The 55,255-nt window shown below is 67.6% G+C and carries 52 protein-coding genes (2 of these 52 cut by a window edge); 28 read left to right on the plus strand and 24 right to left on the minus strand.

The genetic code is table 11. The annotated features are described in order from the left end of the window. The 3 genes in view from BLV15_RS04190 to BLV15_RS04200 are tightly spaced (at most 10 nt apart) and all read right to left on the minus strand, a layout consistent with a single transcriptional unit that may run on beyond the window. A protein-coding gene (locus tag BLV15_RS04190) for a YggT family protein (protein ID WP_090224874.1) crosses the window boundary here: on the minus strand, positions 1-400 show its 5' portion. It extends 194 nt beyond the left edge of the window; only the first 400 of its 594 coding nucleotides appear in the window; its start codon is at positions 398-400; its stop codon lies beyond the left edge, outside the window. A 10-nt stretch (positions 401-410) separates the two neighbouring features. Continuing rightward, positions 411-1,229 carry a pyrroline-5-carboxylate reductase gene (gene proC, locus BLV15_RS04195; RefSeq protein ID WP_090224875.1) on the minus strand — a complete coding sequence of 273 codons (819 nt, stop codon included), beginning with the start codon at positions 1,227-1,229 and terminating at the stop codon, positions 411-413. After that, positions 1,226-1,942: a YggS family pyridoxal phosphate-dependent enzyme gene (locus BLV15_RS04200; protein WP_090224877.1), complete on the minus strand. Its 717-nt coding sequence runs from the start codon at positions 1,940-1,942 to the stop codon at positions 1,226-1,228. Before BLV15_RS04200 ends, proC begins: the two co-directional genes overlap by 4 nt. Positions 1,943-2,084: 142 nt before the next feature. Between BLV15_RS04200 and pilT the strand changes: the two genes are divergently transcribed. Next, entirely contained in the window at positions 2,085-3,119 is a 1,035-nt protein-coding gene (gene pilT / locus BLV15_RS04205) for a type IV pilus twitching motility protein PilT (RefSeq protein WP_090224879.1), read from the plus strand. Between the two features lie 67 nt (positions 3,120-3,186). After that, entirely contained in the window at positions 3,187-4,332 is a 1,146-nt protein-coding gene (locus BLV15_RS04210; protein ID WP_090225213.1) for a PilT/PilU family type 4a pilus ATPase, read from the plus strand. Positions 4,333-4,393: 61 nt separating this feature from the next. On the opposite strand, the gene BLV15_RS04215 is transcribed toward BLV15_RS04210, so the two are convergent. Both BLV15_RS04215 and BLV15_RS04220 read right to left on the minus strand, forming a co-directional pair. Next, entirely contained in the window at positions 4,394-5,851 is a 1,458-nt protein-coding gene (locus BLV15_RS04215) for a UdgX family uracil-DNA binding protein (RefSeq protein WP_090225215.1), read from the minus strand. After that, positions 5,851-7,062 carry a putative DNA modification/repair radical SAM protein gene (locus BLV15_RS04220; RefSeq protein WP_090224880.1) on the minus strand — a complete coding sequence of 404 codons (1,212 nt, stop codon included), beginning with the start codon at positions 7,060-7,062 and terminating at the stop codon, positions 5,851-5,853. The genes BLV15_RS04215 and BLV15_RS04220 overlap by 1 nt, the downstream gene beginning before the upstream one ends. Before the next feature lie 116 nt (positions 7,063-7,178). Here BLV15_RS04220 and BLV15_RS04225 point away from each other — a divergent pair, with 116 nt between their 5' ends. After that, the gene (locus BLV15_RS04225) at positions 7,179-7,577 is read left to right on the plus strand and encodes an NINE protein (RefSeq protein ID WP_090224882.1); all 399 of its coding nucleotides are present in this window, start codon (positions 7,179-7,181) and stop codon (positions 7,575-7,577) included. 59 nt (positions 7,578-7,636) lie between these two features. Here BLV15_RS04225 and BLV15_RS04230 read toward each other — a convergent pair whose 3' ends face one another. From BLV15_RS04230 to gshB, 7 genes are all read right to left on the minus strand, one after another. After that, positions 7,637-8,908, minus strand: a complete 1,272-nt coding sequence (locus BLV15_RS04230; RefSeq protein ID WP_090224883.1) for a dihydroorotase — start codon at positions 8,906-8,908, stop codon at positions 7,637-7,639. Beyond that, positions 8,908-9,915, minus strand: a complete 1,008-nt coding sequence (locus BLV15_RS04235; RefSeq protein ID WP_090224884.1) for an aspartate carbamoyltransferase catalytic subunit — start codon at positions 9,913-9,915, stop codon at positions 8,908-8,910. Before BLV15_RS04235 ends, BLV15_RS04230 begins: the two co-directional genes overlap by 1 nt. Positions 9,916-9,928: 13 nt before the next feature. Further along, on the minus strand, positions 9,929-10,438 hold the full coding sequence (gene pyrR / locus BLV15_RS04240; protein WP_090224886.1) for a bifunctional pyr operon transcriptional regulator/uracil phosphoribosyltransferase PyrR: 510 nt from the start codon (positions 10,436-10,438) through the stop codon (positions 9,929-9,931). A 56-nt stretch (positions 10,439-10,494) separates the two neighbouring features. Continuing rightward, a complete protein-coding gene (gene ruvX / locus BLV15_RS04245; RefSeq protein ID WP_090224888.1) occupies positions 10,495-10,920 on the minus strand; it encodes a Holliday junction resolvase RuvX in 426 nt (141 codons plus the stop codon). Further along, positions 10,917-11,486 carry a YqgE/AlgH family protein gene (locus tag BLV15_RS04250; protein WP_090224890.1) on the minus strand — a complete coding sequence of 190 codons (570 nt, stop codon included), beginning with the start codon at positions 11,484-11,486 and terminating at the stop codon, positions 10,917-10,919. The genes ruvX and BLV15_RS04250 overlap by 4 nt, the downstream gene beginning before the upstream one ends. A 77-nt stretch (positions 11,487-11,563) precedes the next feature. Beyond that, complete coding sequence (locus tag BLV15_RS04255; protein WP_090224891.1) at positions 11,564-12,466, minus strand: TonB family protein; 903 nt, start codon at positions 12,464-12,466, stop codon at positions 11,564-11,566. A gap of 128 nt (positions 12,467-12,594) precedes the next feature. Then, positions 12,595-13,548, minus strand: coding sequence for a glutathione synthase (gshB, locus tag BLV15_RS04260; protein WP_090224893.1), 954 nt, complete (start codon positions 13,546-13,548; stop codon positions 12,595-12,597). 247 nt (positions 13,549-13,795) lie between these two features. Here gshB and pilG point away from each other — a divergent pair, with 247 nt between their 5' ends. The 8 genes from pilG to BLV15_RS04300 all read left to right on the plus strand — a co-directional run bounded on the left by pilG (position 13,796) and on the right by BLV15_RS04300 (position 27,640). Continuing rightward, entirely contained in the window at positions 13,796-14,203 is a 408-nt protein-coding gene (gene pilG / locus BLV15_RS04265; protein WP_090224895.1) for a twitching motility response regulator PilG, read from the plus strand. A gap of 44 nt (positions 14,204-14,247) precedes the next feature. After that, entirely contained in the window at positions 14,248-14,613 is a 366-nt protein-coding gene (gene pilH / locus BLV15_RS04270) for a twitching motility response regulator PilH (RefSeq protein ID WP_090224896.1), read from the plus strand. Between the two features lie 41 nt (positions 14,614-14,654). After that, entirely contained in the window at positions 14,655-15,191 is a 537-nt protein-coding gene (locus tag BLV15_RS04275) for a chemotaxis protein CheW (RefSeq protein WP_090224898.1), read from the plus strand. Between the two features lie 83 nt (positions 15,192-15,274). After that, positions 15,275-17,317 (plus strand): methyl-accepting chemotaxis protein, encoded by a 2,043-nt coding sequence (locus BLV15_RS04280; RefSeq protein WP_090224900.1) that lies wholly within the window; start codon positions 15,275-15,277, stop codon positions 17,315-17,317. A 68-nt stretch (positions 17,318-17,385) separates the two neighbouring features. After that, positions 17,386-18,261 carry a protein-glutamate O-methyltransferase gene (locus tag BLV15_RS04285; RefSeq protein ID WP_175534295.1) on the plus strand — a complete coding sequence of 292 codons (876 nt, stop codon included), beginning with the start codon at positions 17,386-17,388 and terminating at the stop codon, positions 18,259-18,261. Positions 18,262-18,272: 11 nt separating this feature from the next. After that, positions 18,273-26,111 carry an Hpt domain-containing protein gene (locus BLV15_RS04290; RefSeq protein WP_090224903.1) on the plus strand — a complete coding sequence of 2,613 codons (7,839 nt, stop codon included), beginning with the start codon at positions 18,273-18,275 and terminating at the stop codon, positions 26,109-26,111. After that, positions 26,104-27,126, plus strand: coding sequence for a chemotaxis protein CheB (locus BLV15_RS04295; protein WP_090224905.1), 1,023 nt, complete (start codon positions 26,104-26,106; stop codon positions 27,124-27,126). The genes BLV15_RS04290 and BLV15_RS04295 overlap by 8 nt, the downstream gene beginning before the upstream one ends. Before the next feature lie 43 nt (positions 27,127-27,169). Then, a complete protein-coding gene (locus BLV15_RS04300) occupies positions 27,170-27,640 on the plus strand; it encodes a chemotaxis protein CheW (protein WP_090224907.1) in 471 nt (156 codons plus the stop codon). Between the two features lie 28 nt (positions 27,641-27,668). Here the strand turns inward: BLV15_RS04300 and rimK are convergent, their stop codons facing one another. Together rimK and rimB are read right to left on the minus strand one after the other, a co-directional pair. Continuing rightward, positions 27,669-28,574 (minus strand): 30S ribosomal protein S6--L-glutamate ligase, encoded by a 906-nt coding sequence (gene rimK / locus BLV15_RS04305; RefSeq protein ID WP_090224909.1) that lies wholly within the window; start codon positions 28,572-28,574, stop codon positions 27,669-27,671. Then, on the minus strand, positions 28,571-29,038 hold the full coding sequence (rimB, locus tag BLV15_RS04310) for a retropepsin-like aspartic endopeptidase RimB (RefSeq protein ID WP_090224911.1): 468 nt from the start codon (positions 29,036-29,038) through the stop codon (positions 28,571-28,573). Before rimB ends, rimK begins: the two co-directional genes overlap by 4 nt. A 132-nt stretch (positions 29,039-29,170) precedes the next feature. Between rimB and hslR the strand changes: the two genes are divergently transcribed. Further along, entirely contained in the window at positions 29,171-29,563 is a 393-nt protein-coding gene (gene hslR, locus BLV15_RS04315) for a ribosome-associated heat shock protein Hsp15 (protein ID WP_090224912.1), read from the plus strand. Positions 29,564-29,569: 6 nt separating this feature from the next. Here the strand turns inward: hslR and BLV15_RS04320 are convergent, their stop codons facing one another. Beyond that, the gene (locus BLV15_RS04320) at positions 29,570-30,358 is read right to left on the minus strand and encodes a phosphatase PAP2 family protein (RefSeq protein ID WP_090224914.1); all 789 of its coding nucleotides are present in this window, start codon (positions 30,356-30,358) and stop codon (positions 29,570-29,572) included. Between the two features lie 146 nt (positions 30,359-30,504). Between BLV15_RS04320 and hslO the strand changes: the two genes are divergently transcribed. Both hslO and BLV15_RS04330 read left to right on the plus strand, forming a co-directional pair. Continuing rightward, on the plus strand, positions 30,505-31,392 hold the full coding sequence (hslO, locus tag BLV15_RS04325) for an Hsp33 family molecular chaperone HslO (protein ID WP_090224916.1): 888 nt from the start codon (positions 30,505-30,507) through the stop codon (positions 31,390-31,392). 489 nt (positions 31,393-31,881) lie between these two features. Beyond that, on the plus strand, positions 31,882-33,423 hold the full coding sequence (locus BLV15_RS04330) for a phosphoenolpyruvate carboxykinase (protein WP_090224918.1): 1,542 nt from the start codon (positions 31,882-31,884) through the stop codon (positions 33,421-33,423). 48 nt (positions 33,424-33,471) lie between these two features. Here the strand turns inward: BLV15_RS04330 and BLV15_RS04335 are convergent, their stop codons facing one another. Then, complete coding sequence (locus BLV15_RS04335; RefSeq protein WP_090224920.1) at positions 33,472-33,951, minus strand: nitroreductase family protein; 480 nt, start codon at positions 33,949-33,951, stop codon at positions 33,472-33,474. A gap of 150 nt (positions 33,952-34,101) precedes the next feature. On the opposite strand from BLV15_RS04335, the gene BLV15_RS04340 reads away from it, so the two are divergent. The 5 genes from BLV15_RS04340 (at position 34,102) to BLV15_RS04360 (ending at position 40,152) form a co-directional block, all read left to right on the plus strand. Beyond that, on the plus strand, positions 34,102-36,030 hold the full coding sequence (locus BLV15_RS04340; RefSeq protein ID WP_090224922.1) for a RecQ family ATP-dependent DNA helicase: 1,929 nt from the start codon (positions 34,102-34,104) through the stop codon (positions 36,028-36,030). 128 nt (positions 36,031-36,158) lie between these two features. Beyond that, on the plus strand, positions 36,159-37,079 hold the full coding sequence (locus tag BLV15_RS04345; RefSeq protein ID WP_090224923.1) for an aldo/keto reductase: 921 nt from the start codon (positions 36,159-36,161) through the stop codon (positions 37,077-37,079). A gap of 54 nt (positions 37,080-37,133) precedes the next feature. After that, positions 37,134-38,453, plus strand: a complete 1,320-nt coding sequence (locus BLV15_RS04350) for an NTP/NDP exchange transporter (RefSeq protein ID WP_090224925.1) — start codon at positions 37,134-37,136, stop codon at positions 38,451-38,453. A gap of 85 nt (positions 38,454-38,538) precedes the next feature. Beyond that, the gene (locus BLV15_RS04355) at positions 38,539-39,438 is read left to right on the plus strand and encodes a CHAD domain-containing protein (RefSeq protein WP_090225217.1); all 900 of its coding nucleotides are present in this window, start codon (positions 38,539-38,541) and stop codon (positions 39,436-39,438) included. A gap of 111 nt (positions 39,439-39,549) precedes the next feature. Beyond that, positions 39,550-40,152 (plus strand): nitroreductase family protein, encoded by a 603-nt coding sequence (locus tag BLV15_RS04360; protein WP_090224927.1) that lies wholly within the window; start codon positions 39,550-39,552, stop codon positions 40,150-40,152. Here the strand turns inward: BLV15_RS04360 and BLV15_RS22040 are convergent. Then, on the minus strand, positions 40,149-40,298 hold the full coding sequence (locus BLV15_RS22040) for a hypothetical protein (RefSeq protein WP_175534280.1): 150 nt from the start codon (positions 40,296-40,298) through the stop codon (positions 40,149-40,151). The two genes, BLV15_RS04360 and BLV15_RS22040, sit on opposite strands and share 4 nt — an antisense overlap. 100 nt (positions 40,299-40,398) lie before the next feature. On the opposite strand from BLV15_RS22040, the gene BLV15_RS04365 reads away from it, so the two are divergent. Further along, complete coding sequence (locus BLV15_RS04365) at positions 40,399-40,824, plus strand: HPF/RaiA family ribosome-associated protein (RefSeq protein ID WP_090224928.1); 426 nt, start codon at positions 40,399-40,401, stop codon at positions 40,822-40,824. Between the two features lie 71 nt (positions 40,825-40,895). On the opposite strand, the gene BLV15_RS04370 is transcribed toward BLV15_RS04365, so the two are convergent. Then, positions 40,896-41,417, minus strand: a complete 522-nt coding sequence (locus BLV15_RS04370) for a hypothetical protein (protein WP_090224930.1) — start codon at positions 41,415-41,417, stop codon at positions 40,896-40,898. Positions 41,418-41,643: 226 nt separating this feature from the next. Continuing rightward, positions 41,644-42,438 (minus strand): hypothetical protein, encoded by a 795-nt coding sequence (locus BLV15_RS21800; protein ID WP_139210685.1) that lies wholly within the window; start codon positions 42,436-42,438, stop codon positions 41,644-41,646. Between the two features lie 71 nt (positions 42,439-42,509). On the opposite strand from BLV15_RS21800, the gene BLV15_RS04380 reads away from it, so the two are divergent. The 5 genes from BLV15_RS04380 (at position 42,510) to BLV15_RS04400 (ending at position 48,046) form a co-directional block, all read left to right on the plus strand. Further along, a complete protein-coding gene (locus BLV15_RS04380; protein WP_090224933.1) occupies positions 42,510-43,745 on the plus strand; it encodes a 3-hydroxyacyl-CoA dehydrogenase in 1,236 nt (411 codons plus the stop codon). Then, positions 43,742-45,532 (plus strand): acyl-CoA dehydrogenase C-terminal domain-containing protein, encoded by a 1,791-nt coding sequence (locus BLV15_RS04385; protein WP_090224935.1) that lies wholly within the window; start codon positions 43,742-43,744, stop codon positions 45,530-45,532. The genes BLV15_RS04380 and BLV15_RS04385 overlap by 4 nt, the downstream gene beginning before the upstream one ends. A 64-nt stretch (positions 45,533-45,596) precedes the next feature. Beyond that, positions 45,597-46,760: an iron-containing alcohol dehydrogenase gene (locus BLV15_RS04390; protein WP_090224936.1), complete on the plus strand. Its 1,164-nt coding sequence runs from the start codon at positions 45,597-45,599 to the stop codon at positions 46,758-46,760. 24 nt (positions 46,761-46,784) lie between these two features. Further along, entirely contained in the window at positions 46,785-47,219 is a 435-nt protein-coding gene (locus BLV15_RS04395; RefSeq protein WP_090224938.1) for an acyl-CoA thioesterase, read from the plus strand. A 77-nt stretch (positions 47,220-47,296) separates the two neighbouring features. After that, positions 47,297-48,046, plus strand: coding sequence for a TerC family protein (locus tag BLV15_RS04400; RefSeq protein WP_090224940.1), 750 nt, complete (start codon positions 47,297-47,299; stop codon positions 48,044-48,046). Positions 48,047-48,634: 588 nt separating this feature from the next. Here the strand turns inward: BLV15_RS04400 and BLV15_RS04405 are convergent. Genes BLV15_RS04405 through BLV15_RS04415 form a run of 3 tightly spaced genes read right to left on the minus strand, consistent with a single transcriptional unit; the run spans position 48,635 to position 50,366 of the window. Continuing rightward, a complete protein-coding gene (locus BLV15_RS04405; RefSeq protein WP_090224941.1) occupies positions 48,635-48,940 on the minus strand; it encodes an NIPSNAP family protein in 306 nt (101 codons plus the stop codon). Continuing rightward, complete coding sequence (locus BLV15_RS04410) at positions 48,937-49,323, minus strand: glyoxalase superfamily protein (RefSeq protein WP_090224943.1); 387 nt, start codon at positions 49,321-49,323, stop codon at positions 48,937-48,939. The genes BLV15_RS04405 and BLV15_RS04410 overlap by 4 nt, the downstream gene beginning before the upstream one ends. Continuing rightward, on the minus strand, positions 49,323-50,366 hold the full coding sequence (locus BLV15_RS04415; RefSeq protein ID WP_090224945.1) for a threonine aldolase family protein: 1,044 nt from the start codon (positions 50,364-50,366) through the stop codon (positions 49,323-49,325). The genes BLV15_RS04410 and BLV15_RS04415 overlap by 1 nt, the downstream gene beginning before the upstream one ends. Positions 50,367-50,455: 89 nt before the next feature. Here BLV15_RS04415 and BLV15_RS04420 point away from each other — a divergent pair, with 89 nt between their 5' ends. Together BLV15_RS04420 and BLV15_RS04425 are read left to right on the plus strand one after the other, a co-directional pair. Beyond that, positions 50,456-51,187: a TraX family protein gene (locus tag BLV15_RS04420; protein WP_090224946.1), complete on the plus strand. Its 732-nt coding sequence runs from the start codon at positions 50,456-50,458 to the stop codon at positions 51,185-51,187. A 228-nt stretch (positions 51,188-51,415) separates the two neighbouring features. After that, complete coding sequence (locus BLV15_RS04425) at positions 51,416-51,721, plus strand: hypothetical protein (RefSeq protein ID WP_090224948.1); 306 nt, start codon at positions 51,416-51,418, stop codon at positions 51,719-51,721. 96 nt (positions 51,722-51,817) lie between these two features. On the opposite strand, the gene BLV15_RS04430 is transcribed toward BLV15_RS04425, so the two are convergent. Continuing rightward, entirely contained in the window at positions 51,818-54,139 is a 2,322-nt protein-coding gene (locus tag BLV15_RS04430; RefSeq protein ID WP_090224950.1) for an FdhF/YdeP family oxidoreductase, read from the minus strand. Next, complete coding sequence (gene fdhD / locus BLV15_RS04435) at positions 54,136-54,981, minus strand: formate dehydrogenase accessory sulfurtransferase FdhD (protein ID WP_090224952.1); 846 nt, start codon at positions 54,979-54,981, stop codon at positions 54,136-54,138. The genes BLV15_RS04430 and fdhD overlap by 4 nt, the downstream gene beginning before the upstream one ends. 261 nt (positions 54,982-55,242) lie before the next feature. Here fdhD and BLV15_RS04440 point away from each other — a divergent pair, with 261 nt between their 5' ends. Further along, positions 55,243-55,255, plus strand: the beginning of a protein-coding gene (locus tag BLV15_RS04440; RefSeq protein WP_090224953.1) for an N-acetyltransferase. Its footprint extends 476 nt past the window's final position; 13 of the gene's 489 nt are visible here — the first part of the coding sequence; the start codon lies at positions 55,243-55,245; the stop codon falls past the right edge of the window.

The raw sequence follows: 55,255 nt of genomic DNA on the forward strand, positions 1-55,255 counted from the left end.
TGTGCGTGCCGGGCGCGACCCAGGACAGGATCACGCTGATGATCAGGGCGAAGAAGAACACCTTCATGAACAGCGAGGTGACGCCGATGATCGCCCAGATCAGAACCTGCAGGAGGAAGCCGCCGACGCCGTAGCCCATCAGGATCAGGGTGATCACCATCAGCAGCATCTGCACCAGGATCGCCAGCACCAGCGAGGCCAGGTCGACCCCGCCGAAGCCGGGAATCACCTTGCGCAGCGGGCGCAGCAGCGGCTGGGTGGCACGCACGATGAACTGGCTCATCGGGTTGTAGAAATCGGCGCGGACCATTTGCAGGATGAAGCGCAGCAGGACGATCAGCAGATAGAGGCTGCCAAGCGTCTGAATCACGTAGATGGCGGCGGTGTTGAGACCGGTCATCGATAGCTCCTTATTGACCCAGTTGTTCGGCGAGTTCGGCGGAGCGCTGCGCGGCGGCGTCGAGCGCCTGCTGCACCAGCGCGTCGAATCCGCCCGCCTGGAACGCGGTGATGGCCGCTTCGGTGGTGCCTTTCGGCGAGGTGACGCGACGGCGCAGTTCGGCGGCCGGCACATCGCTTTCACTGGCCATGCGCGCGGCGCCCAGGGCCGTCTGCAGGGTCAGCCGGGCGGCGGTTTCGCGCGGCAGGCCGAGCTGTTCGCCGGCGGCGGTCATCGCCTCGATGAGCAGGAAGAAATACGCCGGGCCGCTGCCGGAGACGGCGGTGACCGCGTCGATCAGGCGTTCCTCGTCGAGCCATTCCACCAGGCCCACTGCGGACAGCAGTTGCTCCGCCTGGCCGCGCTGCTCGGCGCTGACCCGCGGGTTGGCGTACAGGCCGCTGGCGCCCTGGCGCAGCAGCGCCGGCGTGTTCGGCATGCAGCGCACCAGCGGGCGCTCGCCCAGCCAGCTTTCGATGCTCGCCGCGGTGATTCCGGCGGCGATCGAGACGATCAGCTGGCCCTCGCGCAGGTTCGGCGCCAGCGCCAGGCAGACGCTCTTCATCACCTGCGGCTTGATCGCCAGGACGATCACGTCGGCGCCCTCGATGGCCTCGGCGTTGCTCTCGAACAGCGCGATGCCGTGCTCGGCCGCGACGCGCGCGCGGGCATCCGCGCCGGGGTCGCTGGCGCGGATGCGCTCGGCCGGAACGCCCTGGGCGCGCAGGCCGCCGATCAGGCTGGTGGCCATGTTGCCGGCGCCGATGAAGGCGATGCGGGGACTGCTCATGCGGGGTTTCCTTTGTCGGAGGGGGTGGAGGCCTGCGGATAATCGCGCGCGCCGAACAGCGCGGTGCCGATACGAACCCAGGTCGCGCCCTCGGCGATGGCGGCCTCGAGGTCGTGGCTCATGCCCATGGACAGCGTGTCCAGCGGCAGCTCGAGTTCTTCGCCCAGCGTGCGCAAGCGCGCGAAGGCGGCGCGCTGCACGGCCGTATCGTCGCTCGGTTCGGGAATCGCCATCAGCCCGCGCAGGCGCAGGTTGGGCAGCGCAGCCACGGCCGCAGCCAGCGCCGGCAGTTCGGCGGCGGCGCAGCCGGACTTGCTGTCCTCGCCACTGACGTTCACCTGCAGGCAGATGTTCAGCGGCGGCAACCCGGCGGGGCGCTGCGCGGAAAGACGTTCGGCGATCTTCAGCCGGTCGACCGAGTGCACCCAGGCGAAATGCTCGGCGATGGGCTTGGTCTTGTTCGACTGGATCGGCCCGATGAAGTGCCAGGTGAGCGGCAGGTCGGCCAGTTCGCGCTGCTTGTCGAGGGCTTCCTGCAGGTAGTTCTCGCCGAAATCGCGCTGCCCCGCGGCATAGGCTTCGCGTAGCGCGGCGGCGGGTTTGGTCTTGCTCACGGCGAGCAGCGAAATACCCTGGGAATCCCGCTGTACGGCCTCTGCCGCCCGACGGATGCGCGCGCCGACCTTTGCAATATTCTCTGCTATCGTGGACATTACTTGCGCTCTGCGACCCGCTTTAGAGGTCCGGCATTCTATCAGGCTGTCGGAAAGCGTAGCGAGCGAAGGTCGGGCTTCCCGCCCCGCCCGCCGCGCCTTCCTGTCGATGCCATCTGCTCGTTCGTGATTGGGGACTTCCATGGATATTACCGAGCTGCTTGCCTTCAGCGCCAAGCAAGGCGCCTCGGACCTGCACCTGTCGGCCGGTCTGCCACCGATGATCCGCGTAGACGGCGATGTGCGCCGGATCAACCTGCCGGCGATGGAGCACAAGCAGGTGCATGCGCTCATCTACGACATCATGAACGACAAGCAGCGCAAGGATTACGAGGAATTCCTCGAGACCGACTTCTCCTTCGAGGTGCCCGGCGTCGCGCGTTTCCGGGTCAACGCCTTCAACCACAACCGCGGCGCCGGCGCGGTGTTCCGGACCATTCCCTCCAAGGTCCTGACCATGGAAGACCTGGGCATGGGCGACACCTTCAAGAAGATGGCCGACGTGCCGCGTGGCCTGGTGCTGGTCACCGGTCCGACCGGTTCGGGCAAGTCGACCACCCTGGCGGCGATGCTCGACTACCTGAACAACACCAAGTACCACCACATCCTCACCGTCGAAGACCCGATCGAATTCGTTCACGAATCGAAGAAGTGCCTGGTCAACCAGCGCGAGGTGCACCGCGACACCCTCGGCTTCAACGAGGCGCTGCGCTCGGCCCTGCGCGAAGACCCGGACATCATCCTGGTCGGCGAGATGCGCGACCTGGAAACCATCCGCCTGGCGCTGACCGCGGCGGAAACCGGCCACCTGGTGTTCGGCACGCTGCACACCACCTCGGCGGCGAAGACCATCGACCGGATCGTCGACGTGTTCCCGGCCGAGGAGAAATCCATGGTTCGCTCGATGCTTTCCGAGTCGCTGCAGGCGGTGATCTCGCAGACGTTGCTGAAGAAGATCGGTGGCGGTCGCGTCGCGGCGCACGAAATCATGATCGGTACCCCGGCGATCCGTAACCTGATCCGCGAGGACAAGGTCGCGCAGATGTATTCGGCGATCCAGACCGGCGGCTCGCTGGGCATGCAGACCCTCGACTCGTGCCTCAAGGGGCTGGTCGCCAAGGGCCTGGTTTCCCGCGAGAACGCCCGCGAGAAGGCCAAGACCCCGGAAAACTTCTGAGGCCGCGGGCTGACATCCCGCCCTTTCCACCGATCCAGCCAGAACGGAGCTGCACGTGAGCGAGCCCATGGAATTCGAAAAACTGTTGCGCCTGATGGTGGAGAAGGGCGCATCCGACCTGTTCATCACCGCCGGTGTCGCGCCGTCGATGAAGGTCAACGGGCGCATCCTGCCTGTGACCAAGACGCCCATGTCGCCGGAGCAGACCCGCGAGACCGTGCTCGGCGTGATGAACGAGCAGCAGCGCCGCGATTTCGCCGCCCAGCACGAGTGCAACTTCGCCATCAGCGCCCGCGGTGTCGGGCGTTTCCGCGTCAGCGCCTTCTACCAGCGCAACCTGGTCGGCATGGTGCTGCGGCGGATCGAGACCAACATCCCGACCATGGAAGACCTGCGCCTGCCGGAAATCCTCAAGAAACTGGCGATGACCAAGCGCGGCCTGGTGATCTTCGTCGGCGCCACCGGCACCGGCAAATCCACCTCGCTGGCCTCGATGATCGGTTACCGGAACAAGAACTCCAGCGGCCACATCATTTCCATCGAGGACCCGATCGAGTTCATCCACCAGCACCAGAACTGCATCGTGACCCAGCGCGAAGTGGGCATCGACACCGAATCCTTCGAGGTGGCGCTGAAGAACACCCTGCGCCAGGCACCGGACGTGATCATGATCGGCGAGGTGCGCACCCGCGAAACCATGGACTACGCCGTGGCCTTCGCCGAAACCGGCCATCTGTGCCTGGCCACGCTGCACGCCAACAACGCCAACCAGGCGCTGGACCGGATCATCCACTTCTTCCCGGCCGACCGGCAGCAGCAGGTGTGGATGGATCTCTCGCTGAACCTGCGCGCTATCGTCGCCCAGCAACTGGTGCCCACGCCGGACGGCAAGGGCCGCCGTGCGGTGATCGAAGTGCTGCTGAACACCCCGCTGGCCGCCGACCTGATCCGCAAGGGCGAAGTGCACGAGCTGAAGTCGCTGATGAAGCGCTCCACCGAGCAGGGCATGCAGACCTTCGACCAGGCGCTGTTCAACCTCTACAACCAGGGCGAGATCACCTACGAGGATGCCCTGGCCTACGCCGACTCGGCCAACGACCTGCGCCTGATGATCAAGCTTGGCTCGGAAACCGACGGCGATCACCTCACCAGCGTGTCCCAGGGGCTGTCGTTGGAAGTCAGCGACGACGATCCGGGCCGGCGCTTCCGCTGAGGTTCACGCTTCGTAGGGTAGGCTTCAGCCCACCCCAGGTGGCGTCGGGCACGGCGCCACCCTAGGTCGGCATGACTTCCTGCAGCTCGCTCGCCTGCCTGAGCGCCTCCGCCAGTTCGGCGAAGCGCCGCTCGGCGGCATCTGCCGCGCGCAGCACCGCGGCGGGATGAGGCGCCACCACTACCCAACGACCCTGATGAGCGAACGCCCGGCCGGCGAAATCGGCCAGGCGTACGCGTTGCGGGTCGTGGATTTCCAGCAGCGACGCCAGCGCGGTGCGGCCCAGGGCAACGATCACCTGCGGCTGCACCTCCTCCAGCTCCTTGCCCAGCCAGCCGCGGCAGGCTTTGATCTCGGCCGGTTTCGGCGTGGCGTGCAGGCGCGTGGCCGCGCGCCCGGCGATCCCGCCGCGCGGTTGCCACTTGAAGTGCTTCACGGCGTTGGTCAGGTAGACGTCCTCCCGGCGCAATCCGGCTTCGGCGAGGGCGCGTGCCAGCACCTCGCCGGCGGGGCCGATAAAGGGTTTGCCTGCCAGGTCTTCCTGGTCGCCGGGCTGCTCGCCGAGCAGCATGATCCGCGCCCGCGGCGGACCCTCGCCCGGCACCGCGCGGGTCGCGTCGCGCCAGATGTCGCAGTTGCGGCAGTTTTCCAGCGAACTGGGCAACGGTCGCTGCGGCTGCGCCTTCTCGCGGGCGATCAGCACCTGCCGGCCGTCCTGCTCGCCGACCGCTGCGGTCTGCGCCAGGCGTTGCTGCCCGGCACGTGCCTGGCTCATCAGTTCGGCGATCAGCGGGCCTTCCGGGAGGTGTTTCCAGAAGCGTGCCGGCATGTGCCCGCGCATCACCTTTTCGTTCAGCCGAGCCGGGTTGAAGGTGCTGGCGTAGTAGGCCTGCCAGAGCCGTTCGCCGTCGTCGCGGATACCTTCGGCGAAGGCGCGCAGTTCGGCCGGGCAACCTTCCTGGTAGTGCAGGCGCGTGCCGTCGAAATGCGCAGCGCCGTCCGGCGTGGCGATCAGCCAGGTGCTGCGGCCCATGCGTTCGGCGAAGTGTTCGGCGCCAAGGTCGAGGACGTCGTGGGCCGGCTCGTGCCAGGCGACGAACTGCGGGGCGCCGAGGGCGGCGTCGCGCTGGCGGAAGCGCAGGAACGCGTGCATGTGATGGGCTTCGCGGCGCACCGCCTTGACCCGCCGTTGCAGCACGGCGCCGTCGATGTCGCCGGCAAGCATGGCGCTGCGGTCGCCGCCGGTGACGCGCCAGAGCACGCGGTAGAGCAGCGCCCAGCGGTCGTCGGCGCGAAAGCGCGCGGCGCTTTCCAGCAGTTCCGGCAATTCCCGCGGGACCTTTAGTGCGGCGCGCGTGTCGGCGTAGCGCGCCGGTTCCTCGCCGACCGCGGCGAACAGGTCGTCGCCGGCGCTATCCACCTGCCAGGTCAGCGTGTGTGGGGCGACGCCATCCTCGAGCAGCGTCCGGCACTCCTTGCGCCAGTCGGCGAAGCGGCCGGAGAAGCGCACCAGACGCATCACCACAGGGCCATCTGCGCGGGTGTGTCGCTCAGCGCGCGGCGCAGCGCGGCGGACTCGGAGCCGTCGCTGCGCGGCCGATAGTCCTGCACCACGATGAACGGCTTGAGCTTGTCCATCGAGCAGCGCATGCGCACCAGATCGTCGTAGCGGATGCGCCGCTCGCGCCGCAGCAGGGCCAGGCGCCTGGCGTTGCGCACGCCGATGCCGGGCACGCGAGCGATCAGCATCGGCTCGGCGCGGTTGAGGTCCACTGGAAACTGCGCACGGTGATTCAGCGCCCAGGCCAGCTTGGGGTCGATGTCCAGCGCCAGGTTGCCGGGGCCGGCGAGGAGTTCCTCAGTATTGAAACCGTAGCCGCGCAGCAGGAAGTCGGCTTGGTACAGGCGGTGTTCGCGCAGCAGCGGCGGTGCCTGCAGCGGCACCGTGGTGGGGCTCTGCGGGATCGGGCTGAAGGCCGAGTAGTAGACGCGCTTGAGCCCGTAGGCACCGTACAGCCGTTGCGCGGTATCGAGGATGGTGCGGTCGTCGGTGGCGTCGGCACCGACGATCATCTGCGTGCTCTGCCCGGCGGGGGCGAAGCGCGGCGCGCGGGCCTCGCTGCCGGCTTCCTCGACGCCGAGGCGGATCGCGCCCATCGCCTGGCGGATGGTGCGGCCGTTCTTCTCCGGCGCCAGGTGTACCAGGCTGTCCTCGGTGGGCAGCTCGATGTTCACGCTCAGGCGATCGGCGTAGCGCCCGGCCTGGGCGATCAGCAGCGGGTCGGCGTCGGGAATCGTCTTCAGGTGGATGTAGCCGCGAAAACCGTGGTCTTCGCGCAGGCTCTGGGCTACGCGGGTCAGCTGCTCCATGGTGTAGTCCGAGGAGCGGATGATGCCGGAGCTGAGGAACAGGCCGCTGATGACGTTGCGGCGGTAGAAATCCAGGGTCAGGCGAACCACTTCCTCGGGCGTGAAGCGTGCCCGAGGCACGTTGCTGGAGCGCCGGTTGACGCAGTACTGGCAGTCGTAGAGACAGAAGTTCGTCAGCAGGATTTTCAGCAGCGCGACGCAGCGGCCATCCGGTGTGAAACTGTGGCAGATGCCCGCGCCATCGGTGGCGCCCAGGCCGTCCTTGCCGCGGGAGCTGCGTTTTGGTGCTCCGCTGCTGGCGCAGGAAACGTCATACTTGGCAGCATCGGCCAGCACGATGAGCTTGTCGGTGATGTCCATGATTTGCACCAAATACTGTATTTAAATACAGTATTCGTACAATTTTCCGCGCCTGCAAGCGAAGGGCGGCCCCGGTCGTCGGCGCACCGAAATCGCTTCACTCCAGAGGAATAGCCATGCAACGACAGGACACGCACAGCAAGCTGATCGGTTATCTGCTGTGGATCTTCGGCTTCACCGGCGCGCACCGCTTCTACTACGGCAAGCCGGTCACCGGGACGATCTGGTTCTTCACCTTCGGCCTGTTCTTCGTTGGCTGGATCATCGACTTCTTCCTGATTCCGGCGATGGATCGCGAGGCCGACCTGCGCTTCAACGCCGGCCCGACCGATTACAACGTCGCCTGGCTGCTGCTGACCTTCCTCGGCCTGTTCGGCGTGCACCGCATGTACCAGGGCAAGTGGCTCACCGGCATTCTCTACCTGTGCACCGGCGGGCTGTTCCTGGTAGGCGTGCTCTACGACTTCTGGACGCTCAACGATCAGGTGTCGATGCGCAACGCCCGCCTGCGCTAGGCGCGCGGTCGAGACGAAAAAAAAAGCCCGCCGATCGGCGGGCTTTTCTTTTCCGGGCTTCAGGCCTGGTAGCAGACGTGGCCGTCGACCAGCGTGTAGCGCACCGCGCCGGGCAGCGCGTGGCCGAGGAACGGGCAATTCGCGCCCCTGGAGCGCCAGGCCTCGCCGGCCAGGGTGCTGGCCGCGGGGTCGAACAGCACCAGGTCGGCGGCGGCGCCGACGCGCAGGCTGCCGGCGGGCAGGCGCAAGGCGGCGGCGGGACCGTTGCTGAGGCGGGCGATCAGGGTGGGCAGGTCGAGCAGGCTGTCCTGCACCAGGGTTAGCGCCAGCGGCAGCAGCAGCTCGACGCTGCTGATGCCCGGTTCGGTGGCGCCGAACGGGGCCAGTTTGGCGTCCGCCTCGTGCGGCTGGTGATGGCTGGAAATCGCCGAGATCACGCCGCTTTTGAGCGCCTCGCGCAGCCCCGCGCGGTCGGCGGCGGTACGCAGCGGCGGTTGCACGTGGTAGAGGCTGGAGAACTCGGCGAGGGCCTCGTCGGTGAGGATCAACTGGTACAGCGCCACGTCCGCCGTCACCGGCAGACCGCGGGCCTGGGCCTCGCCGATCATCTGCGCGCCGCGGGCGCTGGTCAGCTGGCTGAAGTGGGCGCGCACGCCGCTCTGTTCCACCAGCAGCAGGTTGCGCGCCAGGGCCACGGTTTCCGCGCTCTCCGGGATTCCCGGCAAGCCGAGGAAGCTGGCTGTCGGGCCTTCGTGGGCGAGGCCGCCCTCGGCCAGGTCGGCGTCCTGGGAATGCAGGACCACGGTCAGGTCGAAGGTCGCCGCGTACTCCAGCGCACGGCGCAGGTTGCGGTTGCTCGGGAAGTTGGTCAGGCCGTTGCCGAAGGCCACGCAGCCGGCGTCGCGCAGGGCGACCAGCTCGGCGAGCTGCTCGCCGGCGAGGTTCTTGGTCAGCGCGCCGATCGGGAAGACCTTGCAGTGGCCGGCCTCGCGGGCGCGGTCGAGGATCAGTTCGGCGACGGCCGGGGTGTCCAGCACCGGGCGGGTCAGCGGCGGGCAGCACAGGCTGGTGACGCCGCCGGCGGCCGCGGCCAGGGTTTCGCTGGCGATGCTGCCCTTGCGGCTGTAGCCGGGCTCGCGCAGGGCGACGGAAAGATCGACCAGGCCCGGTGCGGCGACCAGCCCGTGGGCGTCGATCCGGTGTTCGGCGTCGAAGCCGGCCGGCGCGGCGCCGATGGCCTTGATCCGGCCGTCCTCCAGGTACAGGTCGGCCACGCCGTCGTGGCCGCTGGCCGGGTCGATCAGGCGGGCGCCGAGGATGTGGGTACGCATCAGAGCTGCTCCTCGGTCTGCTGGTTGATCTGGCGCTGCGCGGTCTGTCCGCTCATGGCCATGGACAGCACCGCCATGCGCACGGCGATGCCGTAGGTCACCTGGTTGAGGATGACCGAGTGGGCGCCGTCGGCCACCGCCGACTCGATCTCGACGCCGCGGTTGATCGGCCCCGGGTGCATGACGATGGCATCCGGGCGGGCCAGCGTGAGGCGCTGCTCGGTGAGGCCGTAGAGGCGGTAGAACTCGCCCTCGCTGGGCAGCAGGCCGCCCTGCATGCGCTCGCGCTGCAGGCGCAGCATGATCACCACGTCGACATCCTTGAGCCCGGCGGCGAGGTCGGTGAAGACGCGCACGCCGTACTGCTCGATACCCACCGGCAGCAGCGTCTTCGGCCCAATCACGCGGATGTCCGGGCAGCCGAGGGTCTTCAGCGCGAGCATGTTGGAGCGCGCCACCCGCGAGTGCAGGACATCGCCGACGATGGCCACCGAGAGGTTCTCGAAGCCGCCCTTGTGGCGGCGGATGGTGAGCATGTCGAGCATGCCCTGGGTCGGGTGCGCGTGGCGGCCGTCGCCGCCGTTGATGATCGCCAGGTCCGGGCAGACGTGCTCGGCGATGAAGTGCGCAGCGCCGGAGTCGGCATGGCGCACGACGAAGATGTCGGCAGCCATCGCCTCCAGGTTGCGCAGGGTGTCGAACAGCGTCTCGCCCTTGCTGGTCGAGCTGGTCGAGACGTTCAGGCTGATCACGTCGGCGGACAGCCGCTGCGCCGCCAGCTCGAAGGTGGTGCGCGTGCGCGTGGAGTTCTCGAAGAACACGTTGCACACGGTCTTGCCGCGCAGCAGCGGGACCTTCTTCACCGCGCGCGCGCCGACCTCGAGGAAGGAGTCGGCGGTGTCGAGGATTTCCGTGAGCAGCTCGCGCGGCAAACCGTCGAGCGAAAGGAAGTGACGCAACTGGCCCTGATCATTGAGCTGCAGTGAGCGCTTGGCGGCGATAGACATGGAGGTGGCCTTGTCAGGAGGCGGAGAGGGTCTTGGACTCGAGCGCGAGCGGCGCGGGGCCGATCAATTTTACCCGCTGGTCGGGGGCCAGCGACAGGGTGGCGCCAAGCACGTCGGCACGGATCGGCAGCTCGCCGGCCTCCAGGTCGAGCAGGCAGACCAGCGTCACGCTGGCCGGTCGGCCGTAGTCGAACAACTCGTTGAGCGCGGCGCGGATGGTCCGCCCGCTCATCAGCACGTCGTCGACCAGCACCAGGTGCTGGCCCTCGACCTCGAACGGTAGGGCAGACGGACGCACCTGCGGGTGCAGGCCGTTCTGGCTGAAGTCGTCGCGGTAGAAGGACACGTCCAGCGTGCCCAGTGGCGCGTCGCTGCCGAGCTCGGCGAGCAGCGCCTGGGCGACCCACACGCCGCCGCTGTGGATGCCGATGAAGCGGGGCTCGGTGATGCCGCGATCGGCCAGGTGGCGCTGCAGGTCGCGGGCCATCTGCGGTAGCAGGTCGGCGGGGTTGGGCAGGTTCATGGCTGTCTCCGTACAGAATTCTTGGTTGCGACGATCGGCCACCGTGGCGCGTCGTCCTAGCCGGCGTTTTGCTCCAGCCAGCCTTCCAGCAACAGCGCGGCGGCGAGGGCATCCACCGGGTTGTCGCGATAGCCGCCCCGTTGGCCCTGGGCCAGGCGCTGGCCCTTGGCCTCGAAGGTGGTCAGGCGCTCGTCGTGGGTGTGCACCGGCAGGTTGAAGCGGCCGTTCAGGCGCCTGGCGAACTTCTCCGCGCGGGCGCTCATCTCGCTCGGCGTTCCATCCATGTTCAGCGGCAGGCCGACGACGATGGCGTCCGGCTGCCACTCCTTGATCAGCGCTTCGACTTTCTGCCAGTCCGGCACGCCGTTCTGCGCCTTGAGCACGCAGAGCTCGCGCGCCTGGCCGGTGATCGCCTGGCCGACGGCGACGCCGATCTGCTTGGTGCCGTAATCGAAGCCGAGCAGCAGGCGCGGTGCGCTCATGCGTGGCCGGCCTGGGAAGTGAGCAACGCGAGGTTGATGCCCAGGTGCGCGGCGGCGGCGTCCAGGCGACGTTCGGCCGGCGTCTGGAAGAGGATGTCGAGGTCCACCGGGCAGCTGAGCCAGGCATTGTCGACCAGTTCGGCCTCCAGTTGCCCGGCCTCCCAGCCGGCATAGCCGAGGGCGATCAGGCTCTTCGCCGGGCCGTTGCCTTCGGCAATGGCGAAGAGCACGTCCTGCGACGTGGACAGCGACAGGTCACCGAGCGCCACGGTGGCCTGGTAGACCTCGCCCGCCGGATGCAGGACGAAGCCGCGATCGGTCTGCACCGGGCCGCCGGTGAAGATCGCGATGTCCGCGCAGCGCGGCGCCGGCTCGCTGTCCGGGCGCAGCTGTTCGAGCACGTCGGCGAGGCTGAGGCCGTTCGGGCGGTTGATGATCAGGCCCATGGCGCCCTGATCGTTGTGCTCGACCAAGTAGATGACCGTCTGCGCGAAATTCGGGTCGGCCATGTGCGGCATGGCGATCAGGAGATGGTGCTTGAGGTAGCTGGGTGCGTCGATTTTCATGTCGCCTAGTTTCAGGTTTCGTTCCTCGGGCCACAAGGGGCGAACGCGGTCGGCATGTGTACGAGGCGCGGGCGGCGCTAGCGGCTGGACAGCTTGTCGCCGCGCTCGAAGCGCCAGGTGCGGATGATTTCCAGGCGATCGATGTCGGCCAGGTCACCGCTGAACGGCGCGAAGGGCGCCGCCAGCCGGACGATGCGCAGGGCGGCCTGGTCGAGCACCGGCTGGCCGGAGGACTCCAGCACCTGCACTTCGTAGAGCGTGCCGTCACGGTTGATCGACACCAGCAGGCGCAGGCTGCCGTAGATGCGCTGGCGGCGGGCATCGTCCGGGTAGTTGAGGTTGCCGACCCGCTCGATCTTCTTGCGCCAGTCGTCCTTGTACCAGGCCCCTTTGTCGCGCATGGTCGAGGCGGCGTTGAGGCGATGGATCTTCGGCCGCTTGGCGTAGAGCTCGCGCTGGGTGGACAGCTCGGCCTCGAGGCTGGCGATCTCGCTGCTCAGCTGCGCGCTGTCGAACGCCGGCGCCTTCTGCGGCACCGGGTCGGGCTCCGGCTGGCGCTGTTCGCGCTTGGCCGGGGTCTTCTCGGCCTTCGGCTTGGTGGTCGCGACTGCCGCCTTGGGCGCCTCGGCGGGCGCCGGTGCGGCCTTCGGTGCGCTGGGCGGCGCGACCTTGTTGATCTGGGTGTCCTGGAACGGCGCCTGTTCGGTGGTCTTCGGGGTCGCCTTGTGGTCCAGCGAGCCGCTGCCCTGCTGGTTGTCCTGGGCGAGGAAGTCGGCCTCCTTGGGCTTGGTCTCGCTCTTGAAGGTCGACAGGGTGATTTCCAGCGTCTTGCTGATCTGCTCGGGTTCGGCGAGGGTGAAACCGACGCCGAGGATCAGCGCGATGTGCAGCACGGCGGCGACGAACAGCGTGAAGCCCAGCCGGTCCGCCGGGCGAACAGCGGTGCGTTGGAGGGCGGGCGGTAGGCTGGCTGCGTTCATCGGGGCGTCGGCGGATCGCGGTAGCCGCGCAGTCTGAACAGGCGTCGCGGAAATGTCCACGCGGCCGGCGCCGCGGTCCCTTCCGCGACCCTTGCCGCGCCGTGTGGAGGGCACGAGCGGTTGCCGCCTCAGCCGCGGCCGAGCTTGTCGGCGATCGACTGCATCAGGCGCTCGCCGATGCGGGTGTCGTAGGCCTTGTCGATTTCGCGGATGCAGGTCGGGCTGGTGACGTTGATCTCGGTGAGGAAATCGCCGATCACGTCAAGGCCGACGAACAGCAGGCCGCGCTCGCGCAGGAACGGACCGACCTGGGCCGCGATCCAGCGGTCGCGTTCGCTCAGCGGCCGCGCCTCGCCACGCCCGCCGGCAGCGAGGTTGCCGCGCGTCTCGCCAGCGGCCGGGATGCGCGCCAGGCAGTACTCCACCGGCTCGCCGTCGATCATCAGGATGCGCTTGTCGCCTTCCTTGATCGCCGGGATATAGCGCTGCGCCATGATCTGCCGGGTGCCGAGCAGGGTCAGGGTCTCGAGGATCACCGACAGGTTCGGGTCGCCCTCGCGGTGGCGGAAAATCGAGGCGCCGCCCATTTCGTCGAGCGGTTTGAGAATGACGTCACCGTGCTCGGCGACGAACTCGCGCAGAATGTCGGCCCTTCGGGCGACCAGGGTCGGCGGCGTGCACTGCGGAAACTGCGTGGCGAAGAGCTTCTCGTTGCAGTCGCGCAGGCTTTGCGGACGATTGACCACCAGCGCGCCGGCCTTTTCGGCCTGCTCCAGCAGGTAGGTGGCATAGATGTACTCGCTGTTGAACGGCGGATCCTTGCGCATCAGGATCACGTCCAGTTCGCCCAGCGGCATGTCGACGTCGGCCTCCAGCTCGAACCAGCGCTCGGGGTCGTTGAACACCTTCAGCGGGCGAACGCGGGCGCAGGCCTGTTCGCTGCGCTGATAGAGGTCCTGCGGCTCCATATAGAAGAGCGACCAGCCGCGCGCCTGGGCGGCCAGCAGCATGGCCAGCGAACTGTCCTTCTTGAAGGAAATTCGCGCGATGGGGTCCATGACAATCCCGAGGCGAACGCTCATGTGGGGGTATCCTCCGCGGTGGCAAAGAGGCGGCAACGAGGGGCCGCGAGGCTGGATCGTGAGGCGCCAAGGGTGGCGCTGCAACCCGCCCCGGTCAAGGAAAAACCTTGCGCGTCCGGGGCTTATAGATTGCATGTGGAGAGTGTGCTAAAACAGCTCGGCGATCGGGTCGCAACCCGTCATCGGCACGGTTCTGGCGTACCGGAATAGCAATGCAACGACTCACCGAGGCGATGGTAGGGCAGACATGGAACAGCATTCCGACGGTTTGAAGGTGATGGTGATCGACGACTCGAAAACGATTCGTCGCACGGCGGAAACCCTGCTCAAGAAAGTGGGTTGCGACGTGATAACCGCGGTGGACGGTTTCGATGCGCTGGCCAAGATTGCCGACAGCCATCCCAGCATCATCTTCGTCGACATCATGATGCCTCGGCTCGACGGCTATCAGACCTGTGCGCTGATCAAGAACAACAGTGCCTTCAAATCCACACCTGTGATCATGCTGTCGTCCAAGGACGGCCTGTTCGACAAGGCCAAGGGCCGCATAGTCGGCTCGGACCAGTACCTGACCAAGCCTTTCAGCAAAGAAGAACTGCTCGGCGCGATAAAGGCTCACGTACCGGACTTCACTCCGGTGGAACACGCTTCCTGACGTCGGCCACTGGGTCGGCGACGCTATTTTCGTATGGGGACACCATGGCTCGAATTCTGATTGTTGATGACTCTCCTACCGAGATGTACAAGCTCACCGCCATGCTCGAAAAGCACGGCCATGAGGTCCTGAAGGCCGAGAATGGCGCGGACGGCGTAGCCCTGGCGCGCCAGGAGAAGCCGGACGTGGTGCTGATGGACATCGTCATGCCTGGCCTCAACGGCTTCCAGGCGACCCGCCAGCTGTCCAAGGATGCCGACACCAGTCACATCCCGGTGATCATCGTCACCACCAAGGACCAGGAAACCGACAAGGTCTGGGGCAAGCGCCAGGGCGCGCGCGACTACCTGACCAAGCCGATCGAAGAAGACACCCTGGTCAAGACCATCGAAAGCGTACTGGCCGGCTGACGCCGGCACCTTCCCTCAGCAGCTGACAAGGTCAGGCCGGCATGGCGGACGCGCGCGCTCCCTTTGAGCTCCTTCTCGAGATCGATCAGCGCTGTCGCGCGCTGGCCGTGGGCCTGCCTTCGCAGCAGGAAGCCGTACAAAGCTGGGGCGGCATCGGTTTTCGCATGGGCGAGCAGCATTTCGTGGCGCCGATGGGGGAGATCGGCGAGGTGCTGCACGAGCCCCGGCACACCCTGTTGCCCGGTGTGAAACCCTGGGTGAAAGGAGTGGCCAACGTGCGTGGACGGCTGTTGCCGATCATGGACCTCTGCGGGTTTCTCGGCAGCGAGCTGTCACCCCTGCGCAAGCAGCGGCGGGTGCTGGTGGTGGAGCATCAGGACGTGTTCGCCGGGCTGATCGTCGACGAAGTCTTCGGCATGCAGCATTTTTCGGTGGATACCTTTGACGAGCGCCTGCCCGGGGTGGGCGAGGCAGTGCGACCCTTCATCCATGGCGTGTTCCAGCGCGAGCGTGAATGGCTGGTATTCAGCCCCCATGCGCTGGCGCGCCATCCGGGTTTTCTCGACGTCTCGATGTGACAGTTTTTGGTGGGCCGGCGCTGCCGGCTCTTTTGATGTGTATGGGAATCTAGATCGGCGGTAGGTCCAGGCGGGGGCCAGTTATGAGCAAACAGAGCGGTAATCTTCTCGCGGGTATGCGCAGCAGCAAGCTGATCGGCGGCCTCTTCATAGTCCTGATCGTCTCCATCGTGCTGCTGTTCGCCAACTTCGCCTACCTTAGCACGCAGACCAACAACGACACCGAGTACCTCGGCCATGCCGGCGAGCTGCGCGTGCTGTCCCAGCGGATCGCCAAGAACGCCACCGAAGCGGCGGCGGGTACCGTCGAAGCCTTCGCCCTGCTGAAGGACGCGCGCAACGACTTCGAGAGGCGCTGGGGCTACCTGCGTGATGGCGACGGCGCCGGGCTTCCGGGTGCGCCGCCCGCCGTGCAGGCGCAGATGGCCGCCGTGCAGCAGGACTGGGACAGCCTGCGGCAGAACTCCGACGCGATCATCGCTTCCGAACAGACCGTTCTTTCGCTGCATCAGGTGGCGGCGACCCTCGCCGAGACCATCCCGCAGCTGCAGGTCGAGTACGAGGAAGTCGTCGACATCCTGCTCAAGAGCGGCGCGCCCGCGGCCCAGGTCTCGGTGGCGCAGCGGCAGTCGCTGCTGGCAGAACGTATCCTCGGTTCGGTGAACAAGGTGCTTGCCGGCGACGCCGATTCGGTGCAGGCCGCCGACATGTTCGGTCGCGATGCCAACCTGTTCGGTCGGGTGCACACGGCGATGCTCGAAGGCAACCCGTCGATGAACATCGCCAAGGTCAGCGATGCCGCGGCGCGGGAGCGTCTGGCGGAGATTTCCGAGCTGTTTGAGTTCGTCTCCGGTTCGGTGGACGAGATTCTCGAAACCTCGCCGGAACTGTTCCAGGTCCGCGAATCCGCCAATACCATCTTCACCGTATCGCAGACCCTGCTGGAAAAAGCCTCGGCGCTGACCGACGGCTTCAACTCCCTGGCCGAAGGCCGCTCCGTCAATACCCTCGCCGGCTACCTGCTGGGCGCGCTGGTGCTGGGCGCGATCATCCTCATCGGTTTGGTGATGGTGCAGGACACCCGCCGCACGCTGGCCGAAACCGCCGAGAAGAACGACCGCAACCAGGCGGCGATCCTGCGCCTGCTCGACGAGATCGCCGACCTCGCCGACGGTGACCTGACGGTGACCGCGACGGTGACCGAGGACTTCACCGGCGCCATCGCCGACTCGATCAACTACTCCATCGACCAGCTCCGCGACCTGGTCGAAACGATCAACCTGACCGCCGTCCAGGTGGCCGCGGCCGCCCAGGAAACCCAGGCCACGGCGATGCACCTGGCCGAGGCGTCGGAGCACCAGGCGCAGGAAATCGCCGGGGCCTCCGCGGCGATCAACGAGATGGCGGTGTCCATCGACCAGGTATCGGCGAACGCCTCCGAATCCACCGCGGTGGCAGAGCGCTCCGTGGCGATCGCCAACAAGGGCAACGAGGTGGTGCACAACACCATCACCGGGATGGACAACATCCGCGAGCAGATCCAGGACACCTCGAAGCGGATCAAGCGCCTCGGTGAATCGTCCCAGGAGATCGGCGACATCGTCAGCCTGATCAACGACATTGCCGACCAGACCAACATCCTCGCCCTCAACGCCGCGATCCAGGCCTCCATGGCCGGCGACGCGGGCCGCGGCTTCGCCGTGGTGGCGGACGAAGTACAGCGCCTCGCGGAACGCTCCTCGGGCGCGACCAAACAGATCGAGGCGCTGGTGAAGACGATTCAGACCGACACCAACGAGGCGGTCATCTCGATGGAGCAGACCACCTCCGAAGTGGTCCGCGGCGCCCGCCTGGCGCAGGACGCCGGGGTTGCCCTGGAAGAGATCGAGAAGGTATCCAAGACCCTCGCGGCGCTGATCCAGAACATCTCCAACGCCGCCCGTCAGCAGGCTTCGTCGGCCGGCCACATTTCCAACACCATGAACGTGATCCAGGAGATCACCTCGCAGACCTCCGCCGGTACCACCGCCACCGCGCGCAGCATCGGAAACCTGGCGAAGATGGCCAGCGAGATGCGTCGGTCGGTGTCCGGCTTCACCCTGCCGGAAGCAGCGGAGCAGGCCTGAGTGGGGCAGCGTCGACCGCCCGCCTGGGTGGCCGACGGAGGCGAAGGTCCATGAGTGAGGGGCAGGGTATGCAGCCAAGTGGCGTCTGGGCCTTGAAACCCCTGGCGGAGATGTCGGCAGCGGAATTCCATGATTGGCGAACGCTGCTGGAAACGCGCACCGGCCTGGTGATCAACGAAGGGCGGCAGGTGTTCCTGCAGACCAATCTGAGCGCACGCATGCGCGAACTCGGTATCGATGATTACACCAGCTACTACCGGCAGGTCGTCGAAGGCCCGCGCGGGGCGGTGGAGTGGTCGAAGCTGCTGGATCATCTGACGATTCAGGAAACCCGCTTCTTCCGCCATCGGCCGTCGTTCGATTTGCTCGACCGCTACCTGCGCGAGCGGCTCGAGCGGCAGGGCATGCCGTCGGCCTGGTCGCTGTGGAGCGTGGGTTGTTCGACGGGCGAGGAGCCGTATTCACTGGCGATCGCCGCCGCCGAGGTGCTGCACGACAGTCCGTGGCCCGAGCATTTTGGCGTGACCGGCACCGATATCAGCCTCAGCGCCCTGAGCAGGGCGCGCGAGGCCCACTACGACCTACGCCGGCTCGAGCCGATGGGCGACGAGCGTCGCGAGCGCTACTTCGACCGTCGGGGCGACGGACGCTACGAGATTTCCGCCGAACTGGCGGCTCGCGTCTGTTGCGCACGGCTCAATGTGCTGGAATTGTCCAAGGCGCCGATGTCCGGCATGGACGTCATTTTCTGTCAGAACCTGCTGATCTATTTCCGCCGCTGGCGCCGCCGCGAGATCCTCAACCGGCTGGCCGAGCGTCTCGCGCCGGGTGGCCTGCTGGTGGTCGGGGTCGGTGAGGTGGCGGGTTGGCAGCATCCGGACCTGGTGCCTGTGGCCGACGAGCAGGTTCTGGCTTTTACCCGTAGGGGTAACACACGCGTATGACTGGAGTGGCTATGGGTGATCGGCACGATTATGTCGCCCTGGAGTGGGTCAAGGGCGAAATCGCCGAAACGCTGAAGCAGGCGCGTCAGGCGCTGGAGGCGTTCGTCGAGAATCCGCAGGATTCCACGCGCATGAGTTTCTGCCTGACCTATGTGCATCAGGTGCAGGGCACCCTGCAGATGGTCGAGTTCTACGGCGCGGCGCTCCTTGCCGAGGAAATGGAACGTTTGGCCCAGGCCCTGATGGAAGGCCGGGTGAACAACCAGCGCGAGGCGCTGGAAGTGCTGATGCAGGCGATCCTGCAGCTGCCGACCTATCTGGAGCGGGTGCAGAGCGCGCGGCGCGACCTGCCGATGGTGGTGTTGCCGCTGCTCAACGACCTGCGCGCGGCCCGCGGCGAAAACCTGATGTCGGAAACCAGCCTGTTCTCGCCCGACCTCTCGGCGGCCCTGCCGGCCGTCTCGCCGGATGCCCTCGAGCGCCTGCACAACGCCGAGTTGTTGCCGCTGCTGCGCAAGCTGCGGCAGATGCAGCAGGTGGCGCTGGTCGGCGTGCTACGCAACCAGGACCTGCCGACCAACCTCGGCTACATGGCGCGGGTGTTCGCGCGCCTCGAAGGGTTGTGCCAGGGCGCTCCGCTCGGCCCGCTCTGGCAGATTTCCTCGGGCCTGGTCGAAGGCCTGTCCAACGGCGGCGTGGCCAACGGCACCTCGGTCCGTGGCTTGCTGCGTCAGGTCGACAAGGAACTCAAGCGGCTGGTCGAGCAGGGCGCCGATGGCATCAACCAGGCGGCCTCCGACGAGCTGACCAAGAACCTGCTCTTCTATATCGCCAAGGCGCCGGTCCAGTCGCCGCGCATCCGCGCGCTGAAGGACCACTACCGTCTCGACGACGCGCTGCCGGACAGCGAGCTGGTCGACGAAGAGCGCGCGCGCCTGGCCGGTCCCGACCGCGACGCGATGCGCTCCGTGGTCGCCGCCCTGTGCGAGGAGCTGGTGCGGGTCAAGGACAGCCTCGACCTGTTCGTCCGCAGCGACCGCACCGGCGTCGCCGAACTCGATGGCCTGCGGGCTCCGCTGAAGCAGATCGCCGACACCCTGGCGATGCTCGGCTTCGGCCAGCCGCGCAAGGTCATCCTCGATCAGCTCGACGTCGTCCATCAGTTGTCCATGGGCAACGGCGAGCCTACCGACGCGGCGCTGATGGATATCGCCGGCGCGCTGCTCTACGTCGAAGCGACGCTGGCCGGAATGGTCGGGCAGAGCGATGACGGCGCGGGCGAGGAAAGTCACCTGCCGACCACCGACGTCGCGCAGATTCACCAGTTGGTCATCAAGGAAGCGCGTACCGGCCTGGAGCAGGCGAAGGATGCGATCATCGAGTTCATCGCTTCGCAATGGAACCACGAGCATCTGGCCCGCGTGCCGGAACTGCTCACCCAGGTGCGCGGCGGGCTGGCGATGATCCCGCTGGAACGCGCCGCCGAACTGCTGCGCGCCTGCAACCGCTATATCGAGGAACAACTGCTGGCGCGCAAGGCGGTGCCCAACTGGCAGAGCCTGGACACCCTGGCCGACGCCATCACCAGCGTCGAGTACTACCTCGAGCGCCTGTCCGAAGATCACGCCGCCCAGGGCGACATGATCCTCGACGTCGCCGAGGAGAGCCTCGGTAACCTCGGTTATGCGCTGGTCCGCAAGCCGATTCTCCCGCTCCCGGAGACGGCCGAGGAGTCTCCGGCGGCGCTGGACGATCCGCTTGATGAAATCGAGGTCATCGCCGACGAGGCCGATCATCCCCTCGACGACGAACTGCTCCCCGCAGCGGAGCCTGACGCACCGCTGCTGGTCCCCGTCCCGCTCGACGAACTCTCCGAACCGATCGACGTGCTGCCGCTCGAGCCGGGCGAGTCGCTTGACGAAGTGCAACCGCACGCCGCCCTTGCTGAGGCGCCAGGCGTGCTGCCGACTGACGTCGAGTCCGAGTCCGAGTCCGAGTCCGAGCTGAGCGCCCTGAGCGATCCGCTGCAGGAAATGGAACTGCTCGCTGCCGAAGCCGAAGAGCTGGTCGAGGACGAACTCGAACCCGCGCCGTCGGCCGAGGAGAGCGCTCCGATACTTGCCCATGTCGACGAAGAGGCCGAGCCATCGCCCGTCGATGCCGCTGTGCAATCGCCGTCGTCGGTCCTCGCTCCTGAACCCGAGCAGGCGACGCCCGCCGACACGGATCACTGGGACCTGGGCGAGCCGCTGCCCGAGCCCGCCGCCGAACTCGATTCGCCGATCGATTCGCTGTCCGCGCAGGACGCGCAGATCGAGCCTCTCGCCGCGCCGCCGACCCTGACCGAGGTGCAGAGCGCAGACCTGCCGCTCGCTGACGCCGATCACTGGGACCTGGGCGAGCCATTGCCCGGTAGTGACGGACAAACCGGCGAACTCGATGCGGTGCCGGATGCGCCCGCGCCGCAGGCCGACACCGAAGCCTTCGAGCTGCCGCCGCTCGACCTTGCCGCCGAACCCGCCGCGCCGGAGCTGCACGCTGAAAATTGGGATCTCGGCGAACCCGTGGCCGCTGAGCCCGCCGTCGTCGACTTCAGCCTCGACCTGCCGCTCGATGAGCTGCCCCCGGTCACCGGCGCTCAGGACGAGGTGAGCCTGGAGCTGCTACCGGACGAACCGGCCACGCTGCCGGGCCTGGACGACAGCTGGGACCTTGGCGAGCTTGCGCCCGAAGAGCCCGTCGCCGACTTCGGCCTGAACCTGCCGCTCGACGAGCTGCCCCCGGTCATCGGTGCGCAGGACGACATCACGCTGGAGCTGCCGGAGCTGAGTTTCGAGTCGTTGGATGAGGGCGGTCTGAGTTTCGACGAACGCGACATCGCCGCGCTGGAACTGCCCGAGGTCGAGCTGCCGGGCCTGTCCGAGGCACACCCCGAGGTCACCGAGCCGCAGGTCGAGGACAAGCCGCTGTCGATGGCCGACGTCATGGCCGCGCCGAGCCAGGCAATAAACCCGCCGGCGCGCGAAGTGCCGCCGAGTCTGCTGCCGCCGCCCGCCGACGAAGAACCGATGGACGAGGAACTGCTGGAAGTCTTCATCGAAGAGGCCGGCGAAGTCATGGAAACCATCGCCGAGTACCTGCCGAAGTGGCAGGCCGACCTCGCCGACAAGGCGGCGCTCACCGAACTGCGCCGCGCCTTCCACACGCTCAAGGGCAGTGGCCGGATGGTTCGTGCGCTGGTCATCGGCGAACTCGCCTGGTCGATCGAGAACCTGCTCAACCGCGTGCTGGACAGGAGCATCGAGCCTGATGAGCCGGTGCAGCAGGTGATCCTCGGCGTGGTCGCGCTGATGCCCGAACTGGTCGAGGAGTTCGCCGCCAGGGCGCAGCGCCAGCGCGACGACGTCGATCAGCTCGCGGCCATCGCCCACGCACTGGCGAGGGGGCAGACACCACCGCGTTTTAGTGACGGCCCGGACAGCGTCGCCACGTCCGCGGCCGTAACCACGGCGGCAACTTCGCAGGATGCCACTGAAGAAGCCGAGGAAGGCCTGGACCCGCAGTTGCTGGAGATCTTCCGCAACGAGGCGGACGCTCATCTGGATACCCTGAGGAAGTTTCTCGCCGCCTGTGCGGAGGAACTCCCGCGGCCGGTCAACGACGAACTGCAACGCGCGCTGCATACCCTCAAGGGCAGCTCGCACATGGCCGGCATCCTGCCGATGGCGGAAATCGCCGCGCCGCTGGAGCGCATGGTCAAGGAGCTCAAGGCCAACCTGATTCCACTGGATCTGGCCGAGGCCGAATTGCTGCGTGACGCCGAGGCGCTGTTCCGCGAGGGGCTGGCGCAGTTGGAGACGCATCCGTTCCGCCCGATCGAGGGCGCCGATGCGCTCATCGCCCGCGTGCAGAAGCTCCTGAGCGAACGCCTGGAGGCTGCGCAGAGCGCGCGTAGCGGCGAGTCGGGCAGCGCCCGCGATCCGCAGATGATCGCGCTGTTCCTCGCCGAAGGCATGGACATCCTGCTGGACGCCTCCGACCTGCTCGATCGCTGGCACGAACACCCCGCCGAACGCCAGGAGCTGGGCGCGCTGCGCGAAGAACTGAGCACGCTCGGGCGCGGCGCGCGGATGGCCGAGCTGCCGCAGATCGACGAGCTGTGCCAGGCGCTGCTGGACACCTACAGCGCGGTGCAGGACGGCCGCCGCACGGTCAGCCCGGCGTTCTTCCGGGAAGTCGACCTGTCCCACGAGGCGCTCGTCGGAATGATGGATCAGGTCGCCGCCGGCCAGCAGGTAACCGCTCAGCCGGAGCGCGTGCAAGCGTTGCGCGCCCTGCTCGATGAGGTCGAGCAGGTTCCTGGCGAACTGCCGTCCGCGCTCGTGGAACAGGGCGAGGAGGCCGCCGCGCAGGATGCGCAGGGCTGGGGCGAGCCCGACGGCGAGACGGCTGTCGAGGCGGCGGTCGAGCAGCGCATGAGTCACGACCTGCCGGCCGTGCAGGCGCGCGTCAGCTCGCTGGACGAGGAAATGGTCGACATCTTCCTCGAGGAAGCCGTGGATATCCTCGACAGCTCGGGCCAGGCCCTGCAGCGCTGGGTCAACGACCCGGAAAACCATCTGGTGCTGTCATCCCTGCATCGCGACCTGCACACCCTGCGCGGTGGCGCGCAGATGGCCGAGATCAATCCGATCGGCGAACTCGCCCATGAACTCGAAAGCCTCTATGAGGGGCTGCTCGACCGCCGTTACGGGGTCAGCGCCGAGCTGGTCGCACTGTTGCGCCGCAGCCACGACTGCCTGGCCATCCTGCTCGACCAGTTGAAGGCGAACCAGCCGCTGGCGGCGGCCGATACCCTGATCAGCATCGTCCGCGATTTCCGCTCCAGCGGCGCGGCGATGGCCCACGCGCATCAGCTTCCGCCATCGGAAGTGTCGTCGGAGCCGGCCGAGGATGCCGCGCACAGCGTCGAGCCCGAAGCGGACACCGACGAACCGCTGGTCTTCGAAGCGGCACCGGAGGACACCCCGGCGTCCGCGCCGACCCCGAAGCCGGTGGTGGTCGAGGACGAACGCGACTACGAACTGGTGGACATCTTCCTCGAGGAAGGTTTCGACATCATCGACAGCGCCGGCGCCGCCTTGCAGCGCTGGATGGGCGATGTCGACAACAGTGTCGATCTGGAGGCCCTGCAGCGCGACCTGCACACCCTCAAGGGCGGCGCGCGGATGGCCGAGATCCGCGAGATCGGTGACCTCGCGCACGAGCTGGAATTTCTCTACGAAGGCCTTTGCGGCGGGCGCCTGCGTGCCAGTCAGCCGCTGTTCGGGCTGCTCCAGGCCTGCCACGACCGTCTTGCCGACATGCTCGAAGCGGTGCGCGAGCGCTCGGCCGTGCCGGGCGGCGACGACCTCATCGAGGCGATCCGCCGTTGGCGCGCCAACCCCGACGAGCAGCTCAGCGTGCCCACCAGCGTGCGCTTGCAGCCGGCCCCGAGCCCTGTCGAGGAGGACGAGGGCGCCGAGGCGGAAATCCTCGACATCTTCCTCGAAGAGGCCGACGAGCTGCTGGAAGCCCTGGAAGCCGCGCTTGGCAGCTGGGAAGACAAGCCCAACGACAGCGAGCCGATCGATGAGATGCTTCGCGTACTGCATACCCTCAAGGGCGGCGCGCGCCTGGCCGGCCAGAAGACCCTCGGCGACCTGACCCACGCCCTGGAGCAGCGCCTCGGCGAGGCCCTGCTGCAGGGCGCGCCCTGGCCACAAAGCCTGGTGCTGGACGTGCAGTCGGGCTTCGAAGGGTTGCAGAAGGAGGTCGATGGTCTGCGCCGGCGCCTGGCGCAGAGCGACGAGGCGGCCGAGCAGGTGACGGCCGAACCGGGCGGCGCGCTGGTGCTGGACGCGCCCATCGTGGCGGCCAGCCAGGCCGCCGGCACGACCAGAGAGAACCGCGTGCTGCCGTTCGTCCGCCGTGCCCAGGAAGCCGCGCAGCAGGACAACGCGCGGCGCGGCCCGCAGGAGCTGGTCAAGGTGCCCGCCGAATTGCTCGAAGGGCTGGTCAACCTGGCCGGGGAAACCTCCATCTTCCGCGGCCGGGTCGAACAGCAGGTGAGCGACGTCGGTTTCACCCTCGGCGAGATGGAAGCGACCATCGAACGGGTGCGCGACCAGTTGCGCCGCCTGGACACCGAAACCCAGGCGCAGATCCTCAGCCGCTACCAAGCCGAGGCCGAGCGCGCCGGCTACGAGGATTTCGATCCGCTGGAGATGGACCGCCACTCGCAGCTGCAGCAGCTGTCGCGCGCGCTGTTCGAGTCCGCCTCCGACCTGCTCGACCTCAAGGAAACCCTGGCCGCGCGCAACCGCGACGCGGAAACCCTGCTGCTGCAGCAGGCGCGGGTCAACACCGAGCTGCAGGAAGGCCTGATGCGCACGCGCATGGTGCCGTTCGACCGCCTGGTGCCGCGCCTGCGGCGGATCGTCCGCCAGGTCGCCAGCGAGTTGGGTAAGCAGGTCGAGTTCGTCGTCGGCAACGCCGAGGGCGAGATGGACCGCAGCGTGCTCGAACGCATCGTCGCACCGCTCGAGCACATGCTGCGCAACGCCGTCGACCACGGTATCGAGAGCGCCGAGCGGCGCCAGGCGGCCGGCAAGCCGGCGCAGGGGACGATTCGCCTCAACCTCGGCCGCGAGGGCGGCGACATCCTCCTCACCCTGGCCGACGACGGTGCGGGCATCCGCCTCGAAGCGGTGCGCCGCAAGGCCATCGAGCGCGGGCTGATGAGCGATACCTCGGAAATCTCCGATCACGACGTGCTGCAGTTCATCCTCGAGGCCGGTTTCTCCACCGCGGAGAAGGTCACGCAGATTTCCGGGCGCGGCGTCGGCATGGACGTGGTGCATTCGGAGGTCAAGCAGCTCGGCGGTTCGATGAGCATCGACTCGACGCCGGGCGAGGGCACGCGCTTCCAGATCCGCCTGCCGTTCACCGTGTCGGTGAACCGCGCGCTGATGGTGTATTCCGGCGAGGACCTCTACGCCATCCCGCTGAACACCATCGAGGGCATCGTGCGGGTCTCGCCGTACGAGCTGGAAGCCTATTACGCGCCCGATGCGCCGCGCTTCGAGTACGCCGGCCAGCCCTACGAGCTGCGCTACCTCGGCGACCTGCTGAGCAATGGCCAGCAGCCCAAGCTGATCGGCCAGAGCCTGCCGCTGCCAGTGATCCTGGTGCGTTCGGCGGAATACTCGGTGGCGGTGCAGGTGGACAGCCTGGCCGGTTCGCGGGAGATCGTGGTGAAGGGCCTCGGCCCGCAGTTCGCCGGCGTGCCGGGGATTTCCGGCGCGACCATCCTCGGCGACGGCCGCGTGGTGGTGATTCTCGACCTGCTGGCGACCATCCGCGCGCTGCAGGCACGCCAGACGCATCTGTTGCCGCATGGCGGCGGCCCGCTCGGCGGCGAAGTGGAGAGCGAACGGCCGGCGCTGGTGATGGTGGTGGACGACTCGGTCACCGTGCGCAAGGTCACCAGCCGCCTGCTCGAGCGCAACGGCATGAACGTGCTGACCGCCAAGGACGGCGTCGATGCCATCGCCCAACTGCAGGAGCAGAAGCCGGACATCATGCTGCTGGACATCGAGATGCCGCGCATGGACGGCTTCGAGGTGGCCACGCTGGTGCGTCACGACGAGCGCCTGAAGGACCTGCCGATCATCATGATCACCTCGCGTACCGGCGAAAAACACCGCGAGCGGGCGATGGCCATCGGCGTCAACGAATACCTGGGCAAGCCCTATCAGGAATCGCTCCTGCTCGAGTGCATCCAGCAACTGGTCAAATCCCATGAGTGAGAAAGCGGCGGCGCGTATCGCCGTCATCGCCGACACCTCGCTGCAGCGTCACGTGCTGCAGCATGCGCTGGCCGGCAACGGTTATCAGGTAGTGCTGAACAGCGACCCGGCGCGCCTCGACGATGCCGCGCTGGAGGCCTGCGAAACCGACCTCTGGCTGGTCGACCTGGCGCAGCAGTCGGAGGATTCCGCGCTGCTCGACAGCCTCCTCGAGCGCACCAACGCGCCGGTGCTGTTCGGCGAGGGGCATGCGCCCGAACGGCATTCGGAGCATTACCCGCGCTGGGAGCGCAGCCTGTTCGGCAAGCTCAAGCGGCTGATCGGCGACCCGGCGCAGGCGGTCGGCCCGAGCCTCGATGCGCTGCTTTCCGAGGCGCAGCGCCCGCCGCGCGTGGACCTGCCGCAGGCGCTGGCGCAGAGCCCGTTGCAGGCCGGCGAACCGGCGCGCCAGGTATGGCTGCTGGCCGCCTCGCTGGGCGGTCCGGCGGCGGTGAAGGCGTTTCTCGACGCCTTGCCGGGTGGCCTGCCGGCGGGTTTCCTCTACGCCCAGCATATCGACGCCGCATTCGAGTCGCGCTTGCCGCAGGCGGTCGGCCGGCACAGCCAGTGGCACGTCAACCCGGTGCGCCCCGGCGACAGCGTGCGCTGCGGCGAAGTCGTGGTGGTGCCGATCGGCAACGAGCTGCGCTTCGACGAAGACAGCCTCATGCAGGTCTCGACCCAGAGCTGGCCCGAGCCCTACGCGCCGTCGATCGATCAGATGATGCTCAACCTGGCCCAGCAGTTCGGTCGCCATTGCGGCGTCATCGCCTTCAGCGGCATGGGCAGCGACGGCAGCGCCGCGGCGGCCTACGTGCGCCGCCAAGGCGCGGAAATCTGGACGCAACGCGCCGACACCTGCGCCTGCCCGAGCATGCCGGACAGCCTGCGCGAAGCGGGCTACTCCAGCCTCACCGGCGATCCCCGCGAGCTGGCCGGAGCCCTGGTGGCGCGCCTGGCCGAGGCCCTGAACTGATGTCCGCCCAGCCCTTCACCCCGTATTACCGGAGCCCGTCGCGATGAGCCAGGCCGTCATTGAACAGAACGGCGCCGCGAGCGTCACCGGGCTGCTGCTGCCGCTGACCGACCGCACCCTGCTGGTGCCCAACGTGGCGCTGGCCGAACTCATCACCTACCGCGCCCCGCAGACCCAGGCGGGCATGCCGGCCTGGCTGCTGGGGCAGATCGCCTGGCGCGACCTGCGCCTGCCGCTGCTGTCCTTCGAGGCGGCGTCCGGGGGCGAGGCGAAGGTGGTTCCGGGCGCGCGCGTCGCCGTGCTCAACGCCATCGGCGGGCGCTCCCACGTGAAATTCATCGCGCTGCTGATCCAGGGCATTCCCCGCTCGCTGAAGCTCGATGCCAGCCTGCGTCGGGCCGACGCGCCGCTGGCGCCGCTGGAGCTGGACGTGGTCGAGCTGGGCGACGACCTGGCGAGAATTCCCGATCTCGCCGGGCTGGAGCAGAAGCTCGCGGATGCCGGCTTGATCTGAGGGTAGCGAGCGTTGTGCTCGTGGCTTCCTAGCCCTTGCCGCGGGTGCGGGTCAGGCCGTGCTCGGCGTTCTTTTCCAGGTACTCGATGACCAGCCCGGCGACGTCCTTGCCGGTGGTCACTTCGATGCCTTCCAGACCCGGTGAGGAGTTCACCTCCATCACCAGCGGGCCGTGGTTCGAGCGCAGGATGTCGACGCCGGCCACCGAGAGCCCCATCACCTTGGCCGCACGGATCGCCGTCATGCGCTCCTCCGGGGTGATCTTGATCAGGCTGGCGGTGCCGCCGCGGTGGAGGTTGGAGCGGAATTCGCCGGGCGCGGCCTGACGCTTCATCGAGGCGATCACCTTGTCGCCGACCACGAAGCAGCGGATGTCGGCACCGCCGGCTTCCTTGATGTACTCCTGCACCATGATGTCCTGCTTCAGGCCCATGAACGCCTCGATCACCGATTCCGCCGCCTTCTCCGTCTCGCAGAGCACCACGCCGATGCCCTGGGTGCCTTCCAGCACCTTGATTACCAAGGGCGCGCCGTTGACCATGCGGATCAGGTCCGGCACGTCGTCAGGTGAGTGGGCGAAGCCGGTGACCGGCAGGCCGATGCCCTTGCGCGAGAGCAGTTGCAGCGAGCGCAGCTTGTCCCGCGAGCGGCTGATCGCCACCGACTCGTTGAGCGGGAACACGCCCATCATCTCGAACTGGCGCAGCACCGCGCAGCCGTAGAAGGTCACCGAGGCGCCAATCCGCGGGATCACCGCGTCGAAGCCTTCCAACGGGCCGCCGCGGTAGTGGATCTGCGGCTTGTGGCTGGCGATGTTCATGTAGGCGCGCAGGGTGTCGATCACCTGCATCTCGTGACCGCGCGCCTGGCCGGCCTCCACCAGTCGTCGGGTCGAATACAGGCGCGGATTGCGCGACAGCACGGCGATCTTCATTGGGCACCGGGAGAAGTGAGTATCTGGGGTTTGTTGAGCAGGTAGGCGTGCGCGGGATTGACCAGCAATCGACCGTCGACCAGCGCTTTCGATCCCAACAGCACGCGATATCGCATGGTTTTCCTGCAGGTCAGGGTGAATTCCACCGGCCATGCCCGTTCACCCAGCGCGAGCAGGGTGCGGATCACGTAACGGGCCTGGGCCTGGCCATTGGAGCTCTTGATCGTCTTGCGCGTCACAATCGGCGCTTCGCAGCGGTGGCGCCGCTGCACCAGCGTGCCGATGTGCGCGTTGAAGCGTACCCAGCGTTCGCCGTCGCGCTCGAACTCGCTGATCTCGGTGGCATGCAGCGCCGAGGTGCTGGCGCCGGTGTCGATCTTCGCGCGCAGGCCGACGACACCCAGGTCGGGCAGGGCGATCCACTCGCGCAGGCCGGTCACGCAAAAGGCTTCGGGGCTATCCAAAGGCGGCTTCCTCTCAGGAAGGCGGCATTCTAGTGAGCCCGCATGACAACTGCACGCAGCGGGCTTACCGGTGGTTTACCGCGGGGGACATTTCATGGTGCGATGACCGCACCCTACACAATCGGAACCCGCATGAGCGAGAAAGACGACGACAAAGTGCGCCTGGACAAGTGGCTCTGGGCGGCCCGCTTCTACAAGACCCGGGCGCTGGCCAAGGCGGCCATCGAAGGCGGAAAGGTGCACTGCCGCGGCGAGCGCTGCAAACCGAGCAAGGAGCCGAAGATCGGCGAGGAACTGACCCTGCGTACCGGCTTCGACGAGCGCACGGTGCGCATTCTGGCGCTATCGGTGGTGCGCCGCGGCGCACCCGAGGCGCAGACCCTCTACGAGGAAACCGCCGAGAGCGTCGAGCGCCGCGAACAGGCCGCGGCGCAGCGCAAGGCCGGCAGTCTGGGCGTCACCACCGACGGCCGGCCGAGCAAGAAGCAGCGTCGTCAGCTGTTCACCTTCCGCGACAGCCACTGAGGTACTTCAGTCGCCGCGGACCAGCGCCATCCGGCCGATCATCGGCAGGCGCGCGAGCAGGGCGAACAGCGGCGCGGTGAGGCGTTCCAGGGCATGGCTGCAGTGGCTCGCGTAGGGCGTGCAGCAACCCCAGGCGATGGCCAGCAGGCTGAGGAACAGGCCGCCGACGAAGTCGTCCGAGCCCCAGTGCGCGCCGGCGACCAGGCGCGGCAGCATGAACAGCGTGGCCAGGCCCCAGATCACCAGCAGCCGCCAGCCGCGGGCGAAGAAGCTGAGGAACAGCGCCCAGAGCAGCAGCACCGAGGCGTGGTCGCCGGGGAAGCTGCGCTCGGATGCGTCCTTGAGCTCCCAGCGGTCCCAGTCCGGGAACAGCTCGCTCAGGCGCACGGCGCCGTCGATCACCAGCGACGGGCTGGCGTGCTGCCAGTCCAGCAGCTTGGCCAGCGCGGTGAATCCGGTGCGCACCAGCAACAGCAGGAGCAGGATCGCGACGAAGGCGAACAGCGCACGGCGCACCTCGTTGCCGGGGAACACCCAGCCGCGGTGCAGCAGGAAACTCAGCATGATCAGCCCGGCGGCGACGTCCATCGGCCGCAGGCTGCCAATCGCCCAGGTCTTCGCCCACCAGCCACCGTCCGCCAGTGGCGTGTTGAGCAGGCGGAATAACTGGTCGTCGAAGTGGTCCCACAACAGGCGGGTCGGTTCCCACACCCAGCTGGCCAGCAGCAGGGCGGCGAATAGATGGCAAAGCAGCAGCGGCCGCATGCGCCAGGAGGCGCGCAGTAAAGTGGTCATTCGGTCATCTTCCCTAAGATAAAACCCGGGCGAGATGGTAGACCCGCGCCCAGGCCGCGCCAAGCCGCCCGGTCGGAATCTTGGATCGCCCCCGCTTTGCGCCTAGAATCGACGCCCTTTGCCGTCTCCAACCTGCGAGCGACGCCATGTCCGACTTCACTCAGCGCTTCATCTTCGACGACACCGACGTGCGCGGCGAACTCGTCACCCTCGGCGACAGCTACCAGCATGTCCTCGCCAAGCACCCCTATCCCGAACCGGTCGCCCAGTTGCTCGGCGAGCTGCTGGCAGCCGCGGCGCTGCTGGTCGGCACGCTGAAATTCGATGGCCTGCTGGTGCTGCAGGCGCGTTCCTCCGGCGCCGTGCCGCTGCTCATGGTGGAGTGCTCCAGCGAGCGCCAGGTGCGCGGCATCGCGCGCTACCACGCCGAGCAGATCGCCGACGGCGCCGGGCTCGCCGAGCTGATGCCCGAGGGCATGCTGACGGTGACCATCGACCCGCGCGCCGGCCAGCGCTACCAGGGCATCGTCGCGCTGGATGGGATCAACCTGTCCGCCTGTCTGACCAACTACTTCGCCAATTCCGAGCAGTTGCCGACACGTTTCTGGCTGTACGCCGATGGTCGGCGCGCGCGTGGCCTGCTGCTCCAGGCGCTGCCGCCGGATCGTCTGAAGGACGCCGAGGCCCGCGCCGCGAACTGGCAGCACCTGACCACGCTGGCGGACACCCTTACCGCCGAGGAACTGCTCGGCCTGGACAATCTCACCGTGCTGCACCGGCTGTATCACGAGGAGGCGGTGCGCCTGTTCGATCCGCTGGGCCTGGAATTCCGCTGCAGCTGCAACCGCCAGCGCTCCGCCAACGCGCTGGTCAGCCTCGGCCAGCAGGACGCGGAACGGCTGCTCGAAGAACACGGCGGCTCGGTGGAGATCGACTGCCAGTTCTGCAACCAGCGCTACCGCTTCGACAAGACCGACGTCGCCCAGCTGTTCGCCGGTGGCGGCAGCAGCGCACCTTCCTCGACCCGCCACTGATCGGCGCGGGCACCCGCTGGAGCCCCGCCCGATCCCCGGCATCTGGACAAGCGGGTAGGGCGGGTGCCATAAAGGTGGCGCTGTCGCCCGTAGTGCCGTTTTGCTGGCGAATCCGGAAACTAACGACAGCCGACGGACTCTATACGCGTCGTTGCTACCGCTTCGCTCGCCAATCCGCGCGCCCGCCGGGCTCGCGAACCACGCCAGAGCGAAGCAGGACTGCACCAGGCTAGACCTTTGAACTGCCCCCAGAACCGGTGACGACTCCGACGAGGTTGCTGCCTCTGGGCGCGATACGGACGCCAACACGAATCCAGGGAAGACCATGGTCTGCCACCGCGACCCCCGTCCTTTCTGGCTCTGCGCCGCCGCCTCGCACTTGCAGCACATCCTCTGGCATAATCCGGCACACTTTTCTCATGCTGTAGCCGGGCAAAGAGTTCACTACAGATCGTTAGGAAGCATCCGGCTGAGACCAACGAGGACGCCATGAACCAAGCCATACAAGCCGTTTACACCGACATCAGCACGTCGCAGCTGGTCGAAGAAGCCATTCGCCGCGGCGAAGGCGAATTGGCCGCCAATGGCGCGCTGGTGGTGAGAACCGGGCACCGCACCGGTCGCTCGCCGGCCGACCGCTTCATCGTGGAAGAGCCCAGCACCACCGCCGACATCGGCTGGGGTGCGATCAACCGCAAGTTCCCGGCCGACAAGTTCGATGCCCTGTGGGACCGCGTGCAGGCCTTCTCCGACGCCCAGGACAGCTTCGTTTCGCATGTCCACGTAGGCTCGGCCGAGACCCACTACCTGCCGGTCAAGATGACCACTGCCACGGCCTGGCAGAACCTCTTCGGTCGTCAGCTGTTCATCGAACCCGCCGAGTACAACCCCTCTGGCAAGGACGAGTGGCAGGTCCTGAACGTCGCCAACTTCGAATGCGTGCCCGAGCGTGACGGCACCAATTCCGATGGCTGCGTGATCCTCAACTTCGCGCAGAAGAAAGTCCTGATCGCCGGCATGCGCTACGCCGGCGAGATGAAGAAAGCCATGTTCAGCGTGCAGAACTTCCTGCTGCCGGCCGCCGACGTGCTGCCGATGCACTGCGCCGCCAACATCGGCGAGGAAGGCGACGTGACGCTGTTCTTCGGCCTGTCCGGCACCGGCAAGACCACCCTCTCGGCCGACGAAAGCCGCTACCTGATCGGCGACGACGAGCACGGCTGGGGCACCGGCGTGGTGTTCAACATCGAGGGCGGCTGCTACGCCAAGTGCATCGACCTGTCCGAGAAGAACGAGCCGGTGATCTGGAAGGCCATCCAGTTCGGCACCGTGCTGGAAAACGTCGTGCTCGACGACAAGCGCGTGCCGGATTACAGCGACGACAGCCTGACCCAGAACAGCCGTGCGGCCTACCCGCTGGAATACGTCGAGAAGCGCTCGCAGCAGAACCTCGGCGGCGAGCCGAACGCGGTGATCTTCCTCACCTGCGACCTGACCGGCGTGCTGCCGCCCGTGTCGATCCTCGACGAAGAGCAGGCGGCGTACCACTTCCTCTCCGGCTACACCGCGCTGGTCGGCTCCACCGAGATGGGCTCGGGCGCCGGCATCAAGTCGACCTTCTCCACCTGCTTCGGCGCGCCGTTCTTCCCGCGTCCGGCCGGCGTCTACGCCGAGCTGCTGATCAAGCGCATCCGCGCGTTCGGCTCCAAGGTCTACCTGGTCAACACCGGCTGGACCGGCGGTGGCTACGGCGTCGGCAAGCGCTTCAACATCCCGACCACCCGTGGCGTGATCGCGGCGATCCAGAGCGGCGCGCTGATCGGCGCCGAGACCGAGCAACTGCCGATCATCAACCTGCGCGTGCCCAAGGCCGTGCCGGGCGTCGAAACCCAGCTGCTCAACCCGCGCAACACCTGGGAAGACCAGAACGCCTACGACGAAGCGGCGAAGGGGCTGGCCAGCCTGTTCATCGAGAACTTCAAGAAGTTCGACGTTTCCGAGGCGATCAAGGCCGCCGGCCCGCAGCTGTAAGCGGTTCCGCGCCAGAAAGGCCGCCTTCGGGCGGCCTTTTTCGTTGGCTCAGAAACCGCGGAATTCGGCGAACGCCTCCACGGCGACCCGGCTGGCGCGCAGGGCGTTCACCAGGGCGTCCGGGTCGGCGTAGCCCAGCGCCATGGCGCAATAGATCATCTCCTGCTCGGGCAGGGCGAAGTGGCGGTAGCGCGCGGGCTTGTCGTCGCGGGCGATGCCGAGGGTCGCGTAGAGCGCCTCGCCGACCTCGTAACGGCGCTCGCGATAGGGCGACCAGAGCGGGTCCGGGTAGACCCGCCGCTCGCCGATCTCGCCCTGCGGATTGGCCCGCAACGCGGCGCCCACCGCGTCGATCACCGCGCGGCGTTCGTCGCCGGCGACGGCGATGACCTTCCATGGCTGCAGGTTGCCGCCGGACGGCGCATGACGCGCCACGTCGAGAAGCTCGCGCAGCAGCGCTTCGGGCACCGCGGTGGGGGTGAAGGCGCGTATCGAGGTGCGCTGGCGGATGGCGTCGCTGACGTTCATGGCGTTCCTCCGAGGGGTGGACGTTCATAGTGCCTGCGGCCCCGCGGCTTTGCAGCGGCGGATGACCCGCGCGGGACGAGGCTCTGCTACCGTGCCGGCTGCCCTGCGCCGTGCGCCGTGTCCGCGCCGGCCGATCTACCGAGGTAAGCCATGATCGAACAGACCCTCGCCGACGTCTTTGGCTACGACGGTTTCCGTCCCGGCCAGGAGGCCGCCATCCGCGCGGTGATCGACGGCCGTTCGGCGGCGGCGATCTTTCCCACCGGTTCCGGCAAATCGCTGTGCTACCAACTGCCGGCATTGCTGCTGCCCAACCTGACGCTGGTCGTCTCGCCCTTGCTGGCGCTGATGCAGGACCAGCTGGCGTTCCTTCACCGCCACGGGATCGCCGCCGCCAGCATCGACTCGGCGCAGAGCCGCGAGGACGCCAGCGCGGTGATGGCGCGGGCCAAGTCCGGCGAGCTGAAGATCCTGATGATCTCGGTGGAGCGGCTGAAGAACGAGCGCTTCCGCCACTTCATCGCCCAGGTGCCGATCTCGCTGCTGGTGGTGGACGAGGCGCACTGCATCTCCGAGTGGGGCCACAACTTTCGCCCCGACTACCTCAAGCTGCCGGACTACGCGCGCCAGTTCGGCATTCCCCAGGTGCTGCTGCTAACCGCCACGGCGACGCCGCCGGTGATCGCCGACATGCAGGCCAAGTTCGCCATTGCCGCGGGCGACGTGATCACCACCGGTTTCTACCGGGCCAATCTCAACCTGCTGGTGGAACCTGTGGCCGGGCGCGACAAGCTGCGCCGGCTGGTCGACTGGCTCGGCGCCAAGGCCGGCGAGCCGGCAATCGTCTACGTCACCCAGCAGAAAACCGCCGAGCAGGTCGCCGCCCACCTCGGCGCCAGCGGCGTGCCGGCCAGCGCCTACCACGCAGGTATGCCGCACGAGCAGCGCGAGGCGATCCAGCGGCAATTCATGGACGGGCGGATCAACTGCATCGTTGCCACCATCGCCTTCGGCATGGGCATCGACAAGAGCGACATCCGCAACGTGGTGCACTTCGACCTGCCGAAATCGATCGAGAACTACAGCCAGGAGATCGGCCGCGCCGGACGTGACGGGCGGCCCTCGGACTGCCTGGTGCTGGCGAACCGCGACAGCCTCAGCGTGCTGGAGAACTTCGTCTACGGCGACACTCCGGAGCTCGACGGCATCCGCGAGGTGCTCGAGGAAATCCGCCAGGCCGAAGGCGGCCAGTGGGAACTAATGCTGGGCGCGCTGAGCGAGCAGAGCAACATCCGCCCGCTGCCGCTGAAGACGTTGCTGGTGCAGCTGGAACTGCGCGGCATCATCGCCCCGCGCTACGCCTATTTCGCCGAGTACCGCTTCAAGTACCTGATCGAACCGGACGCCCTGCTGGAGACGTTCGACGGCGAGCGCCGCCAGTTCGTCGAGGCCATCGTGCACAGTTCGGCCCGCGCGCGGACCTGGTGCACGGTGGATTTCGAGGCGCTTTATAACCAGCACCGCGCCGAGCGCGGGCGGGTGGTCAAGGCGCTGGACTGGTTCCAGGAGCGCGGCTGGATCGAGCTGGAGAGCAAGCAGATGACCGAAGTCTACGAACGGCTGCGCGGCGAGTTCGCCATCGATCGGCTCAGCGACGAACTGCATGCCTATTTCCGCCAGCAGGAATCCAGCGAGATCGCCCGCATCCACGCCATGCTCGAACTGTTCGCCAGCGATCGCTGCCTGAGCCAGCGCCTGGCCGCATATTTCGGCGACGAACAGGCACCGCAGCACTGCGGGCACTGCTCGGTGTGCCAGGGGCGGGTCGCGCGGCTACCGGAAGCGCCGGCGCTGGCGTCGCTACAGGGCAAGAGTTTCCACGCGCTGTGCGGCGCGTTCATCCAGCGCTACGAGGCGCTCAAGGGCAAGCCGCCGAGCAGCGAGGCGCTGACGCGATTCCTGTGCGGCATCGGCGCGCCGCTGCTCAGCAAACTCAAGGCGAAGGGCATCGACGGGTTCGCGGCGCTGGGCGAATACCCCTACGCGGAGGTACGCGCGTGGGCCGAAGCGCAGGCTTGAGCGCTCCGGTCAATTCCTGAAACAAAGCTTCCATCCAGGCGTGACGAGGGCGGCGGCAGGTGCGGCCATACTGAGGCTCGCCTGCCGTCTCGCGAGGCGGACTTCTGCACCTTGCCCGGAGGCCTCTCATGCCCACGCGTCGCCAGTTCGTCCAGCAGTCATCCCTTCTCGCCGCCATGGCCGGGCTCGCGCCGTTGCTGCCGGCTTCGGCCTTCGCCGCCGATAGCCTGCTGATGCGCAGCATCCCGTCGACCGGGGAGCGCCTGCCGGCGATTGGCCTGGGCACTTCGCGGACCTTCAACGTCGATCCCGGCTCGGGCGAAATGGCCGAGCTGCTGGAGGTGATGAAGACTTTCGTCGCCGGCGGTGCGCGGCTGATCGATACCGCGCCCAGCTACGGCGATGCCGAGGCGGTGAGCGGCGAACTGGTGAAGCGCGTCGGTGCGCGCGACAAGGTATTCCTTGCCACCAAGGTCTCGTCCACCGGGCGCGAGGCCGGGCAGCGCCAGATCGAGGCCAGCTTCAAGGCGCTGCAGACCGACAGGATCGACCTGATCCAGGTGCACAACCTGCAGGACACCACCACCCAGCTGGGTCTGTTGCGCGAGCTGAAGGAGCAGGGGCGGATTGGCTACGTCGGCATCACCCACTACGTCGAGTCGGCCCACGACGACCTGATCGCGGTGCTGCAGAAGGAGAAGGTCGACTTCGTCCAGTTCAACTATTCGGTGGCGGCGCGCAATGCCGAGAAGCGCCTGCTGCCGTTCTGCGCCGAGCACGGCATCGCCACGCTGATCAACCGCACCTACGGCGCCGGCCAGCTGTTCGCCCGGGTCAAGGGCAAGGCGCTGCCGGGCTGGGCGGTGGCCGAGCTGGACGCCAGTTCCTGGGCGCAGCTGATGCTCAAGTTCGTGCTCGCCGAGCCGGCGGTGACGGCGGTGATCCCGGCGACCTCCAACCCGCGCTACATGGCCGACAACCTGCTCGCCGGCCAGGGGCGCCTGCCGGATGCCAGGCAGCGCGAGCAGATCGCCGCCGAGTTCGCCTGACGGGGTGCGGACGGCGCAAGCCGCCCGCGCAGCCCTGACCACCACGGGAATCCCATGTCCGATCATCCCCTGACGCGGCGGCTGTCCGTTGCCATCAACGCCCGCCCCGGCGAACTGCTGCCGGCGCTGGCCGGCTTCGGTTTGTTCTTCTGCCTGTTCAGCGGCTACTTCATGCTGCGCCCGATCCGCGAGGCGATGGGTATCCAGGGCGGTGTGGAGAACCTGCAATGGCTGTTCACCGCCACCTTCCTGGTGATGCTGGTCGCCGTGCCGACGTTCGCCTGGCTCAACTCGCGGGTGCCGCGCATTCATTTCATCGACTGGGTCTACGGCTTCTTCTGCCTCAACCTGCTGGCCTTCGCCGCGCTGTTCGCCGCGCACAGCGACAGCGTGTGGATGGCACGGGCATTCTACGTGTGGATCTCGGTCTACAACCTGTTCGTCGTCTCGGTGGCCTGGAGCCTGATGGCCGACGTGTTCGACTCGCCCCAGGCCAGGCGCCTGTTCGCCTTCATCGCCGCCGGGGCCAGTGTCGGCGGGCTGGTCGGCCCGGCGCTCGCCGCCTTGCTGGTGGGAGCGCTCGGCCAGGCCGGGCTGGCGCTGCTGTCCGCCCTGCTGCTGGGCGCTGCGCTGCTGCTCAAGCACTACCTGATGGCCTGGCGCGAGCGCGGCGGGGCCGGGCGCCCGGGTGCGCAGGCGGCGGAGAGCCCGCGGCGGCCGGTGGCCGGGAATCCGTTCAGCGGCATGCTGCGGGTAATCCGTTCGCGCTATCTGCTCGGGGTCTCGGGGTTCGTCATCCTGCTCGCCACGGTGAGCACCTTTCTCTATTTCGAGCAGGCGCGGCTGGTCGCCGAGCTGTTTCCCGATCGCCACGAGCAGGTCCGCGTGTTCGGCCTGATCGACTTCGTCGTGCAGGCCGGGGCGCTGCTCGCCCAGGTGTTCGTCACCGGCCGCGTCGCCCAGCGCTTCGGCATGCGCGCGCTGCTGACGCTGGTGCCGGCGCTGCTCTGCGTCGGCTTCGTCGGCCTGGCGCTGGCACCGACCTTCGCCATGCTCGCCGGGCTGATGATCGTGCGGCGCATCGGCGAGTACGCCTTCGTCCGCCCCGGCCGGGAGATGCTCTTCGCGCCGCTGGACGCGCAAAGCAAGTACAAGGCGAAGAACTTCATCGACACCGTGGTTTACCGCGGCGGCGACGCCATCAGCGGCTGGGCCAAGAGCCTGCTCGATCTGCTCGGCCAGGGCGCGGTGCTGGTGGCGCTGGTCGGCGCGGTGTGCGCGGCGCTATGGGGCGCGCTCGGCTGGTACCTCGGCGAGAGGGCCGATCGCGACGCACCCGGGCCGCTGCGCCAGAGGCCTGCAGGTCGAATGTGACGGTTTGATGAAGATTGCCGTGGCCGGCTACCGCCTCTCGCGCCGCGCGGATACGCTCGCTGCACAGCGAACTACCGGGGAAAACATGTCGTTTCGAATCCATGCCCGCCGCCACGCCGCCGACGAGGTGCGGCGGGTCGCCAAGGAACGTATCGCCGAGGCCGTCGCCGCGCTGGACAGTGGCACGCCCACCGGCGTGCACGATGCCCGCAAGCGGCTCAAGGAAATCCGCGCGCTGTTGCGCCTGGTACACAAGCCGCTCGGCAAGAAACTCTTCACCCGGCACAACCGCCAGTTCCGCGATATCGGCCAGCAGCTGTCGAGCCTGCGCGATGCCGCGGCGATGGTGGAATGCTGGGATGCGCTGGTCGCCGAAGACCCACAGCGCTTCTCCAGCGCGGCGATGAAGCGTGCGCGGGCACGGTTGCAGGCGCGGGTGGCGGATATCGCACCCGACCAGCCGCAGGCCCACGCCGAACTGCTCGCCAGCCTCGGCGCGGCCAGCGAGGCGGTGGCCGACTGGCCGCTGCGCGCGCAGGGCTTCGCGCTGTTCAAGGCCGGTGTGCTGCGCACCTGCCAGGAGGGTCGCCGGGCGATGAAGGCGGTGCAGCAGAAGCGCAGCGACGAACTGCTCCACGAGTGGCGCAAGCGGGTCAAGGATCACTGGTACCAGACGCGCCTGCTGCGCGATGCCTGGCCGCATCTGCTCAAGGCCCGGCAGAAGAGCCTGGAAACCCTCGCCGGCTACCTGGGCGACGATCACGACCTGGCGCTGTTGCAGCAGTTGCTCGACGAGCAGCCGGCGCTGTTCGGCGCGTCCAACACGCGCAAGAGCATCACTCTCGCCGTCGAGGCGCGTCGCCTGCGATTGTTCGAGGATGCCCTGGCGCTTGGTGCGCGGCTCTACGCGGAGAAACCCGAGAACCTCGCGGAGCTGTGGTCGGCCTACTGGAAGATCGCCAGCAAGGCCGCGAAGTCCGGTTAGCGCGACGGAAATCATCGGGCCGCTCGATCCTTTCCATCGGCAAAAGACAGTGGATTGCCGGCACGTCGCTGCCTAGCATGGGCGCCCGTCCTCATCTGTTCCGGAGTCCACATGCACATAGAAGAAGCGATCACCACCCGCCGCGCGGTCAAGGGCTACGATCCGGCCTTCGTCCTCAGCGCGGAGGAGAAGAACGACCTGCTACGCCTCGCGCTGCTAGCCCCTTCGGCGTTCAACCTGCAGCACGTGCGCCTGGTGGAAGTCAGCGACCCCGCCCTGCGCGCGCAGATCCGCGAGGCGGGCTGGGGCCAGGCGCAGATGACCGATGCCTCGATGCTGGTGGTGGTCTGCGCCCAGGTCGACAGCTGGGTGAAGAACGTGAAACGCGTCTGGGAAGGCGCGCCGCCGGAAGTGCAGGACTATATGGCCGGCGCCATCGACGCCTACTACCGCGACAAGCCGCAGGTGCAGCGCGATGAAACCATGCGCAGCTGCGGGCTGATGGCGCAGACGCTGATGCTTGCCGCGCGCGGCAAGGGCCTCGACTCCTGCCCGATGGACGGCTTCGACTTCGACGCCGTGGCCAAGCTGATCCGCCTGCCGGCCAACCACGTGATCGGCCTGATGGTCGCCATCGGCAAACAGACCATCGAACCCAAGCCGCGCATCGGCAAGCTGCCGTTCGACGAGGTGGTGCTGCGTAACCACTTCTAGACGATCCCCTGCGCGCCGGTTTTGCTGCACGGAAGCAGGCGGATCGCCGGCCGGAGCGGCTTCTCGTCGACCTGTACTGCGAAAAGGCGCGCCCCGGGCGCGCCTTTTTCGTCGATGGCGCGAATCCGTCCGTTTGCGGCGCTCATGGCTTCTTACGATTTCCCGTCCGGCAGAGCATGATCGGGGTGAACCTCGACGCTCCCGCGAGCCTCGAAAAGAGAAGTACACAAGAAACGAGGAAATTTCATGCAGGTTCAAGTGAACAGCAATCAGATCGTAGCGAGTGCTTCCGTTCAGGATTGGGTCAGCGCAGCCGTGTTGGGGCGACTCGACCGATTCGAGGATTTCCTTACCCGCGTCGAAGTCCACCTCAGCGATGAGAACGCCAAGAAGGCCGGCGCCGACGACAAGCGTTGCCAGATCGAAGTGCGTCCGAAGGGCCACCAGCCGCTTTCCGTGACCCACAAATCCGAATCCATGAACCAGGCGGTGGATGGCGCCGCGGAAAAAATGCGCCATGCGCTCGAACATTTGATGGGCCGCCTCGACGCCAAGACGGTCTCCACCGGCCATCTGGCCGATCCGCTGCTGGAGGAGGAATCCGAGCAGGTCACCGACGCGCTGCTGCAGGAGGAATTCCTCGCCAAGCAGGAAGCGCTCGGCAAGGACTGACTCCGCTCAGCGATCTTGCAGCGCCATGCGCCCGACGCCCGAAAGGGGTCGGGCGTTTTCGTTCTGGCCGGTCAGCGCGCCGGTAGCGGCTGCATGGACGGCGCGAGCGGCGCTTGGCTTTTCTCGGCGATGGCTTTCAGCCGCGCCACCTCGTTGTCGGCCAGGCAATAGGTGTCACCGTTCGCCAGTTCCACCTCGATGCCGACAAAGCCCGCATTGATCGCCGACCAGGGGCAGACGAACGGGTGGATGGCCCGGCCCTGCAAGGTGATCGGCCCGCTGTTCATCGCCACACCCAGATCCCCGCCGCTCAGGGTCAACGCGCCCAGTTGCAGCTGGCGGCCCTGGTCGTAGCGAAACAGCAGTGCGCTGACGGTGCGCTGACGACCATGGAAGTTGCACAGGTAGAGGATGAAGCCCGGGCCCGGAGCGCGCAGGTTGGCGCCGGCCGTATCGACGCGCCCGCCCTGGGCGGGCAACTGCGTGGTGATCAGGATCGGCTGCTCCCGGCGGAGCTGCGATACGTACCGGAGCGCCCACGCCGCTCCTGCCGACAGGACGAAAATCCAAATCGCGATCGACATCTGGGTCATCTGGACGAACCTTCCTGAGCGGCCGAATCCGGCGTCGGCGCAGGCTTTGCAGAACCTGTTGGCGAGCGCCGGGGAGCCTGTGGGGGACATTTCGGCGCGCAGGATATAGCCGGGCTGGGCAAATGGCCAGTACGCAGGTCAAGTCAGTGGTGCAGGTGTAAAAGGCATCCGCGGCCGGCAGGGGCGCCGGCCGATTCGGAGGGGGCGCGGCGGCTGCCGGCCCCCGTCAGCTGATGCTGAATGGCGAGGCGTGGCGATGCGGCAGCAGGCGTGCGATCGACTTGATGCGTTGCACTTCGGAATTGGGCAGGCGGAGCACGCTGCCATCGTCCAGTTCGGCCTCGATCCCGTCGAAATCCTCGTCGATCGCCTCCCATGGGCAGTCGATCGGCACGATGGCGAGCATTCTCAGGCAGATCGGCTGCTGCGGATCGATCAAGGTCGGAATGTCGCCGGCCTCGATCCTGATCTCGCCCAGCCGCAGGCTCTCATGGCGCTGATTGCGCAGCATCAGGTCCTGCACGGTCTCCGGCTGCTCGCCGAAATTGCACAGATAGAGGGTGAAACCCTGGGTGCCGGCGGCGGAACGGCGGGCGCCGTATTGGGAAACCAGGGGGAAGTTGGTGGTCAGCACCATGGCGCGGGGATTGAGCGGCACCAGCAGCTGCCTCCACATCACCAATGCCACGAAGATCAGCAGTGCCCAGGTCGTTAACGCAAGGGGAATGGCGTCCATTGGGTGATTCCTTACAGCGTGAATCCGGTTATGCCGGCTGGGGGCATCCTTATTGTGTTTCGTCGCCGGTACCGATAGCGCGCAGCGTAGTACCAGATTGCCGAAACGGCTAGTGCAGAGCGCTCGCTGCCGGTCCGCGGTGCGACAAAACGGCCCTTCGCGAAGCTGCAACTCAGGTCGTGAGCGGCGTAGGAGGCGATATTCATCGTTTTGATACGACTTATCAGAACGGCGGATTTGAAAAATAGTGCGCTGCTGACCGGCTTCGACCGTGCCCGTTTCCATTCCTGCCATCCATCCGCGGGACCGGTCGCCGGGCCGTCCAGGCTGTCCACCGAACAACAAGAGGACGTTTCATGAGCACTATTTCTCTCCAACTGGCCGCCGTGATCGGCGCCGGAACCATGGGCCGCGGGATCGTCATGAGCCTGGCCAACGCCGGTGTGCAGGTGCTCTGGCTGGACAACAATCCGCAGATGCTCGAGCAGGCGCTCGGCGTGGTCGCCGACACCAACGCGCACAACGTCCGCCAGGGCCGCATCAGCGAAGCCGAGGCGGCCGAACGCCTGGCACGGGTGCGCGCGGTGGACGGCTACGCCGCGCTGGCGGACGCCGACCTGGTGATCGAGGCGGTCTACGAGAACCTCGAACTCAAGCAGAGCATCTTCCGCGAGCTGGACAAGACCCTGAAGCCGACGGCGATCCTCGCCAGCAACACCTCGGCGCTGGACATCGACGCCATCGCCGCCGTCACCGCGCGGCCCGGACAGGTGCTCGGCCTGCACTTCTTCAGCCCGGCGCACATCATGAAGCTGCTGGAGATCGTGCGCGGCGCGCATACCGACAAGGCGGTGCTGCAAGCCGCCGTCGAGCTCGGCCAGCGCATGGGCAAGGTCAGCGTGGTGGCCGGCAACTGCGACGGATTCATCGGCAACCGCATGCTCGCCACCTACGTGCGCGAGGCGCGGGCGATGCTGCTCGAAGGCGCCTACCCGCATCAGGTGGACGCCGCGCTGCAGGGCTTCGGTTTCGCCATGGGGCCGTTCCGCATGTACGACGTGGTCGGCATCGACCTCGAATGGCGCGCCCGCCAGCTGGCCGGCGAAGGCCAGGACGCCGCCGAGGTGCAGGTCGACAACCGCCTCTGCGAACTCGGCCGCTTCGGCCAGAAGGCGCGCATGGGCTACTACCGCTACGCCGAAGGCAGCCGTCAGGCCGAACACGACCCCGAGGTCGACGCGCTGGTGCTGGAGGTGTCCGAGTCCCTCGGCTACACGCGCCGCGAGATCGGCCCCGAGGAAATCCTCGAGCGCTGCCTGCTGGCGCTGGTCAACGAGGGCGCGAAGATCCTCGACGAAGGCATCGCCGCCAGCAGCCATGACGTCGACCTGGTCTACCTCAACGGCTACGGTTTCCCGGCCGACAAGGGCGGCCCGATGAGCTGGGCCGATGGCCAGGGGCTGGCGTCGATCCGCGACCGCCTGGATGACCTGCGCGCGCGTTTCGGCGACCACTGGCAGCCGGCCGCGCTGATCGATCGCCTGGCCGCCTCCGGGCAGCGTCTGAGCGACGTGAAGGAGGGCCGCGCATGAACTACCAGGCTCCCCTGCGCGACATGCGCTTCGTGCTGCACGAACTCTTCGACGTCACCGGGCATTGCGAACAGCTTGGCAATGGTCTCGACCACGAGCTGATCGACGGCGTGCTGGAAGAGGCCGCGCGCTACACCGGCGAGGTGGTGGCGCCGCTCAATCGGCACAGCGACGAGCAGGGCGTCAGCCTCGTCGACGGCGCGGTGACCACGCCACAAGGCTTTCGCGAGGCCTACGCGCAGTTCGTCGAGAACGGCTGGGCGAGCATGACCGGGCCGGAACAGTACGGCGGCCAGGGCTTTCCACAACTGGTGGCGTGCAATTTCCACGAGATGCTGATGGGCGCGAGCCTGTCGTTCCGCATCTATTCCGGGCTCACCGAGGGCGCCGTGCTGGCGCTGTACAAGCACGGCAGCGAGGCGCTCAAGGACGCCTACCTGGAGAAGATGGTGAGCGGCAGCTGGACCGGCACCATGTGCCTCACCGAGCCGCAGGCCGGCACAGACCTCGCGCTGCTGCGCACCCGCGCCGAGCCGCAGGCGGACGGCAGCTACGCAGTCAGCGGCAGCAAGATCTTCATCAGCGGCGGCGAGCACGACATGAGCGAGAACATCGTGCACCTGGTGCTCGCCCGCCTGCCGGACGCGCCGCCCGGCGTGAAGGGCATCAGCCTGCTACTGGTGCCCAAGTTCATCGCCAACCCGGACGGCACGCCCGGCGCGCGCAACGCGCTGTCCTGCGGCGCCATCGAACACAAGATGGGCATCAAGGGCGCGGCGACCTGCGTGATGAACTTCGACGGCGCCACCGGCTGGCTGGTGGGCGGCGCCAACCAGGGCCTGGCCTGCATGTTCACCATGATGAACGACGCGCGCTTCCAGGTCGGCCTGCAGGGCCTGGGCATCGCCGAGCAGGCCTGGCAGGGCTCGCTCGCCTACGCCCGCGAGCGGCTACAGTCGCGCGGCCTGGCCGGCGCGCAACAGCCGGACAAGGCGGCCGACCCGATCATCGTCCACCCGGATGTGCGGCGCATGCTGCTGACCCAGAAGACCCTGGTCGAAGGCAGCCGCATGCTGGCCGCCTACACCGCGCGCCAGCTCGACCTGGAGCACGGCCACCCGGACGAGGCGGCGCGCAAGGCCGCCGGCCGGCGCGCCGCTCTGCTGATCCCGATCGTCAAGGCGTTCTTCACCGACATGGGCCAGGAAGTCGCCAGCCTCGGCGTGCAGATCTACGGCGGACACGGCTACATCCGCGAGTGGGGCATGGAGCAGCTGATGCGCGACAGCCGCATCACCCAGCTCTACGAGGGCACCAACGGCATCCAGGCGCTCGACCTGATCCGCCGCAAGCTGCTCGGCGACGGCGGCGCGGAGATCGGCGCGCTGCAGGACGAGCTGCTCGCCGCCTGCGAGGCCGCCGGCGGGCGTCCGGCGCTGGCGGCGATGGCGGCCAGCGTGCAGACGCGGTTGCTGGAGTGGCGCGAGCTGAGCGCCCACGTGCTGGCCGTCAGCGCGCGCAACCCGCAGGAGATCGGCGCCACCTCGGTGGACTTCCTCGCCTACTCGGCCTACACGCTGCTCGGCGCGCTCTGGCTGCAGGCCGCCGCCCGGGCGCAGGAGGCGCTGGACGGCGGCAGCGCCGAGGTGGCGTTCTACCAGGCCAAGCTGCACAGCGCGGACTTCTACCTGCGCCGCGTACTGCCGCGCGCCAGCATGCACCGCGAGGCGCTGCTCGGCGGTGCGGACTGCCTGATGACGCTGCCGGAGGCGGATTTCGCCTTCTGATCCGGCGCTCCCGGCGTCGCTGCCGGGCGCTGCGCATTCCATGACACGAAAGAAGGAGCACCCCATGCAACCCTTCAGTTTCGCCACCACCGCCCAACTGATCTGCGAGAGCGGCGCCGCGCGCCGGCTTGCCGCCCTTTGCCGGGAACGCGGGGCGCGCTCGGTGCTGATCGTCACTGACCCAGGCATCACCCGCTTCAAGCTGCTCGACGGCGTGCTGCCCGGCTTCGCCGAGCAAGGCGTCGCCGTGGCGGTCTTCGATCAGGTGCTCGCCGATCCACCGGAAGCGGTGGTGCTGGAGGCCGTGGCGCGGGCCAGGTCGCTGCAGGCCGAGCTGATCGTCGGCTTCGGCGGCGGCAGCTCGATGGACGTCGCCAAGCTGGTCGCGCTGCTCGCCCATCCGCAGGGTACGCAGCAACTGGCCGACCTCTACGGCGTCGGCAACGCGCGCGGCCAGCGCCTGCCGCTGATCCAGGTGCCCACCACCGCCGGCACCGGCTCGGAGGTGACGCCGATCTCCATCGTCACCACCGGCGAGACGACCAAGATGGGCGTGGTCTCGCCGCTGCTGCTGCCGGACCTGGCCCTGCTCGACGCCGAGTTGACCCTCGGCCTGCCTCCGGCGGTGACCGCCGCCACCGGGATCGATGCCATGGTGCATGCCATCGAGGCCTACACCAGCGTGCACAAGAAGAATCCGCTGTCCGACCTGCTCGCCCGCGAGGCGTTGCGCCTGCTCGCGGCCAACCTCGGCGAGGCGGTGCACGACGGGCAGAACCGCGAGGCGCGCCAGGCCATGCTGCTCGGCGCCTGCCTGGCCGGGCAGGCGTTCGCCAACTCGCCGGTGGCCGCGGTGCACGCGCTGGCCTATCCGCTGGGCGGGCATTTCCACATTCCCCACGGGCTGAGCAACGCGCTGGTGCTGCCGCACGTGCTGCGCTTCAATGCGCCGGCGGCCAGCGTGCACTACGCCGAACTGGCGCCGCTGCTGCTCGGCGAGCGGCTGCAGGCCGGCAGCGCGGAAAGCCTGGGGGAGCAGTTCATCGCCGAACTGGCGGCGCTCAATACGCGCCACGGGCTGCCCAGCCGCCTGCGCGATGCGAACGTCCCCGAGGCGATGCTCGAACGCCTGGCGGCCGATGCCATGCTGCAGACCCGCCTGCTGGTGAACAACCCGCGCGAAGTCAGCGAAGTCGACGCCCTGGCGATCTACCGGGCCGCCTACTGACCGCCATACCGACAAGGATTCCCCATGCCACAGCCGCAGCACCTTCGCGCCGACTACCGGCACTTCCAGCCGGTGACCACGCGCTGGCACGACAACGACCTCTACGGTCACGTCAACAACGTCGTCTACTACAGCTACTTCGACAGCGCGGTGAACACCTTCCTGATCGAGCGCGGCGGGCTGGATATCCACGCCGGCCAGGTGGTGGGCTTCGTGGTCAGCTCCAGCTGCGACTACTTCGCCTCTATCGCCTTTCCCGAGCGCATCGAGGTCGGCCTGAGGGTCGCCCGGCTGGGCAACAGCTCGGTGCAGTACGAACTGGCGGTGTTCAAGGGAGGCGAGGATGAAGCCTGCGCCGCCGGGCGTTTCGTGCATGTCTTCGTCGACCGCCAGTCGAACCGCCCGGTGCCGATTCCCGACACCCTGCGCGCCGCGCTGGAGGGGTTGCTGGTCGGTTGAAATGACTTGTTGCCAAGTCGCAGGGAACGCCAGGGGGGCCGCCGCGTACTATTCTTCGGACCCTTCGGAGAGCCTCAATGGAATACCTGCAGCAACTCGTCAGCGACCCCGCCGCCTGGGTGGCGCTGGCCACCCTGGTCACCATGGAAATCGTGCTCGGCATCGATAACCTGGTGTTCATCTCGATACTCACCAACAAACTCCCCGAACACCAGCGTACCAAGGCCCGTCGCCTCGGCATCGGCATGGCGCTGGTATTGCGGCTTGGACTGCTCGGCACCGTCGCCTACATCGTCCAGCTTACCGAACCGGTGTTCGAGGTGTTCGGCCAGGCGTTCTCCTGGAAGGACATGATCCTCATCGCCGGCGGCCTGTTCCTGCTGTGGAAGGCGACCAAGGAAATCCACCACTCGGTGGACCCGGAGCCGGAAGGCGACCTGTTCACCGGCAAGGTCGCCAGTATCGGCTTCACCTCGGCCATCGTGCAGATCCTGGTGCTCGACCTGGTGTTCTCCATCGACAGCATCATCACCGCCGTCGGCATGACCGAGCACATCCCGATCATGGTGATCGCGGTGGTCGCCGCGGTGACCGTGATGCTGCTCGCCGCCGACCCGCTGGCGCGCTTCATCGGCAACAACCCGACGGTGGTCATGCTGGCGCTGGGCTTCCTGATCATGATCGGCATGACGCTGATCGCCGAAGGCTTCGGCGCCCACGTGCCGAAGGGCTACCTGTACGCGGCGATGGCGTTCTCGGCACTGATCGAAGGGCTCAACATGCTGGCCCGTCGTGCTCGGCGCAAGCGCTCCGACACACCGTCCTGAGGGGCAACAGCGCGGAGCCATCCGGCTCCGCTGCCGGTGCAGCCATTGCCTCGCGTGGTTGTCCAAGGCGTATCCGCCCACGGAGACGCCCGATGAAAGTCCTCCTCGCCTGCCTGCTCTGCCTCTTTGGCGCTGCCGCCTTCGCGCAAACGTCCGCGCCGGGTTCGCCCGGCACGCCCACGCCGCAGCCCTATGTCCATCCGGCGCCGCAGCCCCGGCCCGCCGATCCGGCAAGGCCTGCCCTGTTCAAGCGCCCGCAGCCGACCGGCAACCCCGCGTCGCCGACAAATCCTGCTCCCCGAGATGAAAAACCTAGGGCGCCTGTGGATAGAAAGCCCGGTTCGTGATCGATCAATAAACGTACAGTCCGCGCAAAGCCCCGTGGTCAGCGGCCTGCAGCCGGGGCCGCACAGCTTGTCCACAGCCGGTTGCACAGGTGCTGTGCAAAAGTTCGCTGGCAACTCGTTGAAATCGCTCAAAAAATGTACGGATGGCCGGAGGCGGCGCGGGCATTGGCCTGGAGGCGGGTCTGTACAGCTTATCCACAGCGCCATCCACGCGCGCTGTGGGTAAGCCGGATGCAGGGGGTTAGCTGAAGACCGGGCGGAAGAAGCTGCGCTCGTAGCTGAGGATGCAGCGGGTTTCCTCGGCGTAGCGAAAGGCGGCCTGGCAGTCGGCGTCGGCGAAGGAGCGCTCGCGGTAGGTTTCGTAGGCGGCCAGCGAGGGAAAGCTGAACATTGCCAGGGCGACATCGCTGGCGCCTTCGCTGGGCAGGAAGTAGCCGTGGTGGGTGCCGCCGAACTTCTCCACCAGCGGTATCCAGAGTTTGCCGTAGTGCTCGAATTCCGCGAGCTTGTACGGATCGATGCGGTAGCGCAGGTAGCAGGTGATCATGGCGCTGGGGAGTCCTTGGGCGTGTCGATGAAGACCAGGCGATTGCCGAACGGGTCGTGAAGGGTCATTTCGCGGGTTTCCCAGGGCGTCTCGACGATGCCCGGACGTGCGAAACCGTAATCCTTGGCGCGGAGTTCGGCGTGCAGCGCGGTCAGGTCGACGCAGGCGATCCGCAGCGCCGCGCCGGGACAGGCGTCGCCGTGGTGTTCGGAAAGGTGCAGCAGGCAGCCGTCGCGCGACAGCTGCATGTAAAGCGGCAGCGCCGGCTCGAAGCGGTGCTCCCAGTCGACGGAAAAACCCAGGTAGTCGAGGTAGAACGCCCTGGCTCTGGCCTCGTCGAAGCTGCGCAGGATGGGCACCGGCGCGCCGAGCGTGGCCGCCATCAGAGACCGCCGACCACGTCGCGGATGTCGCGGGCCAGCTCGTCCACCCGCTCCATCTGCGAATCCCACGAGCACATGAAGCGCGCGCCGCCGCTGCCGATGAAGGTGTAGAAACGCCAGCCGCGGTCGCGCAGGGCTTCCAGTGCCGGCTCGGGCATCTGCAGGAACACGCCGTTGGCCTCGACCGGGAACATCAGCCGGACGCCGGGCACGTCGGCGACGCATTCGGCCAGGTGCCGCGCGCAGGCGTTGGCGTGTTCGGCATGGCGCAGCCAGGCACCGTCCTGCAACAGGCCGACCCAGGGCGCGGAGAGGAAGCGCATCTTCGAGGCCAGCTGGCCGGCCTGCTTGCAGCGGTAGTCGAAGTCTTCGGCCAGGTCGCGGTTGAAGAACAGGATCGCCTCGCCGACCGCCATGCCGTTCTTGGTGCCGCCGAAGCAGAGCACGTCGACCCCGGCCTTCCAGGTCAGCTCGGCCGGCGAGCAGCCGAGGAACGCGCAGGCGTTGGAGAAGCGCGCGCCGTCCATGTGCAGGTGCAGGCCGAGTTCGCGGCAGGTGGCGCTGATCGCGCGGATTTCCTCGGGGCGGTAGACGCTGCCGACCTCGGTGGCCTGGGTCAGGGTGACCACGCGGGGTTTCGGGAAGTGGATGTCCTGACGCTTGTTGGCGATCAGGCGCACCGCGTCCGCGCTCAGCTTGCCGTCCGGACTGGGCGCCACCAGCAGCTTGGAGCCGTTGGAGAAGAATTCCGGCGCGCCGCATTCGTCGGTCTCGACGTGGGCGGTCTCCGAGCAGATCACGCTGTGGTAGCTCTGGCACAGCGCGGCCAGCGCGAGGGAGTTGGCGGCGGTGCCGTTGAAGGCGAAGAACACCTCGCAATCGGTCTCGAACAGCGCGCGGAAATGGTCGGCGGCGCGCGCCGTCCACTCGTCGTCGCCGTAGGCGCGCGCGTGGCCCTGGTTGGCCTCGGTCATCGCCGCCCAGGCTTCCGGGCAGATGCCCGAGTAGTTGTCGCTGGCGAATTGCTGGCTGTTGTCGGTCATGGTGATCCTGGAATCCGTGAAAGCATCGCCGCTCACTTTACCCAACAATGGCGGTCAATGGCTGATCGCCACGGGCAAGCGGAGGCCGGATGAGGGGCAAGGGCGGATCGCCGGCAGGGCGCGACACGGCGCTGGACCTGCTCAAGTGGCTGGCATTGGCGAGCATGCTGCTCGATCACCTGCGCTTCGTCTGGCCGGCGTTGGGCTGGCTGTATCCGTTCGGCCGGCTGGCGTTTCCGTTTTTCTGCCTGGCCATCGCGGCCAACCTCGCGCGCAACCCGGCGGCGCCGGAACCGCGTCGGCTGCTGCGCTACCTGGGCGCGCTGCTGCTCTTCGCGCTGCTGGCGGAAGCGCCGTACCGCCTGCTGGTGGGCGAGGCGGCGACGACGCTGAACGTGCTGCCGACGCTCGCCCTCGGCCTGTCGATCGCCCAGGCGCTGCGCGGTCCGCGGCGGCTTGGCCTGCTGCTCGGGTTCGCTGCCCTGGTACTGGCGGTCATCGGCGACCGCTGGCTGATGTTCGGCGCGGCCGGGGCCTTGCTGCCGGCGGCCTGTTTGCTGGTGCTGCGCCGACCGCTGTGGTGCGCCGCGCTGCCGGGGCTGGTCTGCCTGGCGGCGAACCGCTGGCCGCCGCTGTTCGCCGAAGCCGCCGCCTGGCAGCCGTTCGCCCTGCTGGTGCTGGGCATGTGCCTGGTCGCGCCGGCACTCGGGCTGGCGGTGTTGCGTGCGGATACGGCGATCGGTGTGCCGCCGTTCAGGCGCTGGGGCTATCTGCTCTATCCCGGGCACTTCCTCCTGCTGGCCGCGCTTCGCGTCCTCTAGTCCGGGGCGAAAAGGGCCTGTACGCGACGATCCTCCTGTGTGTAGGGTTCGACCTGCGCCCTCGCGACCGTTATCAGGCCGCGAGGCGTACCGACGGCCGACAGCCGGCGCCGCCTTGGCTACTGCCGCCAGCCGCCGGCGCGCGGGAACTCCCGGCCCCGGCAGCCCTCAGAACAGGAACCAGTGGCCGACGGCCGCGCGTCCTTCGCAAGAAAAAGGAGCAGCACCATGCGTTACGCCCGCTTGATCGCCTTCGCCGCACCCCTGTTCGTGGCCTTCTCGGCCACCGCCGCGCAGTGGCCCGCCGGAGCGAAGGAGGAATTCACCAACCAGTGCGTCACCAGCGCCAAGGCCAACGTGCCGGCGGCCAAGGCCGAAGCCTATTGCGGCTGTGCGGCGGAGAAGGTCGGGATGGAGTTCAGCACCGCGGAAATCGAGGCCATGCAGAACAAGAAGGGCAGCGACGTGACCCCGGAAATGAAGGAACGCCTGGGCAAGGCATCCACCAGCTGCCTGCACTACCTGAACCCGTAAGTCCGCGCCCCTTCCCGCGTGGAAGGGTGCGGCAGGCTTCGCACGACGCCGCGCAGGGTCCGCCCTGCGCGGCGTCGTCGTGTCCGGCTCACCGAATCAGAGGATCCGCGCGCTCGGCGCCGCCGGCTTCAGGCGGATGGCGATGAACTTCGAGGTCGGCGTGTGGCTGCCCTCGCCGTAGCTGTCCAGCGGCACCAGCGGGTTGGTTTCCGGGTAGTAGGCCGCGGCCTGGCCGTCCGGCATGTCGAAGGCGAGCAGGGTGAAGCCTTTCACCGTGCGCTCGACGCCGTCGTCCCACAGCGAGGTGACGTCGACCTTCTGCCCCGCCCGATAGCCCAGGCGCTCGATCTGCGCGGCGCTGACGAAGATCACCTCGCGCTGCCCGCGCACGCCGCGGTAACGGTCGTCCAGGCCGTAGATGGTGGTGTTGTACTGGTCGTGGGAGCGCAGCGTCTGCAGGATCAGGTCGTGGGCCACGCCGCTCTTGCGCATGCGCTCGGAGACCAGGTCCGCCGGCAGCACGTTGGCCTTGAAGTTGGCCCTGCCGCTAGCCGTCGCCCATTTGCGCGCGCCGGCCGAGTTGCCGAGGTAGAAGCCGCCGGGATGGGCGACGCGGCGGTTGAAGTCCTGGAAGCCGGGCAGCGTATCGGCGATCAGCTCGCGGATGCGGGCGTAGTCGGCGATCAGCGCGTCCCAGTCCACCGGATGATTGCCCAGAGTGGCCTTGGCGATGCCGGCGACGATGGCCGGTTCCGAGCGCATCTCGGCGGACAGCGGTTCGAGCTGGCCGAACGAGGCGTGGATCATGCTGAACGAGTCCTCCACCGTCACCGCTTGCGGGCCGCCGGCCTGGCGGTCGATGTCGGTGCGGCCCAGGCACGGCAGGATCAGTGCGTCGCGGCCGTGGGTCAGGTGGCTGCGGTTGAGCTTGGTGCTGATCTGCACGGTCAGCGCGCAGCGCTGCAGCGCCTGGTGGGTACGCGGGCTGTCCGGGGTGGCCTGGGCGAAGTTGCCGCCCAGCCCGATGAACACCCGGGCGCGGCCTTCCAGCATCGCCTCGATGGCTTCCACGGTGTTGTGGCCGTTGTGCCGCGGCACGCTGAAGGCGAAGCGCTTTTCCAGCGAATCGAGCAGTGCCGCCGGCGGGCGGTCGTTGATGCCCATGGTGCGGTCGCCCTGCACGTTGCTGTGCCCGCGTACCGGGCAGAGGCCGGCGCCGGGCTTGCCGAGGTTGCCGCGCAGCAGCTGCAGGTTGACGATTTCCTGGATGGTCGGCACCGAATGACGGTGCTGGGTGATGCCCATCGCCCAGCAGACGATCACCCGCTCGGCGCGCCGGTACATGCGCGCGGACTGCTCGATCTCCGCCAGGGCGAGACCGGACTGCTGCTCGATCTGCGCCCAGGAGGTGGCATCCAGCTCGGCCAGGTAGGCGTCGATGCCATCGGTGTGCTCGGCGATGAAGGCGTGGTCGAACACCGCCGGCTCACCCTTGGCCTGGGCCTCGCGCTCCCACTGCAGGAGGAACTTGGCCATGCCGCGGACTGCCGCCATGTCGCCGCCCAGCGCCGGGCGGAAGAACGCCGTGTTCAGCGGTTCCGACCCGTTGGCAAGCATTTCCGCCACGTTCTGCGGGTTCTGGAAGCGTTCCAGGCCGCGCTCCTTGAGCGGGTTGAAGCAGACCACCTGGGCGCCGCGCCGCACCGCTTCACGCAACGGTTCGAGCATGCGCGGGTGGTTGGTGCCGGGGTTCTGGCCGAGCACGAAGATGGCGTCGGCATGCTCGAAGTCGGCGAAGGTCACGCTGCCCTTGCCGATCCCGACGCTCTGCCCGAGGGCCACGCCGCTGGCCTCGTGGCACATGTTCGAGCAGTCCGGGAAGTTGTTGGTGCCGTAGGCGCGGACGAACAGCTGATAGAGGTAGGCGGCCTCGTTGCTGGCCCGCCCGGAGGTGTAGAACTCGGCCTGGTCGGGGCTTTCCAGCGCGCGCAGGTGCTCGGCGACCAGGGCGAAGGCGGCGTCCCAGTCGATTGGCAGGTAATGGTCGCTGGCCGCGTCGTAGCGCATCGGCTGGGTCAGCCGGCCCTGGTACTCGAGCCAGTAGTCGCTCTGCTCGCGCAACTGGCTGACGCTGTAGCGGGCGAAGAAGGCGGCATCGACGCCGCGCTTGGTGGCTTCCCAGTTGACCGCCTTGGCGCCGTTCTCGCAGAACTTGACCATGCCGTTCTCCGGCGAGTCGCCCCAGGCGCAGCCCGGGCAGTCGAAACCGCCGTTCTGGTTGGTCTTGAGCAGCGCGCGAAGGTTCTTGAACGGCTGCTTGCTGTCCAGCCAGAAGCGCGTGACGCTGGCCAGCGCACCCCAGCCGGCGGCCGGGCCTTTGTAGGGGCGGTACTGCGGGTCGATCTTTTGCAGGCTCATGTCGGCGATTCGTCTTCGCTGGGCGCCGGGCTGTAGACCCGTGGCGCGCTGTGTTGGGGCAGATGGATGAGGTTCAGGTTGTGCCGCCGTGCCCACTGCACGGCGAGGCCGGTGGGCGAGGAGAAACTGACCAGGCTGTGCAGGCCGGCGCGAAGCGCCTTGTGGATCAGCTCCAGGCTGCAGCGGCTGGTGACCACGGCCAGCCCGCCCGGCGTGGCGATGGCCTGGCGTTGCAGGGCGCCGATCAGCTTGTCCAGGGCGTTGTGCCGACCGATGTCCTCGCGGCCCAGCAGCAGTTCGCCACGGGCGTCCATGAACAGCGCCGCATGCACCGCGCCGCAGTGCTGGCCCAGCGGCTGGAACTCGCCGAGGCGCTGGCGCAGGCCGTCCAGCCACTGCGGCGGCGGCAGCGGGGTCGGCGCCAGCACCGGGAGGTCCGGCAGCGCCTGTTCCAGCGCCTCGACGCCGCACAACCCGCAGCCGCTGGTGCCGGCGACGTTGCGGCGCTGTTGCTTGAGCTGCCAGAAGGCGCGGCTGGCGATCTGTACCTGCGCATGGCGGGCATCGCCGTCGCCGGAAATGACGATGTCGTAGAGCTCGTCGGCCGAGGCGACGATGCCGCTGGCGAGGCTGAAACCGACCACGAAGTCCTCCAGGTCGGCGGGGGAGACCAGCATCACCGCCTGGTTCAGGTCGTTGTAGGAAATCGCCAGGGCAATTTCCTCGGCCAGCTCGGCAGGGCTGGCGTCCCGCTCGTCCAGGCCATGGAAGCGGTATCCCTGGCTGGCGGCGGCAACGGGAGCGGGCAGGCGGCGCACGGTTGAACGGCTCGGGGCGTTCATAGGCAAGGCTCGGTGTCGTTATGCGAACGAGACTAGGGCAGATTGTCGCACCCCGTCTAATCGTTAGGACCGATGCGGCGATAGAGACGTTCGATGGGCTGCGCCAGCCTGGCTGACAGGCGATGCGGGGGAACACCGGGCAGGGTCCGACGCTCAAAGCCGTGAGCGCCGGGCAAACGGCGCTCGGGAAGGAACAAAGGAATACATGTCTGCCCGGAGGGCGCGGTACCCCGTATCGATCGACAAATGGAGACTTTCAGGATGATCAGGAAAG

Source organism: Pseudomonas kuykendallii, assembly GCF_900106975.1.
Taxonomy (GTDB): domain Bacteria; phylum Pseudomonadota; class Gammaproteobacteria; order Pseudomonadales; family Pseudomonadaceae; genus Pseudomonas_O; species Pseudomonas_O kuykendallii.

Excerpts from the sequence above, each read along its gene's own strand:
- hslR (WP_090224912.1), top strand. The coding sequence starts at position 29,171 with ATGAGCGAGAAAGACGACGACAAAGTGCGCCTGGACAAGTGGCTCTGG.
- pilG (WP_090224895.1), top strand. The coding sequence starts at position 13,796 with ATGGAACAGCATTCCGACGGTTTGAAGGTGATGGTGATCGACGACTCG.
- BLV15_RS04275 (WP_090224898.1), top strand. The coding sequence starts at position 14,655 with ATGGCGGACGCGCGCGCTCCCTTTGAGCTCCTTCTCGAGATCGATCAG.
- gshB (WP_090224893.1), bottom strand. The coding sequence starts at position 13,548 with ATGAGCGTTCGCCTCGGGATTGTCATGGACCCCATCGCGCGAATTTCC.
- BLV15_RS04415 (WP_090224945.1), bottom strand. The coding sequence starts at position 50,366 with ATGACCGACAACAGCCAGCAATTCGCCAGCGACAACTACTCGGGCATC.
- BLV15_RS04200 (WP_090224877.1), bottom strand. The coding sequence starts at position 1,942 with ATGTCCACGATAGCAGAGAATATTGCAAAGGTCGGCGCGCGCATCCGT.
- BLV15_RS04370 (WP_090224930.1), bottom strand. The coding sequence starts at position 41,417 with ATGACCCAGATGTCGATCGCGATTTGGATTTTCGTCCTGTCGGCAGGA.
- pilT (WP_090224879.1), top strand. The coding sequence starts at position 2,085 with ATGGATATTACCGAGCTGCTTGCCTTCAGCGCCAAGCAAGGCGCCTCG.
- BLV15_RS04425 (WP_090224948.1), top strand. The coding sequence starts at position 51,416 with ATGCGTTACGCCCGCTTGATCGCCTTCGCCGCACCCCTGTTCGTGGCC.
- BLV15_RS04230 (WP_090224883.1), bottom strand. The coding sequence starts at position 8,908 with ATGCGTACCCACATCCTCGGCGCCCGCCTGATCGACCCGGCCAGCGGC.
- BLV15_RS04345 (WP_090224923.1), top strand. The coding sequence starts at position 36,159 with ATGCCCACGCGTCGCCAGTTCGTCCAGCAGTCATCCCTTCTCGCCGCC.
- BLV15_RS04290 (WP_090224903.1), top strand. The coding sequence starts at position 18,273 with ATGGGTGATCGGCACGATTATGTCGCCCTGGAGTGGGTCAAGGGCGAA.
- ruvX (WP_090224888.1), bottom strand. The coding sequence starts at position 10,920 with ATGAGCGCACCGCGCCTGCTGCTCGGCTTCGATTACGGCACCAAGCAG.
- BLV15_RS04365 (WP_090224928.1), top strand. The coding sequence starts at position 40,399 with ATGCAGGTTCAAGTGAACAGCAATCAGATCGTAGCGAGTGCTTCCGTT.
- BLV15_RS21800 (WP_139210685.1), bottom strand. The coding sequence starts at position 42,438 with ATGGAAACGGGCACGGTCGAAGCCGGTCAGCAGCGCACTATTTTTCAA.
- BLV15_RS04285 (WP_175534295.1), top strand. The coding sequence starts at position 17,386 with ATGCAGCCAAGTGGCGTCTGGGCCTTGAAACCCCTGGCGGAGATGTCG.
- BLV15_RS04380 (WP_090224933.1), top strand. The coding sequence starts at position 42,510 with ATGAGCACTATTTCTCTCCAACTGGCCGCCGTGATCGGCGCCGGAACC.
- BLV15_RS04330 (WP_090224918.1), top strand. The coding sequence starts at position 31,882 with ATGAACCAAGCCATACAAGCCGTTTACACCGACATCAGCACGTCGCAG.
- BLV15_RS04355 (WP_090225217.1), top strand. The coding sequence starts at position 38,539 with ATGTCGTTTCGAATCCATGCCCGCCGCCACGCCGCCGACGAGGTGCGG.
- rimK (WP_090224909.1), bottom strand. The coding sequence starts at position 28,574 with ATGAAGATCGCCGTGCTGTCGCGCAATCCGCGCCTGTATTCGACCCGA.
- BLV15_RS04390 (WP_090224936.1), top strand. The coding sequence starts at position 45,597 with ATGCAACCCTTCAGTTTCGCCACCACCGCCCAACTGATCTGCGAGAGC.
- BLV15_RS04360 (WP_090224927.1), top strand. The coding sequence starts at position 39,550 with ATGCACATAGAAGAAGCGATCACCACCCGCCGCGCGGTCAAGGGCTAC.
- BLV15_RS04250 (WP_090224890.1), bottom strand. The coding sequence starts at position 11,486 with ATGAAAATCGACGCACCCAGCTACCTCAAGCACCATCTCCTGATCGCC.
- BLV15_RS04405 (WP_090224941.1), bottom strand. The coding sequence starts at position 48,940 with ATGATCACCTGCTACCTGCGCTACCGCATCGATCCGTACAAGCTCGCG.
- hslO (WP_090224916.1), top strand. The coding sequence starts at position 30,505 with ATGTCCGACTTCACTCAGCGCTTCATCTTCGACGACACCGACGTGCGC.
- BLV15_RS04350 (WP_090224925.1), top strand. The coding sequence starts at position 37,134 with ATGTCCGATCATCCCCTGACGCGGCGGCTGTCCGTTGCCATCAACGCC.
- BLV15_RS04400 (WP_090224940.1), top strand. The coding sequence starts at position 47,297 with ATGGAATACCTGCAGCAACTCGTCAGCGACCCCGCCGCCTGGGTGGCG.
- BLV15_RS04225 (WP_090224882.1), top strand. The coding sequence starts at position 7,179 with ATGCAACGACAGGACACGCACAGCAAGCTGATCGGTTATCTGCTGTGG.
- BLV15_RS04430 (WP_090224950.1), bottom strand. The coding sequence starts at position 54,139 with ATGAGCCTGCAAAAGATCGACCCGCAGTACCGCCCCTACAAAGGCCCG.
- proC (WP_090224875.1), bottom strand. The coding sequence starts at position 1,229 with ATGAGCAGTCCCCGCATCGCCTTCATCGGCGCCGGCAACATGGCCACC.
- BLV15_RS04210 (WP_090225213.1), top strand. The coding sequence starts at position 3,187 with ATGGAATTCGAAAAACTGTTGCGCCTGATGGTGGAGAAGGGCGCATCC.
- BLV15_RS04220 (WP_090224880.1), bottom strand. The coding sequence starts at position 7,062 with ATGGACATCACCGACAAGCTCATCGTGCTGGCCGATGCTGCCAAGTAT.
- BLV15_RS04395 (WP_090224938.1), top strand. The coding sequence starts at position 46,785 with ATGCCACAGCCGCAGCACCTTCGCGCCGACTACCGGCACTTCCAGCCG.
- fdhD (WP_090224952.1), bottom strand. The coding sequence starts at position 54,981 with ATGAACGCCCCGAGCCGTTCAACCGTGCGCCGCCTGCCCGCTCCCGTT.
- BLV15_RS04235 (WP_090224884.1), bottom strand. The coding sequence starts at position 9,915 with ATGTCTATCGCCGCCAAGCGCTCACTGCAGCTCAATGATCAGGGCCAG.
- BLV15_RS04420 (WP_090224946.1), top strand. The coding sequence starts at position 50,456 with ATGAGGGGCAAGGGCGGATCGCCGGCAGGGCGCGACACGGCGCTGGAC.
- BLV15_RS22040 (WP_175534280.1), bottom strand. The coding sequence starts at position 40,298 with ATGAGCGCCGCAAACGGACGGATTCGCGCCATCGACGAAAAAGGCGCG.
- BLV15_RS04320 (WP_090224914.1), bottom strand. The coding sequence starts at position 30,358 with ATGACCACTTTACTGCGCGCCTCCTGGCGCATGCGGCCGCTGCTGCTT.
- BLV15_RS04340 (WP_090224922.1), top strand. The coding sequence starts at position 34,102 with ATGATCGAACAGACCCTCGCCGACGTCTTTGGCTACGACGGTTTCCGT.
- BLV15_RS04385 (WP_090224935.1), top strand. The coding sequence starts at position 43,742 with ATGAACTACCAGGCTCCCCTGCGCGACATGCGCTTCGTGCTGCACGAA.
- BLV15_RS04335 (WP_090224920.1), bottom strand. The coding sequence starts at position 33,951 with ATGAACGTCAGCGACGCCATCCGCCAGCGCACCTCGATACGCGCCTTC.
- BLV15_RS04255 (WP_090224891.1), bottom strand. The coding sequence starts at position 12,466 with ATGAACGCAGCCAGCCTACCGCCCGCCCTCCAACGCACCGCTGTTCGC.
- BLV15_RS04280 (WP_090224900.1), top strand. The coding sequence starts at position 15,275 with ATGAGCAAACAGAGCGGTAATCTTCTCGCGGGTATGCGCAGCAGCAAG.
- BLV15_RS04215 (WP_090225215.1), bottom strand. The coding sequence starts at position 5,851 with ATGCGTCTGGTGCGCTTCTCCGGCCGCTTCGCCGACTGGCGCAAGGAG.
- pyrR (WP_090224886.1), bottom strand. The coding sequence starts at position 10,438 with ATGAACCTGCCCAACCCCGCCGACCTGCTACCGCAGATGGCCCGCGAC.
- BLV15_RS04300 (WP_090224907.1), top strand. The coding sequence starts at position 27,170 with ATGAGCCAGGCCGTCATTGAACAGAACGGCGCCGCGAGCGTCACCGGG.
- pilH (WP_090224896.1), top strand. The coding sequence starts at position 14,248 with ATGGCTCGAATTCTGATTGTTGATGACTCTCCTACCGAGATGTACAAG.
- BLV15_RS04295 (WP_090224905.1), top strand. The coding sequence starts at position 26,104 with ATGAGTGAGAAAGCGGCGGCGCGTATCGCCGTCATCGCCGACACCTCG.
- BLV15_RS04410 (WP_090224943.1), bottom strand. The coding sequence starts at position 49,323 with ATGGCGGCCACGCTCGGCGCGCCGGTGCCCATCCTGCGCAGCTTCGAC.